The following is a 54,565-nucleotide window of genomic DNA, read 5'->3' as shown; positions in this document are numbered from 1 at the left end:
GGCGGCTGGCATGGTTGTGCGAACTTCTGTGGCGGATTGCCAATTTGCAATGAACGATTATATGAATGAATAATACCACCCAGTCCCGCGCCAGCACTGTCCTGATCCACAGCCTGATTTTCCTGTTTCCCTTCCTGCTGCTGATCACCAATTTTGGTGTCGGCCTATGCAGTTTTGCCTTTCTGGTCACCGCCTTCGTGTATCGGCGCCGGGGCTGGCCGGAACTGGTGCGCCATCTTACTGACATTCGCGGCGTATTGATAGCGTTCAGCGCGGTCTTGCTGCTGGCCGTGCTGCTGGGCCTGATGAACGGCGACGGCCGCATGCGCGATCTGGAAAAGCCGTTGCGCATGCTGGCTGCCAGCAGCGTCATGCTGACCGTGCTGGCCTGCCGTCCCAGCCGCAAGGCGCTGTGGTGGGGGCTGATCGCCGGCGCGGTGGCCGGCTGCCTGTTCATCGCCTACCAGCGCTGGGGCATGGGCGTCGATCGTCCCGGCGGCCTGATTAATTCGATCACCTTTGGCGACATCATGCTGTGCCTGGGCCTGATGTGCCTGGCGGCGACGCTGGACTTTGCCGGCCGCAGCGCGGCGTGGCCGGCGCTGGGCGCGCTGGCCGGGCTGACCGGCTCGATCGCCACCGGCACCCGCGGCGGCTGGCTGGCGATCGGCTTTTCGGTACTGCTGCTGGTGCGCTTCGGCCACGTGCTGCACGGCCGCTGGCGCAAGGCGCTGGCGCTGCTGGCGCTGGCCTTGGTGGTGAGCACTTACTTCATTCCCCAGACCGGCGCCCGCGAGCGCATCGACGAAGGCATCAGCGATGTGCAGCACTACTTCAACGGCGGCCCAAGCTACACCAGCGTCGGCATCCGCCTGGAGCTGTGGCGCAGCGCGCTGCAATTGATCGAAAAGCATCCGCTGGCCGGCGCCAGCGTCCCGACCGTGCGCGCCGAACTGGAACAGCTGGTGGCCGAAGGCCGCGCCCATCCGTATGTGCTGGATTTCGACCACTTCCACAACGACCTGCTGCAGGTATTGGTGTACGGCGGCGTTGTCGGGCTGCTGGCCTGGGGTTCGACGCTGGTGGCACCGTTCCTGTTCTTCCGCCGCCAGTTGCAATGCGGCGACCACCTGAACGCGCCGGCACTGGCCGGCATGCTGCTGGTGTTGAGTTACTTTAGTTTTGGCCTGACGGAAGTGATCTTCTGGTCGATGCGCAGCAATTTGTTTTACGCGATGATGTTGTTCCTGCTGGCGGGACTGTGCCTGAACGCGAAGGAGAACCAGCAGTGACTGCATTGCGTACCCTGATTATTTCCCCCAACTGGATCGGCGACGCCGTCATGGCGCAGCCGCTGCTGCAACTGCTGCGCGCCGCCCATCCGGAGCGGCCGATCGACGTGCTGGCGCCGCCAGCCGTGTCGCCGGTGTGGCGCCAGGTGGCGGAAGTCGACGAAGTGCTGGAGACGCCGTTCCGCCACGGCGCGCTGCAACTGAAGCAGCGCTGGAAGTTCGCCCGCATGCTGCGCAAGCGCGGTTATGCCGATGCTTACGTACTGCCGAATACCATCAAGTACGCGCTGATCCCGTGGCTGGCCGGCATCCGCAAGCGGGTCGGCTACAAGGGCGAAAGCCGCTACGGCATGATCAACCTGATGCATCACGACGAAGCGCCGCCACGGCCGATGGTGGCCTTCTACGCGGCGCTGGCGAAGCCGCCGGTGACGGTGCAGGGGCCGGGATTGCGCGCCGCCTTGCCGCGCCCGAGGCTGGTGGCCAGCGCGGCGCAGATTGCAGCAGTGCTGGAACGCTGCGGCCTCGATCCGGCGCGGCCGGTGGTGGCGATGGCGCCCGGCGCCGAATTCGGCGGCGCCAAGCGCTGGCCAGCGCGCCATTTCGCCGGCCTGGCGCAAGCGGTGCTGGCGCGCGATGCCACCACCCAGATCGCGCTGCTCGGCTCGCCCAAGGATAAGCAAGCCTGCGAGGAAGTGGCGGCGGACTTGCCGGCTGGCGCCTCGGTGTTCAACCTGGCCGGCACCACCAGCCTGGCCGAAGCAATCGCGCTGATCGCCCGCGCGGCGGCGGTGGTGGCCAACGACTCCGGCCTGCTGCACATCGCTTCGGCGCTGAACCGTCCGGTGCTGGCGCTGTACGGCCCGACCGACCCGGATCACGCGCCGCCGTTCTCCGACCTGGCGGCATCGATTTCATTGCGCCTCGATTGCTCGCCATGCAAGCAGCGCGAGTGCCCGCTGGGCCACCAGGATTGCATGGTCAAGCTGACGCCGGATCTGGCGTGGCAGCATTTGCAACCGATGCTGGCCGCAGGCTGAACGGCACAGGCGCCGGTTTTGTTGTATAAAGCAGGGAGTGCCACGCCCTGCATGCCACCTTATGTTCAAGCGTTTCCCCATCACGTTCTGGGCCACGGTTTTTGTCAGCGTGGTCTGTTTGTCGCTGGTCGGCGTCGACGTCTGGCGTAGCTTCCACGCCCGTACCGAACAACTACAGGAGATGGAGCGGCAGGGCGCCAACCTGGCGCGTGCGATGGCGCAGCAGGCCGACGACACCATCAAGGCCGCCGATATCGCGCTGGCCGACATCGTGGAGCGTATCGAAACCGACGGCCAGAGTGACAAGGTGCTGGCGCGCCTGCAACAGCAGATGCGCGCGCAGGTGGACAACCTGCCGCAACTGGTCGGGCTGTTCGTCTACGACGAGCATGGGCGCTGGATCGTCAATTCACGCGGTGTGCTGAGCCAGGCCTACAACAACGCCGACCGCGAGTACTTTATCCACCATCGCACGCACACGCAGCGCGGCCCGCATGTGGGGCGGCCGGTGATCAGCCGCTCCACCGGCAAGTGGATCATGCCGGTGTCGCGCCGCCTGGACAAGCCAGACGGCAGTTTTGGCGGCGTGGTGCTGGCGACGCTGGACATCGACTACTTCCGCCGCTTCTATGAAAGCTTTGACCTGGGCGCGCGCGGCGCCGTGGCCCTGTTGTCCAGCGACGGCGTGCTGATGCTGCGCCAGCCGTTTGACAGCACGCGCATCGGCGGCAGCATGCATGACAGCGACTTGTTCCGCCACTATTCGCGCCTGGCGGGACCGGCGCGCACCGGCAACGCCTTCTTCCGCTCCTTCCATGACGGCGACGTGCGGCTGAACAGCTTCCGCCCGCTGGAACATTATCCGCTGTTCGTCACGGCGGCGCTGTCACGCGAGGAGATGCTGGAGCGCTGGCGGCGCGATACGTTTACGCGTTCAGCTGCGGTGGTGCTGCTGGCGGCGTTCATCGGCTTTTTCGGCAAGCGCCTGGTCGACCAGATCAAGCTGCGCGCGCAGGCCGAAGCGGAACTGCGCCAGGCGCGCGATGCGCTGGAAAGCGCCAACCGCACGCTGGAGCGGCAGGCGATGTCGGACGGCCTGACCGGGCTGGCCAACCGGCGCCAGTTCGATGTCACGCTTGGCAATGAGTTCAGCCGCGCGATGCGGCACCAGAATACGCTGGCGTTCATCATGATTGATGTCGACTACTTCAAGCAGTATAACGACCTGTATGGCCACAGCGCCGGCGACGAGGTGCTGCGTGCGGTCAGCAAATTGATACGCGCGCTGACGCCGAAGCGCCCCGGCGATCTGACCGCGCGCTATGGCGGCGAGGAGGTGGGCATCCTGCTGCCGAATACCGATATCCACGGTGCGCAGGCGGTGGCCGAGCGTATCCGTCACGCGGTGGAGCAGCTGCACATGCCGCACAACGGCAGCCCGTTTGGCGAGGTGACATTGAGCGCCGGCGTGGCCACCATTTCACCGCAGCGCGGCGTGCACCTGGCCAGCATGCTGGTGGAGGCCGCCGACAAGGCGCTGTACGTGGCCAAGTCGGAAGGCCGCAATCGCGTCTGCCTGGCCTGAGCGTCTACTCCGTCAGCCGGTGCAGGGCCGCGCGTGCGATGGGCGGCGAGACGATGTGGGCGCCGTCGAATGCTTCATACGTCACGTCATAGCCCTCCTGCGCCAGCTGTTGCGCGATGTCGTGGCCGCGCTTGACCGACAGCACCTGATCCTCCTTGCCATGCGAGACGAACACGCGCGGCTGCCCCTCGCGCCGCAACGGCGCCATGAAGCCCGGCGAAAACGCCAGGATATCGCTGAACAGATGGCCATTCATCAGCCCCACCGACAGCGCATACGAAGCGCCATCGGAGAAGCCGGCAATCGCCATCGCCTGTTCGTCGACCTCGTAGCGCTGCATGGTCCACAACAGCGCGCGGTCGATGAACGCCAGGTCGGCGCCAAATCCGCCGCGCAAAAAATCCCAGCTGCTTGACAGCGCATCGGGAATCAGCAGCAGCGAACCATGGCGTATCGCATGCGCCAGCGCGATATGATCGCCGCCGCCATGTTGGCCAGCGGCGCCGTGCAGCAGCAACAGCAGGTGCAGCCCTGCGCCATGCGCGCCGGCGCCGGAGTCCAGGTGCGGCGGCACATGCAGCACCGCCTTGCGGCCATCGGCAAACGACAACTGGTGCGTGCCAGCGTTCAGCGCCGGCTGGCGCTGGTGAGCGATCTGCCGCAGCAGGTCGGGCCGCGCGTGCAGGCGGCCGTCGGCATATGGCACTGGCTGCGGTTCTGGCTGCGCTGGCGCGGGCGGCTGGCTGTCCATGGCTGGGCTTTAGTCGACGACGGTGTAGCTGGTTTGCGTGACGGTGCCGTTGGGCGTGGTCACGGTGATGGTCAGCGCGCCGCGGCCGATCGGATTGCTGCAACCCAGATTGGAATCCTGCACCGCATCGCTGACCATCAGCACCTCGTAGATCCAGGCGCTGGAATCAGCCTCGCTGGTGTTCTGCACCACGTAGTTCACCGGGCTGACCAGCGTGCCGTTGGTGGAGGCAAAGGCAATCCGCGTGCCGGCCGGCAGCGGATTGCCGGGGCGGTCGGCCAGCCATTCCGCATCGTTTGGATGGTCGGCGCGGCGGTTGGTGGCGAACACCGTCGGGTTGTTGTCGCGGATGGCGAACTTGAACGACAAGGTGGTGGGCGTGTAGGGAGTGCTGTTCACGCAGGACAGCAGTTGCAAGACCGGCGTGGCGCTGTTGCTGGTGATTAGCTGGATGCTTGGCGTGCTGTTGGACAGCACCATTACCAGCGATTGCCGCACATGCACGGTGTTGGTATTGCCGGTGTTGACGTTGGGCGCGGTTTGCAGCACGCCGTTGTAGACGCCATTGCCGTTCTGGTCCCAGCTGCTGTTGGCGTTGGAATCGATGTACTGCTCGCCGCTGGCGCGTACCGCGTTGCCGGTGGTGTAGGCATCGTCGCGGCCATTGGCATTCGCATCGGTGACGGCGCGGTCATTGCGGAAGGTCTCGCCCAGGTCGGTGTACGGCTCGCCGGCGTCATAGCGGTTGTTGCCGTTGCTGTCGCTGAAGCTTTCCTCGCCCAGCGCGTAGGCCAGGATGGTGACACGGCCATCGGCAGGGCGTGGATTGCCGGCGCAGAAGCGCACCGTGCACTCGCCCGGCGAGCCTTTGGTGGTCAGCACGCTGCCATCCGGCTGGGTGGTCTGGATCAGGCCAGTCAGGCAGGAGGCGTCGATGCTGCCGCCTTCGGCAGTGAAGCTGACCGCAGTGCCGTCCGGCGCCGGGTTGTGGAAGTGATCGGCCAGGCGCGCGGTGATGACGGTGCCGGTCGGCGCGGTACAGCCGTTGAACTGGCCGCCCTCGATATTCTTGATGACGGCGCTGAGCGAGAAGCTGTTCTGCTCCGGCACGCCGGTCGACACCACCAGCTGGTCGGACAGGCTGGTGATGCTGCCGTTGAGCGTGGCGGTAACGCGCACCGGCGTGTTGATCGTGCCCGACGATACGGTGGTCGACACCAATCCGGCGGCGTTGCTGCTGGCGCTGGCTGGCGTGAAGGTGATGCCGCCGACCGTGGTGTTGAGCGCGAAGCTGACATTCTGGCCGGCGACCGGATTGCCGCCGCTGTCCAGCACCTTGAAGGTGACGATGGCGCTTTCCTGGCGGCCGGCGCCGCCGGTGCCCTTCAGCGCGATGGTTTGCGGCGTTGCCGAGACAAAGGTCAGCTGGCTGCCGCTGGTGCCGGGCGAGGAGCCGACCGTGTAGTTGGCGCTGGCCGACAGCGGGATGGTGCTGACAGTGGCGCTGGCGGTAATCACATAGCTGCCGGCGCTGGTGGCGGCGCCAGGGCTCAGTTGTACCGTGGCCTTGCCGTTGCTGTCGCTGACCACGCTGCCGTTGGCGGCCGAGAAAACGGCGCTCTTGTCGGTGCTGGTGAAGGTCACCACCACATTCGGCGCGGCCAGGTTGCTGGCGTCTTTCAGCACGGCGGTCAGCGTGGCGCCGCCGCCCGGCGCGATGCTGGTCAGTGGTGCACCGCTGGTATCGGTGACGGTCAGCGTGATGGTCGGCTTGCCGGTGCTGCCACCGCCATTGGTGCCGCAGCCGGGCAGGTTGGGATCGCGGTTCGGATCGATGGTGGTGCAGCCGTTGCTGCCGCCACCACCGCCGCCGCAGGCGGCCAGCAGCATGGCGCAGAACAGAGCCAACAGGTAGCGGTACAGCGTATCGATCCGGCGGACGATCATAATCACTCCTGGTCAGTTGCTACCGGCCATGGCCGGCAGCAGGTTGCGGTACAGATTGAGCATGGCGGGACCCAGCAGCACCACCAGCAGGCTCGGAAAGATAAAGAAGATCAGCGGGAACAGCAGCTTCAGCGAAATCTTCGCCGCGTGTTCCTCGGCGCGCTGGCGGCGCTTGGTGCGCAGCTGTTCCGACTGCACCCGCAACGAGTCGGCGATGCTGGTGCCGAAGCGGTCGGCCTGGATCAGCATCGTCACCAGCGCGTCGACATCCTCGACGCCGGTGCGCAGCGCCAGGTTGCGCAAGGCCTTGTCCTTGGCGCTGCCGGCGCGCAGCTCCAGCGTCACCAGCTGCATCTCCTCGGCCAGCACCACGCTTTTCAGGCCGATCTCGTTGGCTACGCGGGCCAGTGCGGCATCCATCGCCAGACCAGCTTCAACGCACACCGTCATCAGGTCCAGCGCATCGGGGAAGGATTCGAAGATGTCGCGCTGGCGCGTCTTCACCACGTGGTTCAGCACCACGTTGGGCAGGTAGTAGCCGAGGCCACCGGACACCACCATCCACAGCAGCTTGACGTTGCCGTCGGTGGCCACTGCCTTGCTGCTCAGGTAGAGGAAGACGATCAGCGGCAGCAGCACCGCCAGCCCGGTTTTACCGGCGAAGAACAGCGCCGGCGTTGATGGCGTGCGCCAGCCGGCATTGATGAAGCGCATGCGTACCGGCGAGTTTTCCCAGCCCTCGGTGGGCAACGACAGCCTGGCCAGCGGCGCCGCCAGGTTGACCACATGCTCGATCCAGACGGCGCTCTTGCGCGTCACCTGGCTACGGTCGTGCAGCGCTTCCAGCCTGTCCTTGACCGGGTTGGCGGTGAACAGGCGGATCGCCAGCACCACGCCGCCAAACACGGCGATGAAGACGACAAGCAGGAACATGATCTGGATGATGGTCATGGTGCGCGCCTCATATCCGGATGGTGGTGATCTTGCGGATCGCCAGCATGCCGATCAACATCAGCGCGGCCGACACCCCCAGCATCTTGCGCCCGCCGGGATCGGTGAACAGCACTTCCAGCGAGCCGGGATTCACCACCGACACCAGGCCGCCGACGGCAAACGGCATCAGTCCCAGCACCCAGGCCGACATGCGGCCCTCGGCCGACATCACCTTGACCTGGCCGAGCAGCTTGAGGCGGTCGCGGATGATGGCGCTGATCGACGCCAGCAGGTCGGTCAGGTTGCCGCCGGTCTCGCGCTGGATCAGCACGGCGATAACAAAGTAGCGCAGGTCGGTGCTGGGCACGCGCAGCGCCAGGTTCATCAGCGCGTCCGGCATCGACACGCCGAAGTTGACTTCATCGAAGACGATGCGGAACTCGGCGCCCAGCGGGTCGGGGATTTCCTCGCCCACCATTTTCAGCGCGGTGGGGAAGGCGTGGCCGGCGCGCATGGCGCGGCCCATCATGTCAAGCGCGTCCGGCAGCAGCGATTCGATGCGCAGGATGCGCTTGCGCTTGGCGCGCATGGCTTCCAGCACCGGCAGTGCGGCGATGCCGGCACCCAGCAACAGGCGGCCGAACCACGGCAGGCGCATGCCGCTGGCGATAATGAAGCCGATCAGAAAGCAGCCGGCTATCAGTGCACACAGCTGTGCGGCGGTCATGCCACGCCCGGTTTGCAGCAGTAGCCGGTCGAGCTTCTGGATGCCGGGAATGGCGGACAGGAATTGCTGCATGCCGGCGTCCTGCGCCAGTGTGCGTTCCTTGGTGATCGACACCGCCAGCTCGCTGCCGCTGTCGCCGATGGCATTGCGCAGGCGGCGTGCGATGCGTTCGGCCTCGGGACCGCGCGCATTGTTCCAGCCGGTGTAGGCGCCCCACACCAGCAGCGCCACGGCGGCGAAGATCAGCAGAATAAACAGCGGCAGCCGCAGGTCCATGATCAGTGCCCCGATGGATCGAACACGGTGGTGCCGATGTTGACGCCGAAATTGCGCAGCCGCTCGATGAAGCGCGGACGGATGCCGGTGGCGGTGTGGTGGCCCAGCACCTTGCCATCCTCCGCCAGGCCGGTCTGCTTGAAGGCGAAAATTTCCTGCATGGTGATGATTTCGCCTTCCATGCCGGTGACTTCCTGGATCGACATCACCTTGCGCTTGCCGTCGGTCAGGCGCGACACCTGGATCACCACGCCAACCGCGCTGCTGATCTGCTGGCGCATGGCCTTGGTCGGCAGGCTGGCAGCCGCCATCGACACCATGTTCTCCAGCCGTGTCAGGCCATCGCGCGGTGTGTTGGCGTGGATGGTGGCCATCGAGCCTTCGTGGCCGGTGTTCATCGCGCCCAGCATGTCCAGCGCTTCGGCACCGCGCACCTCGCCGAGGATGATGCGGTCAGGGCGCATGCGCAGCGCATTGCGCACCAGCGCGCGCTGCGTGACTTCGCCCTTGCCTTCGATATTCGGCGGCCGCGTTTCCAGCCGCACCACGTGTGGCTGTTGCAGTTGCAGCTCGGCCGCATCCTCGATCGTGACTACCCGTTCGGTTGGATTGATGAAGCCGGAGATCACATTCAGCATGGTGGTCTTGCCGGAACCGGTGCCGCCGGAGATGACGATGTTGACCTTGGCCTTGCCCAGCCCTTGCAGCACTTCGGCCATGTCGGCGGTCATCGAGCCATAGGCCACCAGGTCGGCCAGCCGCAGCGGGTCGGCCGAGAAACGGCGGATCGACATGATCGGGCCATCAATCGCCAGCGGCGGGATGATGGCGTTGACCCGTGAGCCATCCGGCAGCCGGGCGTCGACCATCGGACTGGATTCATCGATGCGGCGGCCGACGCGCGAGACGATCTTGTCGATGATCTTCATCAGGTGGGCGTCATCGCTGAAGGTGACGTCGGTGAGTTCCAGCTTGCCGCGCCGCTCGACGTAAATCTGGCGGTAGGTGTTGACCAGGATGTCGGATACGGTGGGATCTTCCAGCAGCGGCTCCAGCGGGCCGAAGCCCAGCATTTCGTTCTGGATGTCGCGCGTCAGCGTCTTGCGTTCGGCATCGTTGATGACCACCGCGTCTTCTTCCAGCAGCTTTTCCACCAGGTTGCGCAGCTCGACGCGGATCTGGTCAGGCGTCAGCCGCTGCATGCTTTCCAGGTCGACGCGGTCAAGCAGGGCGGCGTGCAGTCGCTGCTTCAGCTTCTGGTAGGCGCGGTTGTCGATGCCGCCCTGCACGCGCTGGCCGGAGCCGCGAATGTCGGTGTTTTCAAGGCGTTCACGCAGGGAGACCGGGGTGCTCATGATGCGTTCCTTTTATTTACGTGCGCGCAGCTTCGCCAGCCAGCCGCCTTGCTGCACCGGCGCCGCTTCGCCGGACAGTTTGCGCGCCAGCTCGGCCAGCGACTGGCTGATCGGCGCAGTCGGTTCCAGCTGCAGCACCGGCACGCCCTGGTTGACCGAGGCGGCGGCGGAGTCGTAGTTGTTGGGGATGGTGAAGGCGATTTCTGCATCGAAGGCGCTTTCCAGGTCCTTCAGGCGGATCTCGCTGTTCCTGTCGTGGCGGTTGACGATCAGCTGGATCTTCTCCTTGCCGTATTCCAGCGAGCGGAATACGTTCAGCAGGCGCTTGCTGTCACGGATGTAGGGCAGCGTGGTTTGCAGGATGGGAAAGATCATGTCGGCGTGATCGAGTGCGCGGATGCTGACAGCGTCCAGGCTGCGGCCCACGTCCAGCACCACGAAGTCATACTGGCGGCGTGCCAGCTTGAGGATGGCGTCGATGTGGTCGGGCTTGACGTCGTTGGCATGCGCCGGGTCGGACGGCGCCGCCAGCACGCCGTAGTTGGGCGTGATGCTCAGCATCGACGAGGCCAGGAAAGAGGGATCAAGACGGTGGATCTGTTGCGCGACATCGCTCAGCGTGGCCAGCGGCTTGTGGTCGGAGACGAACAGCGAAGCGTCGCCGAACTGTAGATTCATGTCGATCAGCGCCACCTTCTGCTTGCCGCTGGCGGCCAGCGCGTAGGCCAGGTTGGTGGCGAGGAAGGTGGCGCCGCTGCCGCCTTTGCAAGAGATGAAGGCCAGCACCTTGCCGCTGGTCTGGCCGCGTCGTTCCAGCTTCTCGGCGATGCGCTCCATCGCCGGATACAGCGCGCTGCTGGTGACTGGCGACGGCAGCACCTCGCGCACGCCGGCGCGCATCGCCTGCAGCAGGAATTGCGGGTCCTGCTCAATGCATAGCGCCACGCAGGCGATGTTGGGATGTTGGGCCGAGAAGCGCTCCAGGTTGTCCAGGTCGTCGTCCGCCACTTGCGGACGGTCGATGATCAGCACGTCCGGCATCTGTTCGTCGGTCAGCACCGAGGTGCGCGCGACGTTGCCGAGCAGGTGATCGATTTCGTCGGACGGCGAGCGTGCGCGCAGCAGGCGCATCAGGTCGGCGATTTGCCGTTCGTCGCGGGATATGACGGTGATCTTCAAGTGTGCCGCTCCTTAGCGTGTTTCAGCGGTTTTTGCCGACGCCGATGCTGAAGGCGTTGCTCTGGTCTTCCTTGGTGCTGAAAGACTGCTGGTAGTTCTGGTAGGCCGCCGCTGCTGCCTGCGCATCCAGACCGTTGACCGGGCTGCGGTTGTCGATGGCGTGCTTGTCCAGCGTCTGCTGGCTGTGCAGCTGGCGCACGCTGCTGCCGAATTGTTCGTCCAGGCGCGGCGTGGTGCCGCAGGCGGTCAGCGTCAGCAGGGCGGCAACAATGATGATGGCTCGCATGGCGTCTCCTATTCAATGCCGCCGGGGACGCTGGATGGCGCGGTCCGCACGGCGGGAGTGGCCGGCATCGCGCCCGGCTGCTGCTGCTGCTGCTGCTGCTGCTGCTGCTGCTGCGGAAGCGGCTCGGCGGCGGGCTGCGGATTGCGGGCCGGCGCGCCACCTTCCATCTTCCCGTTCAGGAAGAAGTCAAAGCGGCTCGGTTGCACATAGTCGTCGGTTGGCAGCTTGGGATTCGGCGGCAGCGGTTGCGCCAGGTGTGGCGTCACGATGAACACCAGTTCGGTGCGGTCATTCTGGAAATCGCTGCTGCGGAATAGCGCGCCCAGTATCGGAATCTCGCCGAGGCCGGGGAAAGCCTTGATGCTGCTGGTGACGTTATTTTTAATCAGCCCGCCGATGGCGAAGCTCTGGCCATCAAACAGCTGCACCGTGGTGCTGGCGCGGCGCGTGGTGAATGATGGCAGCACAGCGGTGGCGGTACTGCCGGTGGCGCTGATGCCGATGCCTTCGCGATTCAGCTCGGACACCTCGGGCGCCACGCGCAGGTTGATACGGCCGTTGTCCAGCACCGTCGGCGTGAACCTGACCGCGATGCCGTATTCCTTTTCCTCCAGCGACACGCGGTTGCTGCCGCCGGTGCTGTCCTGCGCCACCGGAATGAAGATCTTGCCACCGGCGAGGAAGCTGGCTTCCTGGCCGCTGATCGCCATCACGGTCGGCTCGGCCAGCACCTTGACCAGGCCATCGTTTTTTTGCGCGTCCAGCGTGACGAACTTGCCGCTGCCGTTGTTGAAAGCGTCGATCTTGGACGGATTGCCGCTGAGCAGATTCGACAGCATGGTATAGGTCCAGCTGCCGCGCGTGCCGTTCAGGCCAACACTGGCGCCCAGCTGGTCGACCAGGGTTTTTGACACCTCGGCGATTTTCACTTCCAGCATCACCTGCTGCGGGGCCGCCACCGACAACATGTTGACGACGCGTCCGCTGCTGCCGCCTTGCGACAGGCCGGACATCGGGTCCATCGCCGCCTGGAACGCAGCGCCTGCGGCGGCGCCGGAGGCGGCAGTTGGCGCACCAGAGCCGGCTGCGGCTTGTGCCGCCTGCGCTGCCGCATCCGGCGCTGCTGCGGCGCCGGTATTGCCGCTGCGCGCTGTGCGCTGCAGATAGGCGGTAGCTACTGCCACCACCTGCGCCGCGCGCACCGAGTCGGCTACGCTGCCGGACAGGATCAGCGAGTTGCCGGAGACGGTGATGCGGATCTCGCGTTCATTCGGGAACAGCTCGCTGAATTGCTGGCGCAGGCCGGCCGTGTCCAGCCCGACCGTGATGTCGATGACGCTGGCCTGATTGCTGCGGTTCCAGACGATCAGGTTGGTCGAGCCGGTGGTCTTGCCCAGCATGTAGATTTCGCTGGCATTGAGCAGGATGACGTCAGCGATCTTGGCATCCCCCACCGCCACCCGCGCGGCCGGGAAGGGGAGGCGCATCAGTGAGGACTTGCCGGCAGAGAGCGTCACCTCGCGCGCCAGTTCGACACTGGGCGCCGCGCTGGCGGCTGGCGCGACAGCTGCTGCGACTGCCACCTTTGGCGTGCCGGCCTTGCCGGCTGCCACGACGGCTGCTGCGACTGCCACCTTCGGCGTGCCGGCCTTGCCGGCTGCCGCACTGGCGGTTGAGGTGGCAGTTGAGGTGGCAATTGAGGTGGCCGCCTGTTGCTGGGCGGCGAACAGGGCCGGCGGCGCGGCGCTCAGCAATATCGCCAGGGCGGTTGCCCGCAGCGGCACGGAATGGCATGGCGCAGAAGATACGTTGCTCAAGTCGCGTTCTCCCAATGCTTAAAATTGTTGTGAACTACGCTCCAGACCTTTGATGACTTCCACCTTGTCGCCCTGCTTTTCCACACGTGGCGGTGGCCGTGGTGTTGCTGGCGCCGGTGCTGGTGCCCCTGATGGCGGCGTCGGCAAGGTGGTGGTGTTACGCACCGGCGCCGTGGCGATCGCGCTTTCACCGAGCAAGCTGGTTTTGGTGGCGCCCTCGGTATGGGCGGACTGCGGATCAATCTGATTGCGCAGCACCAGCGACAAGGTGCCGACGCTGCGCGCCAGGTCCAGCTTTTCCACCTGGTCCGGCGTCAGTTCCAGCGTGACGGCGTTGACCACTTTCGGCTTGGTATCGTCGCGGCTGGATTCCTGCGCGATCGCCAGCACCAGGATGCGCTCCAATACAATCTTCGAGATCGCCTGTTCACGCGCCAGGTGATCGCCATTGCTGTCGCTTTGCGTGTTGACCAGGATGTCGACGTAGTTGCCAGGCAGCGCGAAGCCGGCCACGCCGACCACATCGTTGACGCGCACCGTCATCGCCCGCTTGCCTTCCGAGACCACCGACGACAATCCGCCTTGCGTGCCGGCCGGCGCCAGCTTGCCTTCACTGATCGGTTCACCGCGCTGGATGTTGGCGCGCGTGATGCGGCCTTCCAGTGTCTTGATGTCGGTGGCCGCACCCGGCGGCACCGAGCTGGCCGGCCAGTCGACCATGTGCACCAGTTCCGGCGTGATGCGTGCGCCCATGCTGATGTCCAGCAGCGCCACTGCCACCTTGTTGCTGTTGCTGGCCGATTGCCCGGCGATCCATTGCGCCGCCACCACCACGGCGGCCAGCGCCAGGAAGAGCGCCACACCTATCATTGTCAGAGCACGGGTATTTCTCATCCTTGCCTTCCTTGACTGAGCGGGTTCGATTGCTGTTCGCGGCGTTCGCGTTCCTTCTTCTGCTGGTCGGCGGCGACGCGCCGGGCGCCGGCGCCGGCAAAGTAGTTTTGCCAGGCCCAGTCCAGCGAGCGCTGGTTCAATGTGGGCGGCGTGCTTTCGTAGCGGGCCAGATCGCGCACCTGGCGGATCAGGTCGCGCGGGTAGCAGGCCAGCAGCGGTGTCTCGTCCTTGGCATGCAGGCCGCTCAGCAGGTAGTCGAAGGCGGCGGCGTCAAATGCAATGCCGTACTGCGCGCAGGCCTGGCGGAACAGTTGCTGATATTCGGCGGGCGTTTGCGGCGGTACTTCTATCTTGTATCCCAGCCGGCGCAGGAAGGCGCCATCGGATAAGCGTTCCGGCAGGAAGTTAGACGAGAATACCACGACCACATCAAAAGGCACCTGAAAAACCAGGCCCGTGTGCAAGGAAAGATAATCAACGCCACGGTCCATCGGCACGATCCAGCGGTTCATCAATTCCAGCGGCGAGCAGCGCTGGCGGCCAAGGTCGTCGATGATGAAAATGCCGTTGTTGGCTTTCAGATGAGGAGGCGCCTGATACAGCCGCGTATTGGGATCGAAGCGCAGGTCGAGCATCTCCAGCGTCAGCTCGCCGCCGGTCAGCGCGGTGGGCCGTTGCAGGCCGCGCACCCAGCGCGCGTCAAGCGTGCGCAGCAGGTCAATGCCATCTTCCTGCGGTGCCGCACCGGCGATCGGCCGATGCTGCACCGGGTCGTAGAACGGCACGACTTCGCCGTCAATCATGATGGCGTACGGTACAGCGATGGCGCCGTGCAGCAGGTTGCACAAGCGCTCGGCCAGAAAGGTTTTGCCGCTGCCGGCGTGGCCGTAGATGAAGATCGCGCGGCCCGAGTTCATCGCCGCGCCCAGCTGGTCCAGCACGTGATCGCTGGCGACGACATCCTGGAAGGCGGTCTTGACGTGATCGCGCGTGACGTGCAGATCGCGCACGCTTTGCGCTTCCATCTGCGCCACGTAGGCCGCCAGCGTTACTGGCGCCGGGCCGGCGTAGGAGTTGCGATTGAGGCAGGCGGTGGCGCGCAGCATGCCAGCTTCGGTCAGGTGGTAGGTGAGATCGGCATCGGTGCCGCTGCCGCCGCTGCGTGTTACCTCGCACAATTTTTCGTTGCGTAAATGCGTCACCAGCGGCGTGATGACGCTGATACTCAGTTTCAGATGGGAAGCCAGTTCAGGCAGGCGCACCTGGCCGCGCTGGAATAACACCTTGGACAACAGCTCGACCAGGAACAGAAACGGCAAACCCGTTTCGTCCGTGGTGCGCGGCGCGCGCGCATCGGCGGGGGATTCTGTCGTCTGCTGGGTGTGCATGCTTCCCTTTAGAAGAACAGGCTGCGGCCGGTGGCGGCGCCGTAGATCAGGTACGGCGCGGCGCCGGCGGCGATCGCCACCGCGTAGGGCAGGCGGCCGCTGGGCGTGGCCGGCGCATCCATCTTCGGCACCTCGCCGGCGAGCGAGCGCAGCATGCTGTATTTGATCAAATGCCAGGTGTTGAACAGCATCGGCTTGAGGCGGCCGTTGAAGCCGGCCACCACCAGTGCCAGCACACCGCCGGCCAGCAGCGTCAGTAGCGTGATGCCAGCCACGGCGCCGGGGCCGGTGAAGGCGCCGATCATCGCCATCAGCTTGACGTCGCCGGCGCCCAGTGCGCGCATCGCATACATCGGCAACAGCAGGAGCAAGCCAACGGCCAGGCCGGCCAAGGCCTTCACGATGCCGATGCCGCCGAACACCTGGATGAACAGGCCATCACCTTCAGGCAGCGCTGCATTGAACAGCAGACCCAGCACGGCGCCGCCGAACACCAGCGCGTTGGGTATGCGGCGTGTGCGCAAATCGTTCCATACGGCCAGTGCTAAAAAGCAGCACAAGATAATGAGCGGCAAAAAGGTCATGAATCGCCTTTATCAAAAGGGAGCAGACAATTTAGTTTATAGAAAATTTCCGGAACGGCGTACACCATTCCGGAAATTTTTTTAACTTGCAAATCAGGTGTGACAGCGTAGGGCGACTGGATCAGGTACGCGAGCCGAGGATTGCCAGGATGGCGATGATGGCGATGACGGAAGCCAGGGCAGCGATCAGCGCATATTCCAGCAGCGTGGCGCCGTCGTTATCGCTGACGAAACGGGCAAGACTGCGTTTGATGAAAGAACTGCGCATTGCTACTCCTGTGCTGGAAAGGGATACAGCTATCAGTCTATTGGGCTGGCATCGTTTTCACATCGGATAAACGTCATGATGTGTAGTGACATTTGTAATTGTTTAGTTTCAGGCAAAAAAAATCCGGAACCTGGGTTCCGGATAAATAACTACTAGGAGCTTACAACGAGGAGACTGGAATCAGGAGGACTTGATCAGGCCGGAGATATAGGTCAGCGAAGCGGTGATCTTAGGGCCCAGGATGGCCAGGCCGGCGGTGATCGCGGCGGCGATGGCTGCTGCCATCAGGGCGTATTCGATGGCGGTGATGCCGTCTTCGTTGCGGATGAAGTTGGTGATTGCGTTCATGATGAGCCTCGTAAAAGTTAGTTGAGTAAAGGGTTACTGCATCAACTAAAACGGGGTTCAGGTTTTAGGTACTGCGTTACTGCTTGTGTGCTGCCAATGAAGGTCATTCTACGCAGCTCGTTGATGCCGCGCACCGGAGAAACGTCACGATATGCGATGACATTTGTCACCTGTCGTGTGCTAAATTCTGTCGGAATGCTTGCTAGGGATGAGGCGATGAGGGATCTATTGGGAGTGTTCGCGCTGGCTGTCGTGGCGCCGCTGGTCATGCTGGCACTGTGTACCAGCGTTGTTATGTTCGTGCGCTCTGTATGGTCGGGAAGGCGGCCGAATTACTGGAAGGTGCTGAAGGCTGTGGGTATCGCGCTGGTGGTGGCCCTGTTGTTCCCCTTGCTCTTCACTTTTACTATCGGCTTGCTATTCGCACGCGAGCTTGGGTATGGTTACGCCATCGTGGTGTTGCTGTCGACGGCGGTGGCAACACTGGGTAGTTATGCATACGTTGTAGTACGAGATAAAAAAAATCCGGCGCGAAGGCCGGATTTTCGTGAAGCGGGGCGCTGATTACGACGACTTGATCAGGCCCGAGATGTAGGTCAGCGAAGCGGTGATCTTAGGGCCAAGGATGGCCAGGCCGGCGGTGATCGCGGCGGCGATGGCGGCGGCCATCAGGGCGTATTCGATGGCGGTGATGCCGTCTTCGTTGCGGATGAAGTTGGTGATTGCGTTCATGATGAGTCTCGTAAAAGTTAGTTGAGTAAGGGGTTACTGCATCAACTAAAACGGGGTTCAGGTTTTAGGTATTGTGTTCCAATGAAAGTCATTCTACGCAGCTAATCTGTGCAACGCACCGGAGGAACGTCACGATCTGTCGTGACATTTATCACCGTGACCTGCGGCCAGCGCGCGGTGTAGTTCTTTTGTGCGACGCGCTGCTGATACGTCTCCACGCTCACGCGCACCGGGTTGCGCCGCACCACGCAGTTGAATAAATCATCCAGGCCGTGTGGTGCGATCACTTCCAGCCTGTCGTCTGCGTGCAGGCACAGGCCCACCGAGGTGGCGTACTCCGGCCACGAAGCCACGGCTTCTTCCAGCGACGTCAACGGCGCCACTGCATGGCCGAAATAGCCGGCAAACCAGTGATGCACGGCTGCCTGATTGGTCACTTCCCACGGTATTTGCGGCATCGCTTCGGACAACCGCCGCTGCAAGCGCGCATCGCGCTCAGGCGATAAGTCGGACGCGTCGAAGTAGGCGATATCGAGATCGGGTAGCTGTGATGGCGTCGCATAGCCGTGCAGCGCGTCCCACACGAGGTTGCGCACCGCACCGGCACCCAGGCACCAGGATGGCAGTTCCAGCGCACGCGCCGCACGCAAGGCCAGCATGAACCATGGCGATGAACGGGCGATCTGACGCAAGCTTTCTTCCATTGCAATCCTTGCAGAACAATAAGGATGCATATCGTAACAGGCAAAAAAAATCCGGCGCAAGGCCGGATTGTCAGGTGAAGGGTGACAACGATCAGGACGATTTGATCAGGCCGGAGATATAGGTCAGCGAGGCGGTGATCTTCGGGCCGAGGATGGTCAGGCCGGCAGTGATTGCGGCGGCGATGGCGGCGGCCATCAGGGCGTATTCGATCGCGGTGATGCCGTCTTCGTCGCGCAGGAAGTGGTGGATGGCGTTCATGATGCGTCTCCTTCTGTGTGGTGTATAGAAACCATTCTAGGCAGCCGCCACGCAGAGTACAGTGTACAAACGTCACTATCTCACATTACATTTGTCACCAATTCTCACACTGCCTGCAGGCCGTGTTTGGTCGCATACACATACAGTTCCAGCCGGTTGGCTACGCCCAGCTTCTGGTAGATGGTGGTGAGGTTGTTGCGCAGCGTCGGCTCGGCGATGAACAGGCGCGACGCCAGCTCCTTGTTTGGTGCGCCATTGCCTTCGACGATCACGGCGACGATCTTGCGCTCCTTCGGCGTCAGCGAGGCGATGCGTGCAGCTTCGGGATTGATCTTGACCGGCGCCGACAACTGCCCCAGCAGCGCGTTCATCAACGCCGGATCGAGCACCGTTTCGCCGCGCTGCACGGCGCGCAGGCTGTTCAGCACCACGTCGGCCGGCGCCTCCTTGCTGACCACACCGCGCGCGCCCAGCTTGACCGCCTGCGTCAGCAAGCCCTGGTCGCGATTGCCGCTCAGGATCATCACCTTGACGCCGGGATTTTCCTGCAACAGCTGCGGCAGGATCTCGATCGAGCTGCGCCCCTCCAGGTCAAGATCCAGCACGATGACGTCCGGCTTCAGCGCGCTGGCCTGCTGCAAGGCGGTGTCGTTGTTGCTGGCGGTGCCGACCAGTTGCAGGTCGCTGCCGCCGCCTTCAATCAGTTTTTCCAGTCCCCACAACATGGTCTTGTGGTCGTCTACCAGCATGATGCGGACAGGTGTGCTCATGGTCTTGCCTCGGTCAGTTATACCGGGATGGCGATGCTGACTGCCGTGACGCCTGGCGTGTCGCAATCGACCGCTATCGTGCCGCCTAGCGCTGTGCTGCGTTCAGCCAGCGATCCCGGCAGGAATGGCGCCGTTGGACCTTCCGGCGTTTCGTTTTCGATGCGTATCCGCAGCTGGCCGTCAGCGTTGCTCAGGCTGATCGAGCCGGTACGGGCGCGGGTGTGCTTGCGTATATTGTGCATGCCTTCATTCACGATCTGGAACACTTCCGCAGCCAGCCGGTCGCTGATCGACAAGCCATCCTGCGCCTGTATCGTAATCTGGATATCGTAGAACTGTTGCACTTGCTGCGCCTGCCGGCGCAATGCCACCAGCAACTCGGCATCGGTCTGCGCCGCCCCTTGCCGCACATTGCGCGCGAACTGCCGCATGTCGCCGATGACCTGGGTGGTCATGTCGAGCAGTTTATCAAGTTCGGCCGACAGCGGGTGGTCCGATTGCAAGGTTTGCCGCACCGCGCTGATACCATGCCGCAAGCCGATATACGGCTGGATGGTGGTGTCGTGCAGGTCGCGGGCGATCTTCTGCCGCTCGCGGAAGGCGGCGTCCGAGGCCAGCCGATCGAGCAGCACGATGTTTTCAATTACCGGGAACACCTGCGCCGCCAGCTGTTGCAAAAATACCGCATCGTTGCGGCTGAAGCGGTGCCGGTCCGACACCACGTAGATGCGTCCCTCGCCCTTGCGCAGCGGCAGCGGCGCGCTGACAAAGGAACTGGCATCGAGCAAGTCGGTCAGCTGTTCCAGCTGCTCCGGCGGCAGCGAGTGCCAGCGCGATTCGCCGGGCGCGCGGGTGCGCGCCTCCAGCGTGCGCGGCAGGCGCGGATGCAGCGCGGCCGCAAATTGCACCAGTGCCTGCGGCTCGAATACCAGTAGCGGCGCGGCTGCGCCCTCCGGCAGGCGCGACAGCGAGGAGCGGCCATCCGGCGCGCCGGACGAGTGCAGCTGCCACAGTTCTTCGCCGCTGTCGCGCATCAGCAGCACGCAGTTGCTGGCGTGGTAAAAGTCGCGCGTCTGCTTGAGCATGGTGGCGATGCTCTGGTCAACGCCGAAGCGCGGATTGGACAGACGGCTGACATCGCGCAGCAGGCTCAGGCGGCGGCGCTGCGCCACACCCAGGCCGCCCCAGTAGGCGATCATATAGCCCAGCGCCAGCACGAAGGCGGTGCGCAGCAGCAGGTGGCCGTGATTGATATGGCTGTCGGTGAGCCAGGTCGCCAGCGTCAGCGCAAAGGTGGCGCCCAGCGTGATGCGCGCGCCCTCGTCAAAGCCCCACTGGAATGACGAGGTCAGGATCACAAAGAAGAAGAAGGGGAAGAAGAAGCTGTTGCCGCCGCCGGTGCAATACACCATCAGCGCAAACCAGCCGAGGTCGATCCAGTACACCAGCTTGCCGTGCCAGAAGGGATTGCGGTAGCGTCGCGCCGCCAGCAGCAACGCCAGTGCGTGCAGCAGGTAGCCGCCGAAGATCAGCGCGTTGAGCAGGCTGCGCGCGCCATGCCGGTTGCCCAGGTCGCCCGGCGCGACCAGCAGGGTCAGGATGGCGGTCAGCGCCAGCACCAGGCGCATGATGAACACCATCGAGGCGCCGACGGCGTCGCCGCCGGTCTGCAGCGCGGCGGCAGGGGGGCTGTGTGGAATCAAGCGGTGTCTCCTGGCCGCCCGTGCCGGCGGCTTTCGGCATGCAATAAAACTAAACGAAATTGCGATTCGATAGTTGTTGCTAACGCAATCGAGTCTACGCAGTCATTGCTGCAATGTCTAGCCGGAGCGTGATACGCTGCAACCATGATTCACGCCTGCGACGTCGAAGCACGCCAGCAGGCGCCGCGTTTTTGATGCTTTTTCAGAACATTAAATAACCAGGCGAAAGAGAATGAATCGGACTACAATGTATTATCGTCACCTCATTCCTGTGGCGCTGCGACCGGCACTCCCTCTGCCGGCCAGCCAGTCAACAGCGCCGCGCCATCTGCGCTTCCGCCTGTTTTCGCAACTTCACCGTACCACGGACGCAACACCATGAGAGTGCCCGCCTTCCTGCGCCGCCAGCGCGGCTCGGCCGTCGTCGAGATGGCCATCATCGCCCCGGTGGCGTTTCTGCTGCTGATTGGCGTGATCGAATTCAGCCTGGTGTTTTTCACCACATTGACCATGCAGTATGCGGTGCGCGAAGGCGCGCGCTACGCCATCACCGGCCGCACCGATCCCAACAGCTCGCAACTGACCTCGGTGATGAATGTCATCCGCACCAATTCCGCCGGCTACCTGGATTCGGTATGCCCGAAATTTTCGGTCAACGGCACGGTGTCGTCGTCCGGCAACGCCAGCACGCTGCTGGGCGCGCCGGGCGACATCATCGTGCTGCGGCTGGACTGCACGTGGAAGCTGGCCACGCCCATCGTCGCTGCCGTGTTCCCCAATGGCGAATACAAGTTCGCCGTCGCCGCCACCATGCAGAACGATGCCGGGAGCGGGCAATGAGGCCGCTGCCTAGCCGACGAAGCCGTGGCCGTGGCCTGGCGGCGGTGGAGTTCGCGCTGCTGCTGCCGGTGCTGCTGGTGCTGATGATCGGCCTGGTGGATGTGGCGCGCGCGTTGCAGGCGCAGATGATCCTGGTTAACCTGAGCCGTGAGGCCGCCAACCTGTCGTCGCGCGGCAAGCTGCAACTGTCGGAAAACGCCCAGACCATCATCGGCCAGGTAGCAGCGTCGGCGCCACCGCTCGACATGAACAAGCTGGGCATGATTTATGTCACCCGCATCATGGGCTCGACCAGCGGCGGCACCACGCGCAGCATCGTGCTGGAGCAGTACCGCTGGGACGATCCCAGCAACAATCGCGGCTACCGCGCCAGCGGCTATGCGCCGCTCAGCAAGGTCTGGACATGCAGCAACTGGGCCAGCGGCACGGCCGGCACCTGCCTGGTGCCGACTGGCAGCACGGCGCCGGTGGTGTCGATGATGAGCGGCCAGTTGCTGGATGGCGAGGTGATCTATGTGGTCGAGGCCTACTACAAATTCAATATGCTGTTCCAGACCTTCAGCTTTGGCAGCTTCAGCACGCCGACGCTGGCGAGCGACTTCTATTCGATGACGGTGTTCTGACATGCGCAATTACCGAAAACAAGATGGCGGCATTCTGGTGATGGTGGTGATATCGCTGGTGACCTTGCTGGCGGTGGTGGGCCTGGCCTTCAGCGCCGGGCTTAGCTACCTGGTCCGTTCCAAGCTGAACGCCGCCACCGACGCCGCCGGCCTGGCCGCCGCGCGTGCCATCAGCAACGGCAACAACCAGACCGAGCAGACTGCCAACGCCAAGGCCGCCGCGCGGCGTTTCTTCAACGCTAATTTCCCGGCCAACTACATGATGTCCAGTGCCACGCTGAACGATGTTGGCGTGTCCTTCAGCGGCAGCGAGGTGACGATCACGGTCAGCGCCTCGGCCACGTTGCCGACCGCGCTGTTTGGCGGTTTCTCGTCGGGCGTGTTGTCGCCATCGGTGCTGACTGAAACCAAGCGCAAGGATCTGGACATGATACTGGTCCTGGATACCTCCGGCTCGCTGGCAGGCTCGGCTACCAACGTGCGCAGTTCTGCCATCACTTTCCTCAACCAATTCAATGTCACGCGCGACCGCGTGGGCCTGGTGCGCTTTGCCTTTGGCGGCATCGTTGACGATCCGATCCAGCGCACCGCGCGCGGTTTTGACCGCACCAGCATGACCAACCACATCAAGGCCTACCAGTTCAGTGGCGCGACCGCGTCGGCTGAAGGGATGTACTGGGCGCGCTCGGAGATCAATGACGTGCCGACGGCCAACCTGAACCGTTCCAACCTGCGCGTGATCGTGTTTTTCTCGGATGGCACGCCGAACTCGATCGGCGCCTATCTGAACTGGAAAAGTCCGGCGACGTCCTGCCAGACGCCGGGCGTGGTCTACACGGACGACGATGGCTCCGGCGCCCCGGCCGGCTTGTACAAGCTGGGCGAACAATACGACGATATTGGCGGCAATTGCACACCGTCCGACCTGCCAAGCAAGGTGGCGTCGTTGCCGGACTGGTACAACGCTCACAACAAAGGCGGCTACCTGTTCGCCAACGATCCGCTGCAGCGCGAATTCCCCCTTGTCACCAACTCGCCACGCGTGGTGACCAACACGCTGAACTACCAGAACGTCAACCGCGCCGCGCGCAACCTGGTGGAAGCGATGGCGTCGAAATCGCGCGACGAAGGGATTTATATTTTCACGCTGGGACTGGGCTCCAGCCTGAAAGCCGCCACCGGCTACGATGGCGAGAAGGGCGAGGACACGCTGAAGTGCATGGCCAACTCGGTGGATGCACCGGCGCGCTGCTACAACGCGGCCAAGCCGGTGGGCGTGTACTGCTTCGCCGCCACACAATCCGACCTGACGCCCTGCTTTTCCAAGCTGGCGTCGGCCATCCTGCGCATCTCCAAATAATCAGCGGCTGGCGCCAAGGCGGACGGCTGCCAGTGGTGGTGCTGACTTGTGGGTGTAGGCGGTCAGTTCCCAGCTGTCGCGGCTGTAGAGGCGGCCCTGGGCGTCGCTGTCCTGGTACTCCAGCTTGACGTAGTGATTGAGCGCCGGTACGAACCAGACGGTTTCGGTCAGATGGCCACCTGGCGTGCCGCTGTCGGCGGCGCCGTAATCGGCGTTAACCACAATTTTCAGCGCCTCGAACTCGCCCGCCGGCACGCGCACTTTTTCCCAATCCATCACCTTGCCCTTGATCTGGTAACGCCATTGCTTGCCGGCCTTGCTGTTGTCACCGACTACCTCGCTATGCCATTCCTTGCCCGGCGTGAGCGGGAAAGCGTAGCGCGCAAACGACGGTGCGAAGTGCATGCCGCCACGGTCGATCGGATTCATCTCGGGACTGAACAGCTGGGTGCTGATCAGCGAACCGCTGGCGGCGCGCTTGATCGCCACATGCACGCCGGCTTCATCGATGGAAGCGACTTCCATCCGGTTGATGTTGCCCTTGGCGCCTTTCCACACATCGGTATATTGATAGGTCCATGAATCACCCACCGCTGGCGCCGGAGCCGACACCGATTCATGGTTGCCCGCCTGCGCGAGTGCGCAGGGCAGGATGAAACAGAGCACTGCAAACGAACGTTTGAAAGTCATGCTGTCTCCTTTATTGTGAATTGTTCATTGAATATATAGCCAACATTGAAAGAGTGCTAGCGGCAGTGCAGCATTTATATTTAGGACTCTTGACTATTTGCGAAAAGCTGCTATTCTGCGGTCTCGGCAGTATATATTTAGGAATCCTACTTAATTGGAGATAGTCATGAAAGCACTCGCAGCAGTCATTTTCAGCCTCACCGCCCTGGCGGCGCACGCCCACGACGGTCACAAGGGCGGCATCGCCAGCGCGCCGGTCAAAGCGGTCAAGGCGCCGTTCGACATCGTCCACACCAAGATCACCACCGAGGGGAATCTGGCGGTGTTCCACATGGCGGTGTCCGGCAAGGCAGGCGCCTCGAAGCCTTCCAAGGTCGGCAAGCTGGCCGGTAGCAATGTGTTCTCGTATGTTTGGCCGACCACGATGGACCCGTCGGTGGTGGGCTTCGAGCAGGGCGCCGGCATCCTGGCGTTTGCCGTGACCTCGCACCCTGACTTCGACGATACGCCGCTGTACGATGAAAACGGCGATGGCAACCTGGCCAACGACGGCGACCTGTGGCACTCGCACTGGGTGGTGCTGAAACCGGACGAGGCCTGCGGGCCCGGCGCACTGAAAGTGGTGGACATTCCAGCAGGCGCCAAGCCCAAGCTGCCGCGCACCTGGCCCGGCCTGCCGCTGCTGATTGACAGCCCCGGCTACACGCCGGTATTCAAGGGCGAAACGGTGGAAGTCAAAGTGCCGTTCGATGACATCGGCGTGGTCAACGCCGCCGGCTTCGACGGCGTGACCTCGGCGCTGCGCGTCAACGCCAGCGTGCACAGCCCACTGCTGTGCGTGGTGGATGTGTTCAAGGTCGCCTCCGGCAAGCTGACGCTGCCGGGCAAGGTCAACCAGTAATCACCAGCGTGCGGCCTGGATGAAGTCGACAAAGGCGCGCAGCGGCGCCGGCAGGTAGCGGCGGCCCGGATAGTACAGCGACGGGCCGCTGAATGAGGGCCACCAGCGCTCCAGCACCGGCTCCAGGTCGCCGCGTGCGAAGTGCGGCGCCAGCCAGTCTTCGAACAGGTAGACCAGGCCGCTGCCGGCCAGCGCCGCATCGACCGCGAGCTCGGCGCCGCCGCCAAGGCTGACGATCAGCGGCCCGTTCGGCTCGATCACCACCTTGCGGCCCTTGTGCTCAAATTCCCAGGCCGGCATGAAGCCGCTGCTGAAACGGCCGCGCAGACAGATGTGTTGCAGCAGGTCCTGCGGCTTCTTTGGCCGGCCATGCTGTTCCAGATAGGACGGCGATGCCGCCAGGCCGAAGCGCTGGCGCTTCGGCCCGATCGGGATCGCCACCATGTCCTGCTCCATGCGTTCCTCATAGCGGATACCGGCGTCGCAGCCGGAGCGTAGCAGGTCGACAAAGCTGTCTTCCACTGTCACCTCGACCACAATGTCGGGATAGGCCGCCATGAACGGTGGCAGGATGCGCGGAAGGATCAGCTTGGCCGCGCTCAAGGGCACGTTCAGCCGCAGCCGTCCCACCGGGCGATCGCGAAAGCCATTAACCACATCCAGTGCCGATTCGACCGCGCCCAGCGCCGGCTCCAGTTGTTCCAGCAGGCGCTGGCCGGCATCGGTGGCTGCTACGCTGCGGGTGGTGCGGTTCAGCAGGCGCACGCCGAGCTCCGCCTCCAGCCGCCGCACCGCCTCGCTGAGTTGCGATGGACTGCTGCCGCTTTGCCGCGCGGCTTCGCGAAAGCCGCCATGCCGCGCCACTGCCACGAAGGCGCCGATATCCTGCAGGTTGTTCATATTTGATTGTCCTGAATTCCGCACAAGCTGTGTGATTGTGCTGTATTGTCGCACAGTGTTCTTGCGCCTAGACTGTGTTCATCAACCACAAGGAGAACACCATGAACACCTTCCAACTCGGCGACCTGACTGTTAACCGCATGGGCTACGGCGCCATGCAACTGGCCGGCCCGCACGTCTTCGGCCCGCCAAAGGATCGTGAACAGGCGTTGGCCGTGCTGCGCGAACTGGCGGCACTGGGCATCAATCACATCGATACCAGCGACTTCTACGGCCCGCACGTGACCAACCAGTTGATCCGGGAGGCGCTGCATCCGTATGCGGACGACCTCACCATCGTCACCAAGGTTGGCGCCACGCGCGGCGCCGATGCCTCCTGGCTGCCGGCGCAATCGCCGGCGGAACTGGAGAAGGCGGTGCATGACAACCTGCGCAACCTTGGCCTGGACGTGCTGGACGTGGTCAACATGCGGCTGATGTTCGACGTCATGGGCCCGGCGGAAGGCGATATCGAAGCGCACATTACTGCGCTGGCGCAGCTGCAACAGCAGGGCCTGATACGCCACATCGGCCTGAGCAACGCGACCGCGCAGCAGGTGCGGCAGGCGCGCACGATTGCTCCCATCGTCTGCGTGCAGAACCAGTACAACCTGGCGCACCGGCATGACGATGCGCTGATCGATGAACTCGCGCGCGACGGCGTCGCTTATGTGCCTTTCTTCCCGCTAGGTGGTTTCTCGCCGCTGCAATCGTCGCAGCTGGAGGAGGTGGCGGCCAGTCTGGAGGCGACGCCGATGCAGGTGGCGCTGGCATGGCTATTGCAACGCTCGCCGAATATCCTGCTGATCCCTGGCACCTCGTCGCTGGCCCACCTGCGCCAGAACGTTGCCGCCGCCACGCTGGTGCTGCCGCCGACAGCGCTGGAAAAACTGAATGGCATCAAAGGCTGAAAAAGCCTTCCACATTGTGATATGCGGCATGACGGACTGCCGCATGATTTTTCTCATTTTTTGAAAAGACGTTTCATATCAAGAAAAATGATCTCTATCCTATTGAAAAATAACGAATAAATTTAAGTTATATGTCTTATATAAGACTTGGTGCAACGCATCAGAATGTCCTACTATTTAGTCATGCGGTTTTGCTTATTCGTGTTTTTCTTTAGGAGATAAAAATGTCCCAATACCAAGACGACATCAAGGCAGTTGGCGCTTTGAAAGAGCAACAAGGTTCCGCCTGGAACGCCATCAATCCCGAGTCCGCTGCCCGCATGCGCGCGCAGAACAAGTTCAAGACCGGCCTGGACATTGCCAAATACACCGCCAAAATCATGCGCGCCGACATGGCCGCGTATGACAAGGATCCGTCCAAGTACACCCAGTCGCTGGGCTGCTGGCACGGCTTCATTGGCCAGCAGAAGATGATCTCGATTAAGAAGCATTTCAACAGCACTGACCGCCGCTACCTGTACCTGTCCGGCTGGATGGTGGCCGCGCTGCGTTCCGAATTCGGCCCACTGCCGGACCAGTCGATGCACGAAAAAACTGCCGTCTCGGCGCTGATCAAGGAGCTGTACACCTTCCTGCGCCAGGCCGATGCGCGTGAGCTGGGCGGCCTGTTCCGCCAGCTGGACGAGGCTGAAGGCGCCGCCAAGGCCGCCATCCAGGACAAGATCGACAACCACATCACCCACGTGGTGCCGATCATCGCCGACATCGACGCCGGTTTCGGCAATGCGGAAGCCACCTACTTGCTGGCCAAGCAATTCATCGAAGCGGGCGCTTGCTGCATCCAGATCGAGAATCAGGTGTCGGATGAAAAGCAATGCGGCCACCAGGACGGCAAGGTCACCGTGCCGCACGAAGACTTCCTGGCCAAGATCCGCGCCATCCGCTACGCCTTCCTGGAACTGGGCGTGGACGACGGCATCATCGTCGCCCGCACCGACTCGCTGGGCGCCGGCCTGACCAAGCAGATCGCCGTCACCAGCCAGCCGGGCGACCTGGGTGACCAGTACAACGCCTTCCTCGATTGCGACGAAGTGTCGGCCGAGGCGTTGGGCAATGGCGACGTCATCATCAAGCGCGATGGCAAGCTGCTGCGTCCAAAGCGCCTGCCAAGCAACCTGTTCCAGTTCCGTTCCGGCACCGGCGAAGCGCGTTGCGTGCTCGACTGCATCACCTCGCTCCAAAACGGCGCCGACCTGCTGTGGATCGAAACCGAAAAACCGCACATCGCGCAGATTGGCGGCATGGTCAGCGAAATCCGCAAGGTCATCCCGAATGCCAAGCTGGTGTATAACAACAGCCCATCGTTCAACTGGACGCTGAACTTCCGCCAGCAGGTGTACGACGGCTTCAAGGCCGAAGGCAAGGACGTCTCCGCCTACGAGCGCGGCCAGCTGATGAGCGTGGAGTACGACGAGACCGAACTGGCCAAGCTGGCCGATGAAAAGATCCGCACCTTCCAGGCCGACGCGGCGCGCGAAGCCGGCATCTTCCATCACCTGATCACGCTGCCGACCTACCACACGGCCGCGCTGTCGACCGACAACCTGGCCAAGGAATACTTCGGCGACCAGGGCATGCTGGGTTACGTGGCGGGTGTGCAGCGCAAGGAAATCCGCCAGGGCATCGCCTGCGTCAAGCACCAGAACATGTCCGGCTCCGACATTGGCGACGACCACAAAGACTACTTCAGCGGCGAAGCTGCCCTGAAGGCCGGCGGCAAGGACAACACCATGAATCAGTTCCACTGATCCGCTTCACCACCACTCAAGCCCGCCTCGGCGGGCTTTTTTACGTTGACCTTGCTCAAAGGCGCGATAACGGAAGTTGAACATACTGTTTGTTCCAATCTCCCCGGACAGCTATCGTGCAAACTTCCAACTACGTGGGCCGCTTTGGTGAGGATGTCGTTTCCCGGCTGCTGCATCGCAGGGCGGGCGGCAGAATCCGGTTTACTGCGCGGCACCTGGGAGATAAAGCTCAGTTGCTTGATTTCATTGTCAACTTGGTGGATGAGTTTGGAAAGGAACATGGTCCCTTCTTTTTTTTGCAGGTAAGAACGACGGAAGTGGTTGCGCGCCAGAGGCAGGGAATTCGTGCTAACTTCAGCCCTCTAGAAGTGAAGTTTGTGCAGGCGCGCAAAGTGCCAGTTGGCAGTCAAGAGGTCAATGACTATTTCGAGTCGGGCCTGAAAATATTTGTGTCGAGACTGACCAAGGGGAGAAAAACATGACTATCTCTGACAAGTTTGCGGTCTCACTGGTATCGCTGGCGCTATTGAAGAAAGGCTACAGTACCTACAAAGGTGTTCCGCCGGGAATGGGAGCGGAGGCCGATATTCTGGTGGTCGGCAACGGAGAGCGGTTTGCGGTTGAGGTAAAGGTCCTTGATCACATAAAGGCGATGCCACGCCGGTTGGAAGAATTGCGCGAGCAGTTGCAAACAGAGCTTGGCGCAACGACGTACTTTGCTTTTTTGGTCGATCAGGAAACACGATTGCTGGTCGATCGGGAACTCCTCAAGCGAATGCATTTCCATGATAAGGAAGTTAGGCTTGAAGAGCTCCCGATGGCGATTGAAGCTACATCAAAATCACGTCGTACTGTTCCTGATGGTAGGCGGTTTCCACCTGTAGCGAAATCTTCTTGCCGATGAAGTCGCCCAGCATGGCGAGGTGCTGCGATTCTTCTTCCAGGAACATGTCGACCACTTCCTGCGAGGCGAGGATGCGGAATTCGCGCGGGTTGAATTGTTTGGCTTCGCGCAGCAGCTCGCGCAGGATTTCGTAGCAGATGGTGCGCGAGGTTTTGACCTGGCCCTTGCCGTTGCAGGCCGGACAGGGCTCGCACAGGATATGCGCCAGCGATTCGCGCGTGCGCTTGCGCGTCATCTCCACCAGTCCCAGCGCCGAGAAGCTGCTGACCGATACCTTGGTGCGGTCGCGCGACAGGGCTTTCTTCAACTCGCCGAGCACGGCGGTGCGGTGTTCGGTGTTCTCCATGTCGATGAAGTCGAGGATGATGATGCCGCCCAGGTTGCGCAGCCGCAGCTGGCGTGCAATCGCATGCGCCGCTTCCAGATTGGTCTTGAAGATGGTGTCGGCAAAATTTCGCCCGCCGACAAAGCCGCCGGTGTTGACGTCGATGGTGGTCATCGCCTCGGTCTGGTCGACGATCAGGTAGCCGCCCGACTTGAGGTCGACGCGCCGGCCCAGCGCGCGCAGGATTTCTTCTTCCACGCCATACAGGTCGAACAGCGGCCGCTCGCCGGTGTAGTGGTGCAGCCGTGGCAGCACGCCGGGCGTGTAGGCCTGGCCGAACTCCTGCAGGTTCACATAATTCTCGCGCGAGTCGACCTGGATGGTGGCCGTCTCTTCGTGCACGAAGTCGCGCAGCACGCGCTGCGCCAGGCTCAAGTCCTGATGCAGCAGCGTGGTGGCCGGCCGGGTGCGCGCGCCGTGGGTGATCGCGGCCCAGGTCTTGCGCAGGTATTCGACGTCGCCGGCGATGTCGGCATCCGACGCATCCTCGGCCTGGGTGCGGATGATGTAGCCGCCTTTTTCTTCCTTCGGCAGCAGGCTTTGCAAACGCGTGCGCAGCGCTTCGCGCTCCGACTCTTTCTCGATTTTCTGCGATACTCCGATATGCCCATCCTGCGGCAAATACACCAGCATGCGGCCGGCGATCGAGATCTGCGTCGACAGGCGTGCGCCCTTGGTGCCGATCGGGTCCTTGATCACCTGCACCGTCAGCACCTGGCCGTCAAACAGCAGCTTTTCGATCGGCGTCGGCGTGGCATTCGAGCCGCCATCGTGCGGGCGCGCCTCCCAGATGTCGGCGACGTGCAGGAAGGCCGCCCGTTCCAGGCCGATGTCGATAAAGGCCGACTGCATGCCGGGCAGCACCCGCACTACCTTGCCGGAATAGACATTGCCGGCCAAGCCGCGCGTCAGCGTGCGTTCTATGTGCAGTTCCTGCACGGCGCCCTGCATGATCAGGGCGACGCGGGTTTCCTGCGGTGTGATGTTAATCAGGATATCTTCGTTCATGCCCCGATCATACACGGGCGTTTGCGGGGCGGCAAACCTCAGTCAACCAGGCGCGCCTGAGCGGCAATGTCGGCCGGCAGCGTGATGCGATGGCGCTGCAATTGCGCGCGGCTGAAGACGAAGCGGCCGCGCTGCGCGGTTACTGGATAGATGTTGCGCGGCGCCGCGCCGCCCAGGATGCGCAGCGCGATGTCGGCCGCTGCCATGCCTTGTTCGCGGCCGTCCAGCACCAGGCCACCGGCCACGCGGTCGGCGCCAACGTAAAAGTCCCACAGGCCGAAGAGCGGAACCGGCGTGTTCTCCGAACTCCAGCGCAGCATGCCGGTTTCCGAATGTGGCAAGGTGGCGTCGCCGCGCACTGCCTGGTAGGTGCCGAGGAAGATGGCGTCGTAGCCGTTGCCGCGTGCACCCAGCACTTCGGCTTTCCAGTCGCGCCATTCGGTTATCAGCTTGATGTCGACGTCCAGGCCCTCGATACGCTGCCGCGCATGGCCCTGGAAAACCTCGCTGAACAACACGGTGGAGGTGGTGCTGGTATCGAACAGGAACAGCACCCGCCTTGCCGCCGGCAGCAGCTTGCGCAACTGCGCCACGTTGCGCTTGACCAGCGGCCGTTCCAGAACGCCGGTGATATTACTGACCTTGGCAGGGTCGTAATAGGCGCGTGGGTTGTTGTTGATGCCGAGGTAGATCACCGGCGTGCTGGTTGCGCCCAGCCGGCCGGCCAGCATGCTGAGCGCGGCGTCGTCGCCGAGGATCACCAGTGCCGGCTTGAGTTTCAGGTAGGTGGCCCAGGCCTGGTCCGCCATCGCGGCGTGGCGCTCGGGCGGCAGACGCTTGGTATCGAGTTCAAAGCTGACCAGCCGGCAGGCCGGCTCCAGGCGCGCCTGCAAGGCTGTCTTGTAGCCGGCATCCCATTCAAAGCCGGCGTGGTAGCTTTCGATCAGCAGGATGATGGGGGCGGGAACTTGCGCCGACGACGGCAACGCCGCCGTGGCGGCCAGTGCGGCCAGCAGGCGCCACGCGGTACGACGTTCCATGTGATGCATGTGTCCTCCCGCTGGCGGTGATGAAACTCAGGGTAGTGGCAGTCCGGCCTGGCGCAGCAGTTGCACTGTTTCGTAGATGGGCAGGCCCATGATGCCGGAATGGCTGCCGGAGATATGTTCGATGAATTGCGCGGCCGGCCCCTGGATGCCGTAGCCGCCGGCCTTGTCGTAAGGCTCGGACGAGGCGCAATAGGCGGCGATGGCGGCTGGCGACAGCACGCCGAAGCGGACTTCAGACACTTGCGTGATCTGCGCCGAGAAGCTGGCGGTTTGCACCGCGATCGCGGTCAGCACCTGGTGCGTGCGGCCCGACAGCTGTTGCAGCATGGCGGTGGCTTCGGCGGCGTTGGCCGGCTTGCCGAGGATGGCGCCGTCGATGGTGACGGTGGTGTCGGCCGACAGCACCGGGCGCGGCGCCATGCGGCGCTTGACCACCAGCTCAGCCGCACAAACGGCTTTTTCCTTGGCCACGCGGGCGACGTAGTCAAGCGGCGCTTCGCCGGGCAGCACTTCTTCGGTCACATCCGGGCCGCGCGGGCCGTCGCTGCGCAGCAGCAGCAGTTCGAAGTCGATGCCGACCTGGCGCAGCAGCTCACGCCGGCGCGGACTTTTCGATGCAAGGTAAATCTTCTTTTCAACCGGCTTCATATTGTTATACGCGGTGATAAGGGTGGTTCTGCGTGATGGTCCAGGCGCGGTACAGCTGCTCGGCCAGCATCACCCGCACCATGCCATGCGGCAGCGTCATGCTGGAGATGCGGATCAGCCCTTCGGCACGTGCCTTCAGCGCCGGATCGAGGCCGTCGGCGCCGCCGATCAGGAAGGCGGTGTCGCGGCCGTCCTGCTGCCAGGCTTCCAGCTGCTGCGACAGACCCACCGAAGTCAGGTCCTTGCCGCGTTCATCCAGCGCGATGATGCGCACCGATTTCGGCAGCGCCGCCTCGATGCGCTCGCGTTCCAGCGCCATCGCAGTGGCGGCAGTCTTGCTGCCGGAGCGCTCGACCGGCTTGATTTCCTTCAGCACGATCTTCAGTTCCGGCGGCATGCGCTTCACGTACTCGGCGTAGCCGGTTTCGATCCAGGCCGGCATCTTGTGCCCGACCGCAGCGATGATCAGCTGCATCCCGGATTACTCTTCGGTCTTCTTGATGCGCTTGATGACCGTCTTGGCCGGTGCTTCTTCCGCCTTAGGCTTGGTTGAGCGTGGCTTCGGCGCTGCCTTCAGTGCTTTCACAGCGGCGACGGTGGCCTTCGGTGCGCCAACCTTGATCTTCTTGCCGGCCGGGATAGCGGCTGGCTTGGCGGCGGTTTTCTTGGTCGCGGCGGTAGCAGTGGTCTTGGCGGCGGCCGGCTTGCGCGCGGCTGGCTTCTTCTCGACCACAGCTTCGGCAGCAGCGGCTTTCTTGCCGGCGGCCAGGTGGCTGCTGATCTTTTTCGGTTCGGCTTCTTCGGCTTCCTTGGTGCCCTTGCGCTTGGCGGCGCCCAGTTTCACCGGCTTGTCGCCCCAGATTTCTTCCAGGCGGTAGTAGGCGCGGATCGGCGCCTGCATGATGTGGACGATCATGTCGCCCAGGTCGACCAGCACCCATTCACCGGTGTCCTCGCCTTCCATGCCGTAGACGTCGCCGCCGGCAGCCTTGACCTTGTCGCGCACCGAGGCGGCCAGCGCCTTGGTCTGACGGTTGGAGGTGCCGGAAGCGATCGCGATGCGGTCGAACAGGCTGGTGAGGTGGGTCGTGTCGAACAGGACGATGTCTTGGGCCTTGACGTCTTCGAGGGCGTCAACGACCAGGGTTTGCAGTTTTTTGATGTCCATTAGCTTTTATATAAATTGTGTTGTTCAATATAGTCTAGCACTAGCGGCGGGATAAGCGAGTCCGCCTTCTCCCCCCGTTGTAATGCCGCACGTATCCGGGTGGCAGAGATATCCACCGCGAAGTCCTGTGCCAGATACGTCAGACCATGCGGCGTGTTACGGATTTGTTCAGGCGTTCCCAGTCGGCTGGAAAACGCCTCGGCCACTACCGGCGGCAGGCCGGCGGTGGCAATGTCATAGCCTGGGCGGGCGGCCACGCAGAAATGCGCGTAGCTGAACAGCGCTTGCCATTCGTGCCAGGTGTCGAGCCGCTGCAGCTGGTCGGCGCCCATCAAAAAGCTGATGGAGGCCTGAGGTCCCAGTTCGGCGCGGATCTGGCGCAGCGTATCGATGGAATACGTCGGCAGCCCCTGGGCGCCACGCGCAATCTCCTGCATGTCGACCGCGACGCTGAACGGGCGGCCGGCAAACGCCAGCGCCACCATGTCGGCGCGCTGTTGCGCCGACGCTTTCAGCGAGGCTTTCTGCCACGGCAGCCCGGTGGGGATCACGCGCAACTGGTCGACTTGCAGCAGATTGGCGAAATATTCGCCCAACGCGACATGACCTCGATGCACCGGATCGTAGCTGCCTCCCAGCAGTGCGGTTCGGTAGACCATCAGAAGGCCATCCTTATGCGGCGAGCCAGTCGCGATGCGGCAGGAAGTCGGTGTACAGCGCCGCTTCCGGCGAACCGGCTTCAGGTTCCCAGCGATAGCGCCATTTGACGATCGGCGGCATCGACATCAGGATCGCTTCGGTGCGGCCGCCCGATTGCAGGCCAAACAGCGTGCCACGGTCGAATACCAGATTGAATTCGACATAGCGGCCGCGCCGGTAAGCCTGGAAGTCGCGTTCGCGCTCGCCGTATGGCGTGTCCTTGCGCGCGTCCAGTATCGGCAGGTAGGCCTTGAGGAAGGCATCGCCGACGCTTTGCGCCATGGCGTAGCTTTGCTCGAAACCAGCGGTGTTGTAGTCATCAAAGAAGATGCCGCCGACGCCGCGCGCCTCCTGGCGGTGTTTCAGGTAAAAGTATTCGTCGCACCACTTTTTAAACTTCGCATGCAGCTCGTCGCCGAACGGGGCGAGGGCGTCATGGCAGGTCTGGTGGAAGTGCTTCACGTCTTGCTGGTTGCCGTAGTACGGCGTCAGGTCCATGCCGCCGCCGAACCACCAGACCGGCTCGCCGGCTGCATTGGTGGTGCTGAAGAAGCGCACGTTCATGTGCACCGTCGGCGCATACGGATTGCGCGGATGGATCACCAGCGACACACCCATCGCTTCCCATGGCTGGCCGCCCAGGTCCGGGCGGTGTGCCGACGCCGACGGCGGCAGCCTGGCGCCCATCACGTGCGAGAAGTTGACGCCACCGCGCTCGATCACATTGCCTTCTTCCACCAGGCGCGAAATGCCGCCGCCACCTTCGGCGCGTTGCCATTCATCGCGCAGGAATGGCGTGCCGTCGACGGCTTCCAGTCCCTGCACGATGCGGGCTTGCAGGTCAAGCAGCCAGGCTTTGACTGCCGAAGGATGGGGGGCGCTGGACATCTTAGTGCTTCAGTCCACGCCAGCCGATGTCGCGGCGGCACTGCATGCCTTCAAAGCTGATCTGGTCGACCACTTCATAAGCCTGTTTCTGCGCCAGCTTGATGCTGTCGCCCAGGCCGACCACGCATAGGACGCGGCCACCGGTGACTTGCAGCCGGCCGTCCACATCGGCGGTGCCGGCGTGGAAGCTCACCGATTCCGGCGTCTCAGCCGGGATGCCGTCGATGACGGCGCCTTTCAGCGGCGCGTCCGGATAGCCGGCGGCGGCCAGCACCACGCCAACGGCGGTGCGGCGGTCCCATTCCAGCTCGATCTGGTCCAACGTGCCGTTGACGGCGTGTTCCATCACCGTCACCAGGTCGGTCTTCAGGCGCGACATGATAGGCTGGGTTTCCGGATCGCCCATGCGGCAGTTGAATTCCAGCGTGCGCGGGTTGCCGGCAGCGTCGATCATCAGGCCGGCGTACAGGAAGCCGGTGAAGACGATGCCGTCCTTGGCCATGCCGGCGACGGTCGGGTTGATGATCTCGCGCATCACGCGGGCGTGCATGGCCGGCGTGACGATAGGTGCAGGCGAGTAGGCGCCCATGCCGCCGGTGTTCGGGCCTTCGTCGTTGTCCTTCAGGCGCTTGTGATCCTGGCTGGTGGCCAGCGGCAGGATGTTTTTGCCGTCGCACATGACGATGAAGCTGGCTTCTTCGCCGGCCAGGAATTCTTCGATGACGATGCGTGCGCCGGCGTCGCCGAAGCGGTTATCGGCCAGCATGTCGTCCACTGCGCGATGCGCTTCTTCCAGCGACATCGCCACCACCACGCCTTTGCCGGCGGCCAGGCCGTCGGCCTTGATGACGATCGGCGCGCCGTTGGCATCGATGTAGGCGTGCGCTTGCGCCACGTCCGAGAAGGTCTGGTATTTGGCGGTCGGAATGCCGTGGCGCTGCATGAAGGCCTTGGCGAAGTCTTTCGACGACTCCAGCTGCGCCGCTTCCTTGCTCGGGCCGAAGACTTTCAGGCCGCGTGCGCGGAACAGGTTGACGATGCCGCCGGCCAGCGGCGTCTCCGGACCCACCACGGTCAGGCTGATGCCTTCGCTCTCGACGAAGTTGGCCAGCTCGTGCAGGTCGGTGATATTGACGTTGACCAGGCGCGCGTCGCGCGCGGTGCCGCCATTACCTGGGGCCACGTACACCATCTGGATGCGCTCGGACTGCGCCAGTTTCCAGGCCAGCGCATGTTCACGGCCGCCGGAGCCGACTACCAAAATTTTCATAAGTCCTCAGTCTTCGCTCAGTCTTCGATCTCTACGTTGGAATACACTTCCTGCACATCGTCCAGGGCTTCCAGCGCATCCAGCAGCTTTTGCATCTTGATCGCGTTGTCGCCGGTGACGCCGGTGACAGCGTCAGGCTTCATGATGATCTCGGCCACTTCGGCCTTGAAGCCCTTGGCTTCCAGCGCATCCTTGACGCCAGCGAAATCGTGCGGGCCGCACAACACTTCGATGCCGCCTTCTTCATCGGTCAGCACGTCTTCGGCGCCGGCTTCCAGCGCGGCTTCCATCAGCGCGTCCTCATTGGTGCCCGGCGCGAACAGGAACTGGCCAACGTGCTTGAACATGAAGGCCACCGAACCCTCGGTGCCCATGTTGCCGCCGTTCTTGTTGAAGGCGTTGCGGACTTCGGCCACGGTGCGTACGCGGTTGTCGGTCATGCAGTCGACGATGACCGCCGCGCCGCCGATGCCGTAGCCTTCGTAGCGGACCTCTTCGTATGACGCGCCATCTTCGCCGCCGGTGCCGCGGGTGATCGCGCGTTGCACGTTATCCTTCGGCATATTGGCGTCGGCTGCCTTGTCGATGGCCAGGCGCAGGCGCGGGTTGGTCGCCGCGTCGCCGCCGCCCATGCGCGCAGCAACGGTGATTTCCTTGATCAGGCGAGTCCAGATCTTGCCGCGTTTCGCGTCAGTTGCTGCCTTTTTATGCTTGATGTTGGCCCATTTGCTGTGTCCAGCCATGTTCGGTCTTCCTTCGGCGGTATTTCGTTGGAGAATGCGGTGAGGGCGGTATTCTAGCATAAGAGGCTAGTCAAAAACCGCCGTCGCCTCCCCGGGCCACGGCTAGAGGCCAACCTCCACTTTTTGTAGAGAAGCTGTCACATGCCGCTGTTAGTGTTTACTTTTTTGACATTATTACATCGGCGGGAGCGAACATGGACAGACGGCAGTTTCTCAAATTCGGCAGCTTTATCACGGTTTCGGCAGCGGCGGGCACCGCGCTGACGGCCTGCGGCGGCAGCGATGGCCCGGCGGACAGCGGCCTGGCACTGGCCAGCGGCGCGTGGAAATTCCCGCAAAGCGTGGCCTCGGGCGACCCGCGCGCCGACAGCATCCTGCTGTGGACGCGCGCCGTGCCGGCATCGTTCGACAACGTCGCCGCCGTGGCGGCCGGCACCGACACGGCAATCCGCCTGATCGTCACCGCTGTCGACAATGCTTCGGCGCTGGGCAGCAGCACGGCGCTCAACGGCGCCACCGTAGCCGATGTGCGCCTGTCATTGCAGACGCAATACGACAACACCATCCGCCACAAGCTGACCGGCCTGACGGCGGGCACCACCTACTATTACCAGTTCATCGCCGGCGATAACCGTTCCAACGTGGGCCGCTTCAAGACCGCGCCGGCGGCAGATGCCGACGTCGCGCAGCTGCAATTCGTCTACATGACCTGCCAGGACTGGAGCGTCAACCACTGGGGCGCGATGACCTCGATCGCCGCCGAGCAGCTGGACTTCATCGTCCACCTGGGCGACTACATCTACGAAACCGTGGGCGAGGACTTCCAGCTGGGCGCCGTCGAAAGCCGCCACGACGCGCTGGTGCTGCCGGACGGCGTGTTCAAGAGCGGCAATGCTGGCGCCAAGTATGCCAACTCGCTGAACGACTACCGCTACCTGTACAAGAAATACCGCACCGACACGCGCCTGCAAGCGCTGCACGAGCGCTTCGCCTTCATCGCCGTGTGGGACGACCACGAGTTCACCGACGATGCGTGGCAGGATGCGCAGACCTACGATAACTCCTTCAACGCCGACGGCTCGGACCTGCATCAGTCGTCGCGCCGCCGCAATGCCAACCAGGCGTGGTTCGAGTTCATGCCGGCCGACGTCACGCTGGACGCGGCCAACACCACCTTCCAGAACATCAAGATCTACCGCGACTTCCAGTTCGGTAAGCTGATGCAGCTGGTGATGACCGATGAGCGCCTGTACCGCTCGGATCACGTGATTCCGGAATCGTCGGTGAATCCCGCCACCGGCAAGCCGCTGGGCCGCATCGGCTCGCGCTACCTGGTGCCGCAGGATCTGTTCAACAGCGTGGAAGCGCAGAAGATGGCTGGCGCCAAGACCATCGGCCTCGATCCGCTGACCACCGCCACCATCCTCGGCAACACGCAGCGCCAGTGGTGGATGGACAAGATGAAGTCCGCCACCTCGACCTGGAAATTGTGGGGCAATGAAGTATCGCTGCTGCGCATGGGGATGAACGGCGTAGACGCTGTCGCCACGCTGCTGGCGTTGAACGCCGTATCGTCGCTGGCCACCTCGGTCGGCACCACGGCGGCTTCGGCGGGCGGTAATTTTGCCGTGGCTGGCGCGATCGTGGCGGCGGTAACGGCTGGCGCTGCGGCGGCTGTTGCGCAAGCTGGCGCTACCGCCATCGCCACCTCGGCCGCCACCGGCGGCCCGGTAGATGCGCAGGCTGCTGCCGGCATCAAGGCTGGCCTGACTGCCGCGCAGGCGTCGATTGCGGTCGGTACGTTCGCCAAGGTCGTGGCGGCTTCGAGCGCTGGCCAGACTGGCGCCGCGCTGGCCGCCGTGGCCGGGCAGACCATCGCCTTTGGCTACATCAAGCCCGAGGTGCAGCAGAATAAAGCCAATTCCGTGTTCGTCGCGGCTTCGGGCAAGAAGGATGCGCTGGCCTCGTTCTTCACCAAATTCCTGCTCAACTGCGACCAGTGGGATGGCTACAACAGCGAGCGCAAGGCGCTGATGGCGCACCTGAAGAGCAATAGCGTCAAGAACGTGGTGGCGCTTACCGGCGACATTCACGCCTTCTTCGCCGGCACGGTCAGCGATGATTTCGACGCGACGGGCGGCGGCACACCGGTGATGGTGGACCTGGTATCAGCCGGCATCAGCTCCGACTCGTTCTTCAGCTACCTGCGTGATGCGGCGGCATCGCTGGGCGATATCGGTACGCTGGTGTCCTACCCGCTGGTGGTGCCGGTGCCAGGTATCGGCACGGTCAACCTCAGCTTCAATCTGCTTGACTACACGATGGGCAAGGCATCGCCAACGGTGGCCGCGCTGGCCGAGCAGACGCGCGTGCAGTTGCGTGGCGCGCTGGCGGCGAAGGGCGTGCCGGAAGCGCAGCTGGAAGCGACGGTAGGTGCCGTGCTGGCCGGCCTGCAATCGAATGCCGACTTCAGCACCAGCCTGCTGGCGTTGGCGCAGCAGTTGGCGGCGCTGGGCAACAACCCGTGGCTCAAGCATTTGAACACCGATGCGCAGGGCTACACGCTGGTGACGCTCACGCCCGGCAAACTGACCGCGCAGTTCAAGCAGGCCAACAAACTGGTCGGCACCGCCGCCCCCGCAACCTTGATCGCCCGCACGACGACCGCGACGGTGACAGCGGGGACTCCTGCGGTAACTATCAGCTAGCAGCTACACGTAACGCCAGTTTGAGCGCTTTTGTCATAACCTTCAAACTGGCGGTATCAGGGGAGATTTTCTGCGAAAGCATATATTGCAAGGATAGACTAGACGTGGCTAATGATTTTGCTAGGGTATCAAATCCAACAGTGGCGGTGATTAGTACCCTCAGCATGCCCTGGGCTGGTTCACGTTCACCTTCTGATATTAATTCATCTAGCTCATCAAGCAGAATGTTTGTAAATGTTTGATCATTCCGGATCTGTTCAATAAGTTCGGCTTCAAAGTCAACGGTCAGCTCCATAATTCCCCTCCGTCGTTTGTCTTTTTACGCAATTTGAATTCCTCGTGCATGCTCTTGGCTCGAGTAATGTCGATTTGCTGGCGTTGCTTGGTCCCGCCACCAAATAATAAAATCACTGTGTCGCCGTCGCGGGCCAAATAAATGCGATAACCAGGCCCCCAGTCGATAACGTATTCTCCTATACCAGCGAACCATTTAACTCGCGAGAGATTCCCCTTTTGGAGACGAAATATCGCGGTTGAAACTTTCGCCATTGCTCGTTTGTCCAAGCGAACGTACCACTGCTGAAAAGGCACGGAATGATCCGCTCGCATGTATTTTTTTATTGTGAGGTCCATCGAAGAATGCTCACACAGCCTATCACCAATCGGTTTGATGCGGCTCACGTGGGCGAAGAAAAAGAGGCGCTAAGCGGTTGGCGGCGATAGCCGCTACAATTTGCTTATGGATAAAAGCATCACACATGGCGCTTCGGCGCGGGCTGCCTATTTGGGCGGGTTGGGCATCGCTGTTGGTGGCGCGGTGCTGTTTTCCACCAAGGCGATTGTCGCCAAGCTGCTGTACCGCTATCAGATTGATGCGGTGACGCTGATCGCGTTTCGCATGCTGTTCTCGCTGCCGGTATTTGCCGCTGTCGCCATCTGGAAATCGCGCAACGCTGCGCCGCTCTCGGCTGGCGACCGCTGGCGCATCGTTGGCCTTGGCCTGGTCGGCTACTACCTATCCAGCTTCCTCGACTTCCTCGGCCTGCAATACATCTCGGTCGGCCTCGAACGTCTGATCCTGTTCCTGACGCCCACCTTCGTGCTGCTGATCAGCTCCACCGTGCTGAAGCACCGCATCAACCGCAAGCAATGGATGGCGCTGCTGATTTCCTATCTCGGCATCGTGCTCGTGTTCCTGCACGACCTGCAAGGCGGCGGCAATGTCGCACTGGGCGCGGGCCTGGTTACCGGCTCGGCTGCCGCTTACGCCGCCTACCTGCTGCTGTCCGGCGAGATGGTCAAGCGGCTGGGATCGCTGCGGCTGGTGTCGTATGCGATGTGCGTGTCGACCGTCGCCTGCGTCGGCCAGTTCTTCCTGCTGCGCCCGGCATCCGGGCTGCTGCAACCGCTGCCGGTGTACGGCCTGTCGCTGGTCAACGGCATCCTGTGCACGGTGGCGCCGGTGTTCATGACCATGATCGCGGTCGAACGGATCGGTGCTGGCACCGCCTCGCAGGCTGGTATGATCGGTCCCGTCTCAACGCTGTTCCTGGGCGCGCTGCTGCTGGGCGAGCCTGTTACCTCCTGGCAGCTGGGCGGCACCGCCCTCGTGTTGGCCGGGATCTATCTGCTGTCTAAAAAATAAAAGGGATCCAGAATGAAGTTCCGCATCGCGCTGATTGCGCACGACAAGAAAAAAGACGACATGATCACGCTGGCCAGCGAATACAAGGCCTTCCTGTCGACCTGCGCGCTGGTTGCCACCGGCACTACCGGCGGCCGCCTGCAAAACGAAGTCGGCCTGGAAGTCGACCGCAAGCATTCCGGTCCGTTCGGCGGCGATTTGCAGATCGGCTCGCTGCTGGTGGAAGGGCAGATCGACTGCGTGATCTTCCTGCGCGACCCGATGACGCCGCAGCCGCACGAACCGGACATCAACGCCCTGGTGCGCGCCTGCGACGTGCACAATACGCCGTGCGCCACCAACGTCTCATCCGCACATCTGGTACTGTCTCAGCTGCAGCAACGCATCGCTCAATAATTATTGGAGGAAGGAAATGGTCAAGGCGATCCGCATCAACCGCGTCGGCGGTCCCGAGGTGATGGAACTGGTGGACGTCGACTTGCCGCCGCCTGGCCCCGGCGAAGTGCGCATGCGCCATGAAGCCATCGGCCTGAACTACATCGACGTTTACCACCGCACCGGCCTGTACCAGCAGCCGCTGCCGGGGGCGCTGGGCGTGGAGGGCGCGGGCGTGGTGGAAGAGCTGGGTGAGGGCGTCACCGACCTGCAGGTGGGCGACCGCGTCGCCTACGGCGGCCGGCCGCTGGGCGCATATGCCGAGGCGCGCAACATCCCTGCCTCGCAACTGCTGGTGCTGCCCAAGCAGATCGAATTCGACACTGCCGCCGCCATGATGCTGCAAGGGCTGACGGTGCAATACCTGTTCCACCGCACGGTGCCGCTGAAGGCCGGCGACACCATCCTGTTCCACGCGGCGGCCGGCGGTGTTGGCCTGATCGCCTGCCAGTGGGCGCGGGTGATGGGCATCAACCTGATCGGCACGGTCGGCTCGGAAGAGAAGGCGGCGCTGGCGATTGAAAACGGCGCCAGCCACGTCATCAACTACAACCGGGAAAACTTCACCGAACGGGTGAAAGAACTGACTGACGGCAAGGGCGTCTCGGCCGTGTACGACTCGATCGGCAAGGACACCTTCATCGGCTCGCTGGACTGTTTGCAGCCGCTGGGCACGATGGTCAGCTTCGGCAACGCCTCCGGCCCGGTGCCGCCGTTCAGCCTGACGGAACTGGCCAGCCGCGGCTCGCTATTCATCACGCGGCCGACGCTGATGTCATACACCGCCAGGCGCGAGGATCTGGAAGCGATGGCCAAGTCGCTGTTCGGCGTGGTCAGCAGCGGCGAGGTGAAAATCGACATCCGCCAACGCTACGCCCTGGCCGACGTGCAACAAGCGCACCGCGACCTGGAAGCGCGCAAAACCACCGGCTCGACGATCCTGGTGCCATGAGCGAGCGCCCCGACTACGACGAGGAAAACGACCGCGAAGGGGATGGCGACTTCTCCGACATGCTGAGCGAGATGCGCATCCTGTTGCCAGGTGCGCAGATGCTGTCGGCGTTTCTGGTGATACTGCCATTTAATTCCGGCTTCGCGCAGATCGTCCACATGGAAAAGCTGTTGTTCCTGGCGACCTTCTTCTTCGCGCTGACCAGCCTGGTGCTGCTGAGCGCACCGGCGATCCAGCACCGCGTGATGCGGCCGCTGAAGGACCGCGTGCGTTTCAAGCGCATCGCCACGCGCCAGATTGTCGCCGGCGCGTTTGCGCTGGCGATCGCCCTGGTACTGGGCACGGACCTGGTGATATCGGAAGTCTTCGGCGCCACCGTCGGCCTGATCGTCGCCAGCGTGATGGCGCTGCTGATCCTGATCATCTGGTGGCTAATGCCCGTCTACCTCAAGCGCCACCTATAAAACCCCGGAATTTAGTTCGCGGCTTGCAGCGTGGTGGTCTTCGGCTCGATGGTGATGTCGATCGTGCGCGGGACGCCGTTCTCGCCGGGGAAACCGGCGAAGGCGCTCTGCACCAGCGCTGGCATCACGTGCGGCGTCGCCTGGATGCCACTGGTGTTTTGCACCGTGACGTCATACAGCTTGCGGCCGGAAACGTTGTTGATGGTCACGCGCAGCTGACGCTGGTACTGGTGCTTGATGCGCTCCTCCACCCGGGCAGGATAGAAGAACGGGTCGTAGTAGAACGGACGATATGCCCAGCGCGAATAGCCCCAGCCATAACGGCCGTAGTAGCCCGGCCCCCAGTACGGACCCATGAACGGATCTTCCTGCACCACCCGCACCGGATGGTCGATGGTGAAGAATTTCATGCCTACGAGTAACTTCGGCTGCTGACCATCGGCCACCTGCTGGAAGCCCAGCTTGCCCAGCTCGTTCGCTACCAGCACCTGATAGTTGCGGTACTCCAGCGTGTCGTCAGCGCCCTGTGGCGCTTCGAAGGCGAAGGACTTATCCTCGATATCGCCCCTCCAGTCGTTGAACGCGGTCACATTGCTGCTGATGGTGGTGGCGCAGCCGCTCAGCAGCAGGACGGCGGCAGTAGCCAGCGTGGCGAGATATTTCATGATGATGCCCTCTCAGATAAGACGGTATTTTCCAGAGCTAAGTGTATGTCGCACCCCTGGAGCTTGCACGATTATTACAGAATGTTACCGCATCGTGGAAAGTGGCAACTTACGGGTTGGAAAGCTTGACTGAAATGACAATTCCGCGCGTCCCCCGGCCCCGTATTGGTAAAATATGCTTTTGCCTACGTCCTTTCAGAGTCTCCAATGCGCACAGACAGCAGCCCCACGACGATTTACCGCAAAGATTACACCCCTCCGGCCTTCCTGGTGGATACCGTAGAACTGGGTTTCGACCTGTCTCCGGCCCGCACCGTGGTCGCCAACCGCGTCACGCTGCAGCACAATCCAGCCTCGAAGAGCCATGACATCGTGCTGCACGGCGAGGAAATCGAACTGGTGCAACTGCGCCTCAACGGCCAACTGCTGGTCGCCGGTGACTACGAGCTGACCGAATCCACGCTGACCATCCGCAACGCCCCGGCCGATGTCGTGCTGGAAATCGAAACCCTGTGCGCGCCGGTGGAAAACACCACGCTGTCCGGCCTCTACGTTTCCAACGGCAATTTCTTCACCCAGTGCGAAGCCGAAGGCTTCCGCCGCATCACCTTCTTCCCCGACCGTCCCGACGTCATGGCCAAGTTCACCGTGATGCTGCGCGCCGACAAGGCCGCCTATCCGGTACTGCTGTCCAACGGTAACCTGATCGAGGAAGGCGAGCTCGGCGATGGCCGCCACTACGCCAAGTGGGAAGACCCGTTCAAGAAGCCAGCCTACCTGTTCGCCCTGGTTGCTGCCAGGTTGGTGTGCCAGGAGGAGAAATTCAAGCTGGCCGATGGCCGCGAAGTGCTGTTGCAGGTGTGGGTGGAGGAGGGCAACCTCGACAAGACCGACTACGCCATGCAGTCGCTCAAGCACTCGATCCGCTGGGACGAGGAACGCTTCAATCTGGAACTCGACCTTGACCGCTTCATGATTGTCGCCGTCGGCGATTTCAACATGGGCGCGATGGAAAACAAGGGCCTGAACATCTTCAACACCAAGTTCGTGCTGGCCAACCCGCGCACGGCCACCGACATCGACTATGCCGGCATTGAGGCGGTGGTGGGCCATGAATACTTCCACAACTGGACCGGCAACCGCGTCACCTGCCGCGACTGGTTCCAGCTATCGCTGAAAGAAGGCCTGACAGTGTTCCGCGATCAGGAATTCAGCGCCGACATGATCGGCACCGACAGCGGCCGCGCCGTCACCCGCATCGACCAGGTGCGCACACTGCGCCAGGCGCAGTTCCCGGAAGACGCCGGCCCGATGTCGCACCCGGTGCGCCCGGACTCCTTCGTCGAAATCAACAACTTCTACACGGTGACCGTGTACGAAAAAGGCGCCGAAGTCGTGCGCATGTACCAGACCCTGCTGGGCCGCGACGGCTTCCGTAAGGGCATGGACCTGTACTTCGAACGCCACGACGGCCAGGCCGTCACCTGCGATGATTTCCGCGCCGCCATGGCCGACGCCAACCAGCGCGACCTGGCGCAATTCGAGCGCTGGTACTCGCAGGCCGGCACACCGGTCGTCACCGCGCGCACCCGCTACGATACGGCCAGGGGCAACTTCGACATCATCCTGTCGCAGCGCGGCAAGCCTGACCAACTGCCGTTCCACATTCCGGTGGCGGTTGGCCTGCTGGACGCCCACGGCAAGGACCTGCCGCTGACGCTGGAAGGCGGCAAGCATGAGAAATGCGCCACCACGGTGGTGCTGGAGTTGACCGAACAAGAGCAGATCTTCCGCTTCCGCAACGTCGAGGAACGGCCGATTCCATCGATCCTGCGCGATTTCTCGGCGCCGGTGATCCTCGAACACGACTATACCGACGACGAACTGCTGCACCTGTTCAAGCACGATAGCGACCCGGTCAACCGCTGGGAAGCCGGTCAGCGCCTGGCAATGGAACGCCTGCTGAAGCTGACCTCGCAAGTGGCGGCGCACGGTGGCAGCAACCTCAAGCTGGACCAGACCTTCATTAACGCCCTGCGCACTGTGCTGACCGATGAAACGCTGGACCCGGCCTTCCGCGAGCTGGCGCTGATCCTGCCGTCGGAAACCATCATCGCCGAGCAGATGGACGTGGTCGACCCGCAAGCCATCCACACCGCACGCCAGTTCATGCGCCGCACCATCGGCGCCGCGCTGAAGAGCGAACTGCTGGCGCAATACCACGCCAACCAGACGCCGGGCGACTACAGCCCGGACGCGCTGTCGGCCGGCAAGCGCGCGCTGAAGAACCTGTGCCTGTCCTACCTCCTGGTGGCGCCGTCCGAAGAGGAATTCACACTGGCGCAGCAACAGTTCGACCAGGCCACCAATATGACCGACCGCGCCGCCGCACTGGTGGCGCTGATCCACAGCGGCACCGAAGCCGGCAACTACCTGAGCGCCTTCTACAACGACTTCGACAACGAAGCGCTGGTCATCGACAAATGGTTTGCCATGCAGGCCTCCGCGCCGACCACCAATGTGGCGGCCGTGCGCCAGCTGATGCAGCATCCAGCCTTCACGCTGAAGACGCCGAACCGCGCCCGCGCACTGATCTTCAACTTCACCAACGCCAACCCGTCGCAATTCCACGCGGCCGATGGCAGTGCCTACGAATTCTGGGCCGAGTACGTCATCAAGCTGGACGCCATCAACCCACAAGTGGCGGCCCGCCTGGCGCGCGCCATGGACCGCTGGCGCCGTTACGCGCCGGCGCTGCAGGCGAAGATGAAACAGGCGCTGGAAAAGGTCGCCGCGCAAAAACTGTCGAACGACGTCTCCGAAGTCATTACCAAAGCGCTGGCCAACTAATCACAATCAACCAAGGGCACACATGAAACGAGTCAGTCTCACCCAATACCTGGTGGAAGAACAACGCCAGCACAACACGATCCCGGCCGAGCTGCGCCTGCTGATCGAAGTCGTCGCGCGCGCCTGCAAAACCATCAGCCACTCGGTCGGCAAGGGCGCACTGGGCGAAGTGCTGGGCACCGCCGAGACCGAAAACATCCAGGGCGAAGTGCAGAAGAAGCTGGACATCATCTCCAACGAGATTCTGCTGGAAGCTAATGAATGGGGCGGCCACCTGGCGGCGATGGCGTCGGAAGAGATGGAATCGATCCACCCGATCCCGAACCGCTATCCAAAGGGCGAATACATGCTGTTGTTCGATCCGCTGGACGGCTCGTCGAACATCGACGTCAACGTCTCGATCGGCACCATCTTCTCCGTGCTGAAAGCACCGGAAGGCATGGGCCAGCCAAGCGAGGCCGACTTCATGCAGGCCGGCACCAAACAGGTCGCCGCCGGCTACGCTGTCTATGGCCCGCAGACCATGCTGGTGCTGACCACCGGCCACGGCGTCAACTGCTTCACGCTGGACCGTGAGATGGGCTCGTGGGTGCTGACCCAGCGCGACATCCAGATTCCGGCCAAGACCAAGGAATTCGCCATCAATATGTCGAACCAGCGCCACTGGCATCCGCCGGTGCAGCGCTACATCAGCGAACTGCTGGCCGGCGACACCGGCCCGCGCGGCACCAACTTCAACATGCGCTGGATCGCCTCGATGGTGGCCGACGTGCACCGCATCCTGAATCGCGGCGGCATCTTCATGTACCCGGCCGACACCCGCGACACCTCGATGCCCGGCAAGCTGCGCCTGATGTACGAAGCGAATCCGATGGCCTTTATCGTCGAACAGGCGGGCGGCGCGGCCACCGACGGCAAGCAGCGCATCATGGACATCCAGCCGCACAAGCTGCACCAGCGCGTGCCGGTTTTCCTCGGCTCGCGCGACGAAGTTGCGGTGGTCACCGGCTACCACAACGAGGGCTGACAAGCCTCAGATCCGCGCAAGGCAATGAATTTGTAGCAACTAGGCTAAAATTTATCGTTTTGGGGCTGGTTGGAGTGCAGGTTCTTTGTTAAAATGCGGGTCGTCGCCGCTTTAGCTCAGTTGGTAGAGCAGTTCATTCGTAATGAAAAGGTCGCCAGTTCGATTCCGGCAAGCGGCACCAGGAACAAGCAAAAACCCGTTTTTCTCGTTGAGAAAAGCGGGTTTTTTTGTTTTGAGATCAAATTCGACGGCGGATCATAAATCTACACTTTTTGACGGCAAAGTCGTCAGATACTTCCTCGAGCGCTTGGCAGTCGACATCATTGTCAAAGTTCTGGCGTAGGCAAAGGCGTATTGGTAGTGAATTGCGTACTAGGAATCATGCCCGCTTACCAGTTTTGCCTCTTTTTGAGCCTACTCAACTATCGACAACTAGCTGGAAAGTCGTTTTTTATTACCTTTCACGGAATTTCCAGATAACAGTGCGTCTTTCAGCAGCTGACATTTTTTGGCATTTTTAAAAAGTGCACCTAGATAAGCATCAGGATAGTTTTGAGCAATTGCAATCATGAGTCTATTATGGATGTCTTGGATTAAGGCAATACTTGGGCTAGACTTAGTGGAGGTTATTGCAATGTGCTCAATGAATCTATTTCCATAAACCGCTAATTGCAGATCCCGCCCGGCCTGTTTAGATGCGAAACTAGAAAGAATTTTTGTGGCCTTTCTGTGTTTCTGTACTACAGCCCATGCATTTTTTACGTCAATGTTGTTTGAAAATATTTTTGGATAATATGCATTTCTATCAGTTAACTCGCCTACATTACTTTTCGCCGTCACGACATCAACCATATTGGAGCTTGAAACCGCAAGAGTTAATGCTAATTCTTGAACGTCTAATCCAGTTTTTTCATCAGTGACGGGGTCACCGCGACGGAAACAATATTGAACATTGTTTCTCTTGAAAGATTCAGCTAACCCATTCTGCAATTCATCTAGCGCTAGAAAATCTTTGGCTTCTACTTTATTTTGTGTATTCGTAGCCGTTGTAATATTGCTGGATAAATTTAACGACGAGTTTTCGAGTGAAATTATTTTTATTTGTACATATCCTCTTTTCACAATAGTAGGTTTTTTAATAGAAGCGGCGTATATGGAGCTAGTTGTTTGAGCTCCGTTAACAATTTTTAAGTTGCTAACTTTCCAAAGCGAACTTTCCTTTTTTGCTCCTAGCCCGACTCGGGCGCGTTTGATGTCGTTTGCTATGGCAGTCAGACCATTATTTAGATACCAAAATTCCTCTGGATTTCGTAATAGACTATTTTCTATCTGTAAGTTTATTTCGCTGTCAGATAATGTTCCACGTATGTTTTCAGAAAAAAGTAAATCTTCGTGTGTAGAATACCATTCGGCGATATCTGCACAAGATATCTTCCCATATATTGAGTAATATGGCTCAATTTGCTCTCCCCATTGTAATAAACTCAGTTCTACATCGGTGCTAGCTCCTGTTTGAGCAGCTTTAATTGTCCTTACTATTTTTCGCAAATCAAACTTGCTAAATGTAACTACCTCCTGCGAGTCGGAGTTGTTTTCGTTAAGGAATTGAGCGATTATTTCTTTGCAGTCTGGGCTAAGGTCATTGTCACTGTTAAATGCAGTTATAATAACTACCTCTGGGTCATTTTGTAGTCCGCTGGATATTTCTGAGCTTATGGATTTGAAACGCAAGTTGAATTTCTTCCATTCTTCATTGAGTAATAGATAAATACCCGCGATAAATTTTCTTAAGTCGCCTGTGTCGATTGTCCCAGTGCCTTTTGTAGACCATTTTGCTTGAATTATATATAATTTATTTTTTTTATCGTCATAGTAAACTCCGTCTATCCCATTGTCTTTGGTTCCATCGGTAATGTAATTTGCCAAATTCTCGTAACCTAATCCCGATAGCCCGGCTAAAGTAATCGCAACAAGTCCTCTTGACATCAACTTTTGTTCGTCACCCAAGCAGTCTTTAAGAAAAATATGCTCTTTTATAGCATTGTTTATATGATTTTTTACTCTACTAGTAAGTATTGGACTCATTACTTTCCTTTTGGATTAATCTTAATAATAAATATTTACAACGGGGGAATCTTAACCAACGCGTTTCGATTGGCTTGCTGCTAAGAATAGCATCTTGCATTTGTGACATATTCACCAAATGTCACACTCCATGCGATAGCGACAAAGTGGCGTTATTCTTTGTATCTGCCTCGCGCAGATTGCCCTATACGTGCGAATCGATTGATTAGCGAAGCTTGTAGGAATGCTGAGCTAGCCCCTTGCCAGCCGATGACTTTTTTACGTCGCGCGCTGCTCACCACGACAGCAGTTCGGCGAAGGATGTGGCGAGTGTGAGCACCGTGATCGGATATTTATCGCATCACCCAACACCTTATCTCATCGCCAGGCCTTACGCCGTGCCGATAGGATGCTGGTGATTTTTTGAGGTGAACAGGGCCATTCGCTTGCATTATCCCGTTTGGTAGCTGTTAGGATAACATTTGCACAGATGCAAACTCCTTCATTTCTATGACGCGCAGCCCTTTAACCATCCTGGTAGTGGAAGACCATCCGACGATCGCCCGTCAGGTGGTGGATTTCCTCGACGGTTTGCAGTGGCACACCGATCACGCGGCCAGCGGCGCGCTGGCGATCGAGCTGGCGACGCGTGAGGCTTATGATGTGGTGCTGCTCGATTTGAATCTGCCGGATATGGACGGGCTGGAGGTGTGCCGCGCTATCAAGCAGCGCGCGCCGCGCAATGTGCCGGTGTTGATGCTGACCGCGCGCGATGCCTTTGAGGACAAGGCGCGCGGCTTCAACGAGGGGGCGGATGATTATCTGACCAAGCCTTTCGATTTGCGCGAACTGGCCTTGCGCTGTGAAGCGCTGGCGCGTCGCAGTCAGCTGCACGTCAGCCAGGAGATACAGCTTGGACCGCTGATGCTGCTGCAACGCGAGAAGCGTGCGCTGTACCACAACACGCCGCTCTCACTGACGCAGATTGGTTTCAAGCTGCTGCTGAAGCTGTGCAGCGCCTACCCGCAATCCGTGTCGCGCTCGGCGCTGACGCACGAGGTATGGGGCACCAGTCCGCCGGATAGCGATGCTCTGAAGTCGCACATCTATGCCCTGCGCAAGCAGCTGGAGCAGGCTGGCGCGGAGCAGCTCATTGTGACCATTCCGCACCTGGGCTACCGCCTGGTGCTGCCGGATGTTTAGCTCGATCCGGCATGGCCTGTTTGCCGCACTGGCTGGCTTCACGATTCTGATCTGCCTCGCGTACACCGCACTGGCGCTGGTCATTTCCTATGTGACGGAAGATATGCTGGTGGACCGCCTGCTGGAGCGCGAGGCCGCTGGCATGTCGGCGCATTTCCGTGCGCACGGCGAGATCAAACTGCCGGCGAGCGATTTCATTCGTGCGTATCGCAGCGTGGATGCCTTGCCGCCAGCGGTGCGTGAGCCGGTCGTTGCTGGACGCGAGCGTGCCGAGATTTCCACCGGCACTGGCCAGCACTATCATCTTCGCGCGCTGAATCTGCCGTCGCAGAAAATATATCTGTTGGCGGATGTGCAGCCGTTGCTGGTGGTCTCCAAGCTGTTCCAGGAGGTCGGCGGTTTTCTGACGGCGGTGGCATTCGGCTTGATTGCGCTGGCGTTATTGCTGGCTTACTGGCTGTCGCGGCGGCTGGTGTCTCCGCTGCTGGTGCTGGCGGATGAGGTGCGCAGTCAAACGCCGGCGTTCAGTGCGGCACATCGGCGCGATGAAATCGGTTATCTGGCGCAGAAGCTGGACACGACGATCAGCGAATTACAGGCATCGCTGGATCGGGAGCATGCCTTTACGCGCGATGTTAGCCACGAGCTGCGCACGCCGCTGACGGTGATGAATAATGCACTGGCCGTTCAGGATCTGGCGCAGTTGCAGGCCGGGCTGGCGGAGATCGGCAATACCGTTGATGTGCTGTTTGCGCTGGCGCGGGCGGAGCATGTTGCGCAGGAGGTGGTCGATCTGCGCGGCTGTATCGAGGATAGCTTGCTGCGGCTGATGACGGATGATGTGCAGCTGACGCTCGAACTGCCCGAACGGTTGCCTGTGCTGGGTAATCGCCATCTGATCGCGCTGCTGGTCAATAACTGCCTTGGCAATGCCTTGTTCCACGGTGGGCCTGCGTGCCGGCTGGCGCTGTCGTTTGATGATGGTGTTCTGAGCATCGGCAATACCGTGAACCGGGCTGCCACAATGCAGGGCTTCCAGCATGGTCAGAATCTGCTGCAGCGGATTGCGACGGCAATGCGCTGGGAAATCAGCTTCCATGCCGGCGACATGGCGTACCGTGTCGATATCGTGCCGCGCCAATAATCGGAAAATTTCACCGCGATTTCACCGGCGGTTTTTTATGCTGCGTGCTCGATAACTTTTCTCGGGTGTGCATTATGAAAATCCTCATCAGTTTCCTGACTCTGGTGTGTTTGTCTTTGCCGGCGTTCGCGCAGGTGAAGTCACTTGTCTACAAAGAGGAGAAGCGGCGCTATCTGGTGTATACGCCCACGTCGTATGGCGAACAGCCACAGAAGGCGTTTCCGCTGGTGTTCAATTTTCATGGCAGCGGCATGACGATGGCGGAGCAAATGTTGTACACGCAAATGAACCGCGCGGCGGACCGGCATCAGTTCATCGTCGTTTATCCGCTAGGGATCAAGCAGGATTGGAACGTGGGCTTTGGCATGTCATATCTTGAAGGGACGGATGATATCGGCTTTACCGAGGCGCTGCTGGCCAGGTTGAAGCAGGATTATCGCGTGGACGCCCGGCGGGTGTATGCGACCGGCTTGTCGCGCGGTGGCTTCTTCTCGTTGCGGATCGCGGCGGAGCTGCCGCAGTTGTTCGCGGCGGTGGCCTCGGTGGGTGGGCCGATGCCGGAGCCGGTGGTGCAGCATCATACCAAGCCTGGCAATGTTGGCGTATTGCTGATACATGGTACGGCGGACCAGGTGGTGGCGTATGGCGGCAAGGCTGGCGGCTATCTGTCGGCGGAAGATACCTATAGCTATTGGTTGAAGCGGAATGGCAGCGCGGCCGGTACGGCAAGCCAGCGCGCCATTGGCACGGAGGTGACGTGGAAGGAGCAGGACAATGTGGCGCTGGCGACGGTCAAGGATGGCGGACATACCTGGCCGGGCGCGGATCCGTTCAATGTCGGCCTGCCGATCGGTAAGACGACGCGCGATATCGATGCCAATGAGGTAATCTGGCAGTTCTTCTCAAAGCACAGCCGATAAAAAAAATCCGGCGCGAAGGCCGGATTTCTTGAAGCAGGCGCTGATTACGACGATTTGATCAGGCCGGAGATGTAGGTCAGCGAAGCGGTGATCTTAGGGCCCAGGATGGCCAGGCCGGCGGTGATCGCGGCGGCGATGGCTGCTGCCATCAGGGCGTATTCAATAGCGGTGATGCCGTCTTCGTTGTTGATGAAGTTTTTGATTGCGTTCATGATTGAATCCTCGTTAAAGTTGGTTAAATGGCTTGTTGCATCAACTAAAACGGGGTTCAGGTTTTAGGTACTGCGTTACTGCTTGTGTTCCGATGTAAGACATTCTACGCACCCGATCCGCGCCACACATCGGACAAACGTCACGATCTGCGGTGACATATGTCATGGAGATCCATATGGCTGAGAACAAGACCAGGCCGACCGCATCCAGCGTCGACGATTATCTTGCCGCCAAGGGCAGCCCGCAGCAGGTGGCGGATTGCCGCGCGCTGATGCAGCTGTTCGAGAAGGTCAGCGGCCAGCCGCCGGTGATGTGGGGCGTGGGCATCGTGGGCCACGGCGCCTATCGCTACACCTATGAAAGCGGCCGCACCGGCGAGGCACCCTTGCTGGGCTTTGCCCTTCGCAGCAAGGAGATCGTGGCGTATCTGATGCTGGACGGCGCAGTGCAGGATGCCTTGCTTGCAAGGTTGGGCAAGCATAAAGTCGGCAAGTCCTGCCTGTACTTCAAGCAGCTGGCGGATCTGGACCCGGCTGCGCTGGAGCTATTGGCCCTCGCCTCCGTTTCCGAGATCAGGCGGCGATACGGCTGACCGATCACGCA

The 54,565-nt window shown here is 61.7% G+C and carries 59 protein-coding genes and 1 tRNA gene (2 of these 60 running past the window's edge); 24 read left to right on the top strand and 36 right to left on the bottom strand.

All coding sequences use genetic code 11. From position 1 onward, the window contains the following. On the bottom strand, positions 1-12 hold the 5' end (the start) of the coding sequence (locus tag BLS51_RS09400; RefSeq protein WP_090181254.1) for a glycosyltransferase family 2 protein. The gene continues 819 nt to the left of window position 1, outside the view; only the first 12 of its 831 coding nucleotides appear in the window; the start codon lies at positions 10-12; its stop codon lies off the left edge, out of view. 53 nt (positions 13-65) lie between these two features. On the opposite strand from BLS51_RS09400, the gene BLS51_RS09395 reads away from it, so the two are divergent. The 3 genes from BLS51_RS09395 (at position 66) to BLS51_RS09385 (ending at position 3,917) form a co-directional block, all read left to right on the top strand. Beyond that, on the top strand, positions 66-1,292 hold the full coding sequence (locus BLS51_RS09395; RefSeq protein ID WP_090181258.1) for an O-antigen ligase family protein: 1,227 nt from the start codon (positions 66-68) through the stop codon (positions 1,290-1,292). Further along, the gene (waaF, locus tag BLS51_RS09390; RefSeq protein ID WP_090181260.1) at positions 1,289-2,332 is read left to right on the top strand and encodes a lipopolysaccharide heptosyltransferase II; all 1,044 of its coding nucleotides are present in this window, start codon (positions 1,289-1,291) and stop codon (positions 2,330-2,332) included. The genes BLS51_RS09395 and waaF overlap by 4 nt, the downstream gene beginning before the upstream one ends. Before the next feature lie 61 nt (positions 2,333-2,393). Further along, positions 2,394-3,917: a sensor domain-containing diguanylate cyclase gene (locus tag BLS51_RS09385; protein ID WP_090181262.1), complete on the top strand. Its 1,524-nt coding sequence runs from the start codon at positions 2,394-2,396 to the stop codon at positions 3,915-3,917. A gap of 4 nt (positions 3,918-3,921) precedes the next feature. Here BLS51_RS09385 and BLS51_RS09380 read toward each other — a convergent pair whose 3' ends face one another. The 13 genes from BLS51_RS09380 to BLS51_RS09325 form a co-directional block, all read right to left on the bottom strand. Further along, the gene (locus BLS51_RS09380; RefSeq protein WP_090181264.1) at positions 3,922-4,668 is read right to left on the bottom strand and encodes an alpha/beta hydrolase; all 747 of its coding nucleotides are present in this window, start codon (positions 4,666-4,668) and stop codon (positions 3,922-3,924) included. Positions 4,669-4,677: 9 nt separating this feature from the next. Then, positions 4,678-6,615 (bottom strand): Ig-like domain-containing protein, encoded by a 1,938-nt coding sequence (locus BLS51_RS29675; RefSeq protein WP_090181267.1) that lies wholly within the window; start codon positions 6,613-6,615, stop codon positions 4,678-4,680. A 12-nt stretch (positions 6,616-6,627) separates the two neighbouring features. After that, complete coding sequence (locus BLS51_RS09370; RefSeq protein ID WP_090181269.1) at positions 6,628-7,566, bottom strand: type II secretion system F family protein; 939 nt, start codon at positions 7,564-7,566, stop codon at positions 6,628-6,630. Between the two features lie 10 nt (positions 7,567-7,576). After that, positions 7,577-8,551 carry a type II secretion system F family protein gene (locus tag BLS51_RS09365; RefSeq protein ID WP_090181271.1) on the bottom strand — a complete coding sequence of 325 codons (975 nt, stop codon included), beginning with the start codon at positions 8,549-8,551 and terminating at the stop codon, positions 7,577-7,579. A gap of 2 nt (positions 8,552-8,553) precedes the next feature. Continuing rightward, positions 8,554-9,906 carry a TadA family conjugal transfer-associated ATPase gene (locus BLS51_RS09360; RefSeq protein ID WP_090181274.1) on the bottom strand — a complete coding sequence of 451 codons (1,353 nt, stop codon included), beginning with the start codon at positions 9,904-9,906 and terminating at the stop codon, positions 8,554-8,556. 12 nt (positions 9,907-9,918) lie between these two features. Then, positions 9,919-11,085 (bottom strand): CpaE/TadZ family protein, encoded by a 1,167-nt coding sequence (locus BLS51_RS09355; protein WP_090181276.1) that lies wholly within the window; start codon positions 11,083-11,085, stop codon positions 9,919-9,921. A 22-nt stretch (positions 11,086-11,107) separates the two neighbouring features. Beyond that, the gene (locus tag BLS51_RS09350) at positions 11,108-11,371 is read right to left on the bottom strand and encodes a hypothetical protein (protein ID WP_090181278.1); all 264 of its coding nucleotides are present in this window, start codon (positions 11,369-11,371) and stop codon (positions 11,108-11,110) included. Positions 11,372-11,379: 8 nt separating this feature from the next. Beyond that, positions 11,380-13,188, bottom strand: a complete 1,809-nt coding sequence (locus BLS51_RS09345; RefSeq protein ID WP_229207487.1) for a type II and III secretion system protein family protein — start codon at positions 13,186-13,188, stop codon at positions 11,380-11,382. Between the two features lie 18 nt (positions 13,189-13,206). Further along, positions 13,207-14,082 carry a Flp pilus assembly protein CpaB gene (cpaB, locus tag BLS51_RS09340; RefSeq protein WP_090181281.1) on the bottom strand — a complete coding sequence of 292 codons (876 nt, stop codon included), beginning with the start codon at positions 14,080-14,082 and terminating at the stop codon, positions 13,207-13,209. After that, positions 14,079-15,470, bottom strand: coding sequence for an ATP-binding protein (locus BLS51_RS09335; RefSeq protein WP_090181284.1), 1,392 nt, complete (start codon positions 15,468-15,470; stop codon positions 14,079-14,081). Before BLS51_RS09335 ends, cpaB begins: the two co-directional genes overlap by 4 nt. Positions 15,471-15,478: 8 nt before the next feature. After that, the gene (locus BLS51_RS09330; protein ID WP_090181286.1) at positions 15,479-16,054 is read right to left on the bottom strand and encodes an A24 family peptidase; all 576 of its coding nucleotides are present in this window, start codon (positions 16,052-16,054) and stop codon (positions 15,479-15,481) included. Positions 16,055-16,175: 121 nt separating this feature from the next. Then, entirely contained in the window at positions 16,176-16,322 is a 147-nt protein-coding gene (locus BLS51_RS29270; protein ID WP_139168678.1) for a Flp family type IVb pilin, read from the bottom strand. Between the two features lie 180 nt (positions 16,323-16,502). Continuing rightward, on the bottom strand, positions 16,503-16,670 hold the full coding sequence (locus BLS51_RS09325; RefSeq protein WP_154360730.1) for a Flp family type IVb pilin: 168 nt from the start codon (positions 16,668-16,670) through the stop codon (positions 16,503-16,505). A gap of 156 nt (positions 16,671-16,826) precedes the next feature. On the opposite strand from BLS51_RS09325, the gene BLS51_RS09320 reads away from it, so the two are divergent. Beyond that, positions 16,827-17,234 carry a hypothetical protein gene (locus tag BLS51_RS09320; protein ID WP_090285705.1) on the top strand — a complete coding sequence of 136 codons (408 nt, stop codon included), beginning with the start codon at positions 16,827-16,829 and terminating at the stop codon, positions 17,232-17,234. On the opposite strand, the gene BLS51_RS09315 is transcribed toward BLS51_RS09320, so the two are convergent. From BLS51_RS09315 to BLS51_RS09295, 5 genes are all read right to left on the bottom strand, one after another. Next, positions 17,235-17,402: a Flp family type IVb pilin gene (locus BLS51_RS09315; protein WP_154360730.1), complete on the bottom strand. Its 168-nt coding sequence runs from the start codon at positions 17,400-17,402 to the stop codon at positions 17,235-17,237. A 101-nt stretch (positions 17,403-17,503) separates the two neighbouring features. After that, on the bottom strand, positions 17,504-18,106 hold the full coding sequence (locus tag BLS51_RS09310) for a nucleotidyltransferase family protein (protein ID WP_229207489.1): 603 nt from the start codon (positions 18,104-18,106) through the stop codon (positions 17,504-17,506). Positions 18,107-18,197: 91 nt separating this feature from the next. Further along, positions 18,198-18,365, bottom strand: a complete 168-nt coding sequence (locus tag BLS51_RS09305) for a Flp family type IVb pilin (RefSeq protein WP_090181291.1) — start codon at positions 18,363-18,365, stop codon at positions 18,198-18,200. 104 nt (positions 18,366-18,469) lie between these two features. Beyond that, on the bottom strand, positions 18,470-19,135 hold the full coding sequence (locus tag BLS51_RS09300; protein ID WP_229207490.1) for a response regulator transcription factor: 666 nt from the start codon (positions 19,133-19,135) through the stop codon (positions 18,470-18,472). A 17-nt stretch (positions 19,136-19,152) separates the two neighbouring features. Further along, positions 19,153-20,838: a GAF domain-containing sensor histidine kinase gene (locus tag BLS51_RS09295; protein ID WP_090181294.1), complete on the bottom strand. Its 1,686-nt coding sequence runs from the start codon at positions 20,836-20,838 to the stop codon at positions 19,153-19,155. A 378-nt stretch (positions 20,839-21,216) separates the two neighbouring features. Between BLS51_RS09295 and BLS51_RS09290 the strand changes: the two genes are divergently transcribed. Genes BLS51_RS09290 through BLS51_RS09280 form a run of 3 tightly spaced genes read left to right on the top strand, consistent with a single transcriptional unit; the run spans position 21,217 to position 23,661 of the window. Beyond that, positions 21,217-21,678: a TadE/TadG family type IV pilus assembly protein gene (locus tag BLS51_RS09290; RefSeq protein ID WP_229207491.1), complete on the top strand. Its 462-nt coding sequence runs from the start codon at positions 21,217-21,219 to the stop codon at positions 21,676-21,678. Beyond that, positions 21,675-22,301 carry a TadE/TadG family type IV pilus assembly protein gene (locus BLS51_RS09285; RefSeq protein WP_090181300.1) on the top strand — a complete coding sequence of 209 codons (627 nt, stop codon included), beginning with the start codon at positions 21,675-21,677 and terminating at the stop codon, positions 22,299-22,301. The genes BLS51_RS09290 and BLS51_RS09285 overlap by 4 nt, the downstream gene beginning before the upstream one ends. 1 nt (position 22,302) lies before the next feature. Further along, the gene (locus tag BLS51_RS09280; RefSeq protein WP_090181302.1) at positions 22,303-23,661 is read left to right on the top strand and encodes a vWA domain-containing protein; all 1,359 of its coding nucleotides are present in this window, start codon (positions 22,303-22,305) and stop codon (positions 23,659-23,661) included. Here the strand turns inward: BLS51_RS09280 and BLS51_RS09275 are convergent, their stop codons facing one another. After that, positions 23,662-24,351, bottom strand: coding sequence for a DUF3108 domain-containing protein (locus BLS51_RS09275; protein WP_090181305.1), 690 nt, complete (start codon positions 24,349-24,351; stop codon positions 23,662-23,664). A 166-nt stretch (positions 24,352-24,517) separates the two neighbouring features. On the opposite strand from BLS51_RS09275, the gene BLS51_RS09270 reads away from it, so the two are divergent. Beyond that, a complete protein-coding gene (locus BLS51_RS09270) occupies positions 24,518-25,252 on the top strand; it encodes a hypothetical protein (protein WP_090181307.1) in 735 nt (244 codons plus the stop codon). On the opposite strand, the gene BLS51_RS09265 is transcribed toward BLS51_RS09270, so the two are convergent. Continuing rightward, the gene (locus BLS51_RS09265; RefSeq protein WP_090181309.1) at positions 25,253-26,152 is read right to left on the bottom strand and encodes a LysR family transcriptional regulator; all 900 of its coding nucleotides are present in this window, start codon (positions 26,150-26,152) and stop codon (positions 25,253-25,255) included. 101 nt (positions 26,153-26,253) lie between these two features. On the opposite strand from BLS51_RS09265, the gene BLS51_RS09260 reads away from it, so the two are divergent. The 4 genes from BLS51_RS09260 to BLS51_RS29265 all read left to right on the top strand — a co-directional run bounded on the left by BLS51_RS09260 (position 26,254) and on the right by BLS51_RS29265 (position 29,814). Then, a complete protein-coding gene (locus tag BLS51_RS09260; protein WP_090182208.1) occupies positions 26,254-27,102 on the top strand; it encodes an aldo/keto reductase family oxidoreductase in 849 nt (282 codons plus the stop codon). Between the two features lie 224 nt (positions 27,103-27,326). Continuing rightward, the gene (locus BLS51_RS09255; protein ID WP_090181312.1) at positions 27,327-28,910 is read left to right on the top strand and encodes an isocitrate lyase; all 1,584 of its coding nucleotides are present in this window, start codon (positions 27,327-27,329) and stop codon (positions 28,908-28,910) included. Between the two features lie 116 nt (positions 28,911-29,026). Beyond that, complete coding sequence (locus BLS51_RS09250; RefSeq protein WP_139168676.1) at positions 29,027-29,392, top strand: hypothetical protein; 366 nt, start codon at positions 29,027-29,029, stop codon at positions 29,390-29,392. After that, positions 29,389-29,814, top strand: coding sequence for a hypothetical protein (locus BLS51_RS29265; protein WP_139168675.1), 426 nt, complete (start codon positions 29,389-29,391; stop codon positions 29,812-29,814). Before BLS51_RS09250 ends, BLS51_RS29265 begins: the two co-directional genes overlap by 4 nt. Here BLS51_RS29265 and rng read toward each other — a convergent pair. The 9 genes from rng to BLS51_RS09200 are packed head-to-tail and all read right to left on the bottom strand — an operon-like array spanning position 29,741 to position 37,672. Further along, positions 29,741-31,207 carry a ribonuclease G gene (gene rng / locus BLS51_RS09240; RefSeq protein WP_090181317.1) on the bottom strand — a complete coding sequence of 489 codons (1,467 nt, stop codon included), beginning with the start codon at positions 31,205-31,207 and terminating at the stop codon, positions 29,741-29,743. The two genes, BLS51_RS29265 and rng, sit on opposite strands and share 74 nt — an antisense overlap. Positions 31,208-31,245: 38 nt before the next feature. Next, the gene (locus BLS51_RS09235; protein WP_175472540.1) at positions 31,246-32,247 is read right to left on the bottom strand and encodes an ABC transporter substrate-binding protein; all 1,002 of its coding nucleotides are present in this window, start codon (positions 32,245-32,247) and stop codon (positions 31,246-31,248) included. Between the two features lie 36 nt (positions 32,248-32,283). Further along, the gene (locus BLS51_RS09230) at positions 32,284-32,904 is read right to left on the bottom strand and encodes a Maf family protein (protein WP_090181321.1); all 621 of its coding nucleotides are present in this window, start codon (positions 32,902-32,904) and stop codon (positions 32,284-32,286) included. A gap of 4 nt (positions 32,905-32,908) precedes the next feature. Beyond that, positions 32,909-33,379 (bottom strand): 23S rRNA (pseudouridine(1915)-N(3))-methyltransferase RlmH, encoded by a 471-nt coding sequence (rlmH, locus tag BLS51_RS09225; RefSeq protein ID WP_072789839.1) that lies wholly within the window; start codon positions 33,377-33,379, stop codon positions 32,909-32,911. 6 nt (positions 33,380-33,385) lie between these two features. Then, entirely contained in the window at positions 33,386-34,072 is a 687-nt protein-coding gene (rsfS, locus tag BLS51_RS09220; RefSeq protein ID WP_090181323.1) for a ribosome silencing factor, read from the bottom strand. Continuing rightward, positions 34,072-34,731, bottom strand: coding sequence for a nicotinate-nucleotide adenylyltransferase (locus BLS51_RS09215; protein WP_090181324.1), 660 nt, complete (start codon positions 34,729-34,731; stop codon positions 34,072-34,074). The genes rsfS and BLS51_RS09215 overlap by 1 nt, the downstream gene beginning before the upstream one ends. Before the next feature lie 13 nt (positions 34,732-34,744). After that, a complete protein-coding gene (gene hemF, locus BLS51_RS09210; RefSeq protein WP_090181327.1) occupies positions 34,745-35,659 on the bottom strand; it encodes an oxygen-dependent coproporphyrinogen oxidase in 915 nt (304 codons plus the stop codon). A gap of 1 nt (position 35,660) precedes the next feature. Further along, positions 35,661-36,929 (bottom strand): phosphoribosylamine--glycine ligase, encoded by a 1,269-nt coding sequence (gene purD / locus BLS51_RS09205; RefSeq protein WP_090181329.1) that lies wholly within the window; start codon positions 36,927-36,929, stop codon positions 35,661-35,663. Positions 36,930-36,946: 17 nt separating this feature from the next. Continuing rightward, positions 36,947-37,672 carry a YebC/PmpR family DNA-binding transcriptional regulator gene (locus tag BLS51_RS09200; RefSeq protein ID WP_090181332.1) on the bottom strand — a complete coding sequence of 242 codons (726 nt, stop codon included), beginning with the start codon at positions 37,670-37,672 and terminating at the stop codon, positions 36,947-36,949. 194 nt (positions 37,673-37,866) lie between these two features. On the opposite strand from BLS51_RS09200, the gene BLS51_RS09195 reads away from it, so the two are divergent. Continuing rightward, positions 37,867-40,380 (top strand): alkaline phosphatase D family protein, encoded by a 2,514-nt coding sequence (locus BLS51_RS09195; protein ID WP_090181334.1) that lies wholly within the window; start codon positions 37,867-37,869, stop codon positions 40,378-40,380. On the opposite strand, the gene BLS51_RS09190 is transcribed toward BLS51_RS09195, so the two are convergent. Both BLS51_RS09190 and BLS51_RS09185 read right to left on the bottom strand, forming a co-directional pair. Next, the gene (locus BLS51_RS09190) at positions 40,373-40,675 is read right to left on the bottom strand and encodes a hypothetical protein (protein WP_090181339.1); all 303 of its coding nucleotides are present in this window, start codon (positions 40,673-40,675) and stop codon (positions 40,373-40,375) included. The two genes, BLS51_RS09195 and BLS51_RS09190, sit on opposite strands and share 8 nt — an antisense overlap. Next, positions 40,666-41,013: a type II toxin-antitoxin system RelE/ParE family toxin gene (locus BLS51_RS09185; RefSeq protein ID WP_090181340.1), complete on the bottom strand. Its 348-nt coding sequence runs from the start codon at positions 41,011-41,013 to the stop codon at positions 40,666-40,668. The genes BLS51_RS09190 and BLS51_RS09185 overlap by 10 nt, the downstream gene beginning before the upstream one ends. A 106-nt stretch (positions 41,014-41,119) precedes the next feature. Here BLS51_RS09185 and BLS51_RS09180 point away from each other — a divergent pair, with 106 nt between their 5' ends. The 4 genes from BLS51_RS09180 to BLS51_RS09165 are packed head-to-tail and all read left to right on the top strand — an operon-like array spanning position 41,120 to position 43,876. Further along, positions 41,120-42,025 (top strand): DMT family transporter, encoded by a 906-nt coding sequence (locus BLS51_RS09180; RefSeq protein ID WP_090181342.1) that lies wholly within the window; start codon positions 41,120-41,122, stop codon positions 42,023-42,025. 12 nt (positions 42,026-42,037) lie between these two features. After that, positions 42,038-42,421 (top strand): methylglyoxal synthase, encoded by a 384-nt coding sequence (locus tag BLS51_RS09175; RefSeq protein WP_090181344.1) that lies wholly within the window; start codon positions 42,038-42,040, stop codon positions 42,419-42,421. 16 nt (positions 42,422-42,437) lie between these two features. Next, a complete protein-coding gene (locus BLS51_RS09170; protein ID WP_090181348.1) occupies positions 42,438-43,412 on the top strand; it encodes a quinone oxidoreductase family protein in 975 nt (324 codons plus the stop codon). Continuing rightward, positions 43,409-43,876, top strand: coding sequence for a DUF6328 family protein (locus BLS51_RS09165; protein WP_090181351.1), 468 nt, complete (start codon positions 43,409-43,411; stop codon positions 43,874-43,876). The genes BLS51_RS09170 and BLS51_RS09165 overlap by 4 nt, the downstream gene beginning before the upstream one ends. An 11-nt stretch (positions 43,877-43,887) precedes the next feature. Here BLS51_RS09165 and BLS51_RS09160 read toward each other — a convergent pair whose 3' ends face one another. Continuing rightward, entirely contained in the window at positions 43,888-44,541 is a 654-nt protein-coding gene (locus tag BLS51_RS09160; protein ID WP_090181354.1) for a DUF4136 domain-containing protein, read from the bottom strand. Positions 44,542-44,748: 207 nt separating this feature from the next. Here BLS51_RS09160 and pepN point away from each other — a divergent pair, with 207 nt between their 5' ends. The 3 genes from pepN to BLS51_RS09145 all read left to right on the top strand — a co-directional run bounded on the left by pepN (position 44,749) and on the right by BLS51_RS09145 (position 48,599). Then, a complete protein-coding gene (pepN, locus tag BLS51_RS09155) occupies positions 44,749-47,391 on the top strand; it encodes an aminopeptidase N (RefSeq protein ID WP_090181357.1) in 2,643 nt (880 codons plus the stop codon). A gap of 22 nt (positions 47,392-47,413) precedes the next feature. Further along, entirely contained in the window at positions 47,414-48,418 is a 1,005-nt protein-coding gene (locus tag BLS51_RS09150) for a class 1 fructose-bisphosphatase (protein ID WP_090181361.1), read from the top strand. A gap of 105 nt (positions 48,419-48,523) precedes the next feature. After that, positions 48,524-48,599, top strand: a tRNA-Thr gene (locus tag BLS51_RS09145). Positions 48,600-48,850: 251 nt separating this feature from the next. On the opposite strand, the gene BLS51_RS09140 is transcribed toward BLS51_RS09145, so the two are convergent. Further along, positions 48,851-50,503, bottom strand: a complete 1,653-nt coding sequence (locus BLS51_RS09140) for an AIPR family protein (RefSeq protein WP_090181363.1) — start codon at positions 50,501-50,503, stop codon at positions 48,851-48,853. Positions 50,504-50,992: 489 nt separating this feature from the next. On the opposite strand from BLS51_RS09140, the gene BLS51_RS09135 reads away from it, so the two are divergent. The 3 genes from BLS51_RS09135 (at position 50,993) to BLS51_RS09125 (ending at position 53,749) form a co-directional block, all read left to right on the top strand. Further along, positions 50,993-51,685: a response regulator transcription factor gene (locus BLS51_RS09135; protein ID WP_090181366.1), complete on the top strand. Its 693-nt coding sequence runs from the start codon at positions 50,993-50,995 to the stop codon at positions 51,683-51,685. Beyond that, positions 51,678-52,829 (top strand): sensor histidine kinase, encoded by a 1,152-nt coding sequence (locus BLS51_RS09130; protein WP_090181368.1) that lies wholly within the window; start codon positions 51,678-51,680, stop codon positions 52,827-52,829. The genes BLS51_RS09135 and BLS51_RS09130 overlap by 8 nt, the downstream gene beginning before the upstream one ends. Before the next feature lie 74 nt (positions 52,830-52,903). After that, on the top strand, positions 52,904-53,749 hold the full coding sequence (locus tag BLS51_RS09125; RefSeq protein ID WP_090181371.1) for an extracellular catalytic domain type 1 short-chain-length polyhydroxyalkanoate depolymerase: 846 nt from the start codon (positions 52,904-52,906) through the stop codon (positions 53,747-53,749). Between the two features lie 44 nt (positions 53,750-53,793). Here the strand turns inward: BLS51_RS09125 and BLS51_RS09120 are convergent, their stop codons facing one another. Beyond that, complete coding sequence (locus BLS51_RS09120; protein WP_090181374.1) at positions 53,794-53,961, bottom strand: Flp family type IVb pilin; 168 nt, start codon at positions 53,959-53,961, stop codon at positions 53,794-53,796. A 176-nt stretch (positions 53,962-54,137) separates the two neighbouring features. Between BLS51_RS09120 and BLS51_RS09115 the strand changes: the two genes are divergently transcribed. Then, positions 54,138-54,554 carry a DUF1801 domain-containing protein gene (locus BLS51_RS09115; RefSeq protein WP_090181377.1) on the top strand — a complete coding sequence of 139 codons (417 nt, stop codon included), beginning with the start codon at positions 54,138-54,140 and terminating at the stop codon, positions 54,552-54,554. A 4-nt stretch (positions 54,555-54,558) separates the two neighbouring features. On the opposite strand, the gene BLS51_RS09110 is transcribed toward BLS51_RS09115, so the two are convergent. After that, positions 54,559-54,565, bottom strand: partial view of a hemerythrin domain-containing protein gene (locus BLS51_RS09110; RefSeq protein ID WP_090181380.1) — the final stretch only. The gene runs 578 nt beyond the window's last position; the window shows 7 of its 585 coding nt (coding positions 579-585); its start codon lies beyond the right edge, outside the window; its stop codon occupies positions 54,559-54,561.

This window comes from Duganella sp. OV510, from assembly GCF_900100205.1.
Lineage (GTDB): Bacteria > Pseudomonadota > Gammaproteobacteria > Burkholderiales > Burkholderiaceae_D > Rugamonas.
Note: the sequence above shows the minus strand (reverse complement) of the source record. Positions and strands in the feature narration are given on the sequence as shown.

What these genes read in the sequence shown, in the direction of transcription:
- BLS51_RS09395 (WP_090181258.1), top strand. Translation starts at nt 66, where the DNA reads ATGAATAATACCACCCAGTCCCGCGCCAGCACTGTCCTGATCCACAGC.
- BLS51_RS09385 (WP_090181262.1), top strand. Translation starts at nt 2,394, where the DNA reads ATGTTCAAGCGTTTCCCCATCACGTTCTGGGCCACGGTTTTTGTCAGC.
- BLS51_RS09380 (WP_090181264.1), bottom strand. Translation starts at nt 4,668, where the DNA reads ATGGACAGCCAGCCGCCCGCGCCAGCGCAGCCAGAACCGCAGCCAGTG.
- BLS51_RS29675 (WP_090181267.1), bottom strand. Translation starts at nt 6,615, where the DNA reads ATGATCGTCCGCCGGATCGATACGCTGTACCGCTACCTGTTGGCTCTG.
- BLS51_RS09370 (WP_090181269.1), bottom strand. Translation starts at nt 7,566, where the DNA reads ATGACCATCATCCAGATCATGTTCCTGCTTGTCGTCTTCATCGCCGTG.
- BLS51_RS09365 (WP_090181271.1), bottom strand. Translation starts at nt 8,551, where the DNA reads ATGGACCTGCGGCTGCCGCTGTTTATTCTGCTGATCTTCGCCGCCGTG.
- BLS51_RS09360 (WP_090181274.1), bottom strand. Translation starts at nt 9,906, where the DNA reads ATGAGCACCCCGGTCTCCCTGCGTGAACGCCTTGAAAACACCGACATT.
- BLS51_RS09350 (WP_090181278.1), bottom strand. Translation starts at nt 11,371, where the DNA reads ATGCGAGCCATCATCATTGTTGCCGCCCTGCTGACGCTGACCGCCTGC.
- cpaB (WP_090181281.1), bottom strand. Translation starts at nt 14,082, where the DNA reads ATGAGAAATACCCGTGCTCTGACAATGATAGGTGTGGCGCTCTTCCTG.
- BLS51_RS09335 (WP_090181284.1), bottom strand. Translation starts at nt 15,470, where the DNA reads ATGCACACCCAGCAGACGACAGAATCCCCCGCCGATGCGCGCGCGCCG.
- BLS51_RS09330 (WP_090181286.1), bottom strand. Translation starts at nt 16,054, where the DNA reads ATGACCTTTTTGCCGCTCATTATCTTGTGCTGCTTTTTAGCACTGGCC.
- BLS51_RS29270 (WP_139168678.1), bottom strand. Translation starts at nt 16,322, where the DNA reads ATGCGCAGTTCTTTCATCAAACGCAGTCTTGCCCGTTTCGTCAGCGAT.
- BLS51_RS09325 (WP_154360730.1), bottom strand. Translation starts at nt 16,670, where the DNA reads ATGAACGCAATCACCAACTTCATCCGCAACGAAGACGGCATCACCGCC.
- BLS51_RS09320 (WP_090285705.1), top strand. Translation starts at nt 16,827, where the DNA reads ATGACATTTGTCACCTGTCGTGTGCTAAATTCTGTCGGAATGCTTGCT.
- BLS51_RS09315 (WP_154360730.1), bottom strand. Translation starts at nt 17,402, where the DNA reads ATGAACGCAATCACCAACTTCATCCGCAACGAAGACGGCATCACCGCC.
- BLS51_RS09310 (WP_229207489.1), bottom strand. Translation starts at nt 18,106, where the DNA reads ATGGAAGAAAGCTTGCGTCAGATCGCCCGTTCATCGCCATGGTTCATG.
- BLS51_RS09305 (WP_090181291.1), bottom strand. Translation starts at nt 18,365, where the DNA reads ATGAACGCCATCCACCACTTCCTGCGCGACGAAGACGGCATCACCGCG.
- BLS51_RS09300 (WP_229207490.1), bottom strand. Translation starts at nt 19,135, where the DNA reads ATGAGCACACCTGTCCGCATCATGCTGGTAGACGACCACAAGACCATG.
- BLS51_RS09290 (WP_229207491.1), top strand. Translation starts at nt 21,217, where the DNA reads ATGAGAGTGCCCGCCTTCCTGCGCCGCCAGCGCGGCTCGGCCGTCGTC.
- BLS51_RS09285 (WP_090181300.1), top strand. Translation starts at nt 21,675, where the DNA reads ATGAGGCCGCTGCCTAGCCGACGAAGCCGTGGCCGTGGCCTGGCGGCG.
- BLS51_RS09280 (WP_090181302.1), top strand. Translation starts at nt 22,303, where the DNA reads ATGCGCAATTACCGAAAACAAGATGGCGGCATTCTGGTGATGGTGGTG.
- BLS51_RS09275 (WP_090181305.1), bottom strand. Translation starts at nt 24,351, where the DNA reads ATGACTTTCAAACGTTCGTTTGCAGTGCTCTGTTTCATCCTGCCCTGC.
- BLS51_RS09270 (WP_090181307.1), top strand. Translation starts at nt 24,518, where the DNA reads ATGAAAGCACTCGCAGCAGTCATTTTCAGCCTCACCGCCCTGGCGGCG.
- BLS51_RS09265 (WP_090181309.1), bottom strand. Translation starts at nt 26,152, where the DNA reads ATGAACAACCTGCAGGATATCGGCGCCTTCGTGGCAGTGGCGCGGCAT.
- BLS51_RS09260 (WP_090182208.1), top strand. Translation starts at nt 26,254, where the DNA reads ATGAACACCTTCCAACTCGGCGACCTGACTGTTAACCGCATGGGCTAC.
- BLS51_RS09255 (WP_090181312.1), top strand. Translation starts at nt 27,327, where the DNA reads ATGTCCCAATACCAAGACGACATCAAGGCAGTTGGCGCTTTGAAAGAG.
- BLS51_RS29265 (WP_139168675.1), top strand. Translation starts at nt 29,389, where the DNA reads ATGACTATCTCTGACAAGTTTGCGGTCTCACTGGTATCGCTGGCGCTA.
- rng (WP_090181317.1), bottom strand. Translation starts at nt 31,207, where the DNA reads ATGAACGAAGATATCCTGATTAACATCACACCGCAGGAAACCCGCGTC.
- BLS51_RS09235 (WP_175472540.1), bottom strand. Translation starts at nt 32,247, where the DNA reads ATGGAACGTCGTACCGCGTGGCGCCTGCTGGCCGCACTGGCCGCCACG.
- BLS51_RS09230 (WP_090181321.1), bottom strand. Translation starts at nt 32,904, where the DNA reads ATGAAGCCGGTTGAAAAGAAGATTTACCTTGCATCGAAAAGTCCGCGC.
- rlmH (WP_072789839.1), bottom strand. Translation starts at nt 33,379, where the DNA reads ATGCAGCTGATCATCGCTGCGGTCGGGCACAAGATGCCGGCCTGGATC.
- rsfS (WP_090181323.1), bottom strand. Translation starts at nt 34,072, where the DNA reads ATGGACATCAAAAAACTGCAAACCCTGGTCGTTGACGCCCTCGAAGAC.
- BLS51_RS09215 (WP_090181324.1), bottom strand. Translation starts at nt 34,731, where the DNA reads ATGGTCTACCGAACCGCACTGCTGGGAGGCAGCTACGATCCGGTGCAT.
- hemF (WP_090181327.1), bottom strand. Translation starts at nt 35,659, where the DNA reads ATGTCCAGCGCCCCCCATCCTTCGGCAGTCAAAGCCTGGCTGCTTGAC.
- purD (WP_090181329.1), bottom strand. Translation starts at nt 36,929, where the DNA reads ATGAAAATTTTGGTAGTCGGCTCCGGCGGCCGTGAACATGCGCTGGCC.
- BLS51_RS09200 (WP_090181332.1), bottom strand. Translation starts at nt 37,672, where the DNA reads ATGGCTGGACACAGCAAATGGGCCAACATCAAGCATAAAAAGGCAGCA.
- BLS51_RS09195 (WP_090181334.1), top strand. Translation starts at nt 37,867, where the DNA reads ATGGACAGACGGCAGTTTCTCAAATTCGGCAGCTTTATCACGGTTTCG.
- BLS51_RS09190 (WP_090181339.1), bottom strand. Translation starts at nt 40,675, where the DNA reads ATGGAGCTGACCGTTGACTTTGAAGCCGAACTTATTGAACAGATCCGG.
- BLS51_RS09185 (WP_090181340.1), bottom strand. Translation starts at nt 41,013, where the DNA reads ATGGACCTCACAATAAAAAAATACATGCGAGCGGATCATTCCGTGCCT.
- BLS51_RS09180 (WP_090181342.1), top strand. Translation starts at nt 41,120, where the DNA reads ATGGATAAAAGCATCACACATGGCGCTTCGGCGCGGGCTGCCTATTTG.
- BLS51_RS09175 (WP_090181344.1), top strand. Translation starts at nt 42,038, where the DNA reads ATGAAGTTCCGCATCGCGCTGATTGCGCACGACAAGAAAAAAGACGAC.
- BLS51_RS09170 (WP_090181348.1), top strand. Translation starts at nt 42,438, where the DNA reads ATGGTCAAGGCGATCCGCATCAACCGCGTCGGCGGTCCCGAGGTGATG.
- BLS51_RS09165 (WP_090181351.1), top strand. Translation starts at nt 43,409, where the DNA reads ATGAGCGAGCGCCCCGACTACGACGAGGAAAACGACCGCGAAGGGGAT.
- BLS51_RS09160 (WP_090181354.1), bottom strand. Translation starts at nt 44,541, where the DNA reads ATGAAATATCTCGCCACGCTGGCTACTGCCGCCGTCCTGCTGCTGAGC.
- pepN (WP_090181357.1), top strand. Translation starts at nt 44,749, where the DNA reads ATGCGCACAGACAGCAGCCCCACGACGATTTACCGCAAAGATTACACC.
- BLS51_RS09150 (WP_090181361.1), top strand. Translation starts at nt 47,414, where the DNA reads ATGAAACGAGTCAGTCTCACCCAATACCTGGTGGAAGAACAACGCCAG.
- BLS51_RS09140 (WP_090181363.1), bottom strand. Translation starts at nt 50,503, where the DNA reads ATGAGTCCAATACTTACTAGTAGAGTAAAAAATCATATAAACAATGCT.
- BLS51_RS09135 (WP_090181366.1), top strand. Translation starts at nt 50,993, where the DNA reads ATGACGCGCAGCCCTTTAACCATCCTGGTAGTGGAAGACCATCCGACG.
- BLS51_RS09130 (WP_090181368.1), top strand. Translation starts at nt 51,678, where the DNA reads ATGTTTAGCTCGATCCGGCATGGCCTGTTTGCCGCACTGGCTGGCTTC.
- BLS51_RS09125 (WP_090181371.1), top strand. Translation starts at nt 52,904, where the DNA reads ATGAAAATCCTCATCAGTTTCCTGACTCTGGTGTGTTTGTCTTTGCCG.
- BLS51_RS09120 (WP_090181374.1), bottom strand. Translation starts at nt 53,961, where the DNA reads ATGAACGCAATCAAAAACTTCATCAACAACGAAGACGGCATCACCGCT.
- BLS51_RS09115 (WP_090181377.1), top strand. Translation starts at nt 54,138, where the DNA reads ATGGCTGAGAACAAGACCAGGCCGACCGCATCCAGCGTCGACGATTAT.